Genomic DNA, 46,477 nt, shown 5'->3' with positions numbered 1-46,477 from the left:
ATATAATGACCATGGTTTTTGAGTTGGGACGCCCTGGTGCTGCTGTAATGGGTAGCACGCTAACGGGGCGTCCTTTCCTTTCATAAGATAAGGTCATTATACCTAGCAGTTGTTGGACAGGCAATACCGTCAACTTATGGGCTATATGGCTCAGCAAAAACACCCAATGGCTGTTCCCAATAAAGAACCTAACTCTATCTTTTAATGCAATAAATTCTGCTAGTATTGATTGCTGATACCTAACATTATTGTTCATCATACTTTAATCCCTCCACCTGTACTAAATAAATATCGATAACCACTATCCACCACTCCTAACTAATGTTTATGTGTGATGTGTTTACATAGAGTCTGAGCTGGCCAGCTATCTTCTACCCCAAAATTGAAATACGACAATGGATAACCTAGCAATGGGCCTAAAGGGCACTTTTTTGCTGCGTATGAGAGCAGAAAAGACCGTGAACGAGGGCTACTCATTTTTCGCCAACAACTCAACAACCTCGTTTAACGCGTGCCATTTGTCCTGCAGAGATTCAACAATGTTGTCTGCTGACTTACTGGCATCGTTAAGGTCTAACTCAATTATTTCCTTGAAGTTATACTTACGAGTGAAATCCAAATCAATGCCATTCTCCTTAGCCAGGGCTTCCATACCATTAAATCTATCCGTCGAGAGTTTCTTGATGTTACTGAGAAAACCATTGGTTGACCACATTGAAACACCCACAGTGTCGGGCCGCTTAAGGTATTTGTCCAAGCGGATGTCTCTATAGCGGATAGTGAAATTCAGTTTATTAATAAACGGAAACTGTTCTTTCTTGGACACAAGATCGATATTTATTTTAGTTTTATCCGAATTACGCCATATTCCCCATGCCAAAGGCGAAGTAGGATTAAACTGCTCTTTGGCTTCCTTTAGTGCCTCATAGACATGATCAATTACCGTCTCTAAGTAACTATGCACATCATCCTGGGCTTCTTTTAGAATTGCATAATCGGCCAAATATAATCTTCCGGCTTCAGAAAGATTGTTCATCGCAGCCCCTCCAATAATATGTTTATCAACATTCTGTTATCGTTTACCATCTTCAGATAGCGAGAAACTGCACTAAGGTTAAAATCTCCCAAGGCATCTCTAGTAAGACTGTAAACACTGTCTAGCAGCTCATCCGATTCTTCGTTGGGCCCCAGACTCAAATCCACCAAAAATCTACGCAAGTTTTCCTTGGCAACATCGGATAACTCAGGATCTCCCAGCAAGTTTGCTGACCGGGTTACCACTTCAGCATAGGACATTGGCTCCCAGTCATTGACTCCTATTGGCAATTTTCCGGTGGGAGTTAGATAAATCTTTAGGATTTTCTTGCCGGAAAATTCTTGGTTGTTTTCGATAGCAAGATTGTACAATTCGAGTTGTCTTCCAGCCCCCTTTACGATTCCCTGGCCGCTGGTTATTTTGTTTTCAATGAACACTGCGAGATTATCGGTATTGACACAAATATCGCATATGCAGTTCCTTGTAACCTTGTTTACCTGTGCTTTGCCGATCCAGACCTCAGAATTAACACGGATTTTTTCGGTGGGCAAATCTAATAATTCGGGGACATATTCACCCAAAACGAAGTTCAACACTCTATTGCTCAGCCCATGACCGCTGTGGGGATTGAGAAAGTAGGCTAAATAACTAGTAAACCGAATTTCTTGCGTGCCATGGCCACACACAGTCAGCACAGGCGTTGGGTATCCTTTTTTCAAGATGCTGGCCAGCTGCCTGGCTTCAGCAGCGTGGTGATCATACCAATCTCTTTTAAAGGCCAGCCGAATCCGAGCAATCTTCTCTTTTAAGGATAGCTGATAGGTCTCATCTGGCTGGGCTGCCTTAATTGCCAAAATAGCGGCCCGGAGTCTATCAAGTTGCATGATACCCTCCTCCCTAGAGCTAAAAAATCATATCAGTCTGGAAAAGACGGGCGAGCCGCCCCTCCAGTCAATAGCTATTAAGCAGACGCTCTTAATCAGTGGTTCCCGCTAAGCCTGCCACATTCAGCAGCTGCTTGCGGATTTCTGAAGCCTCCGCTGCAAGATCGACCGTTGCAACCCTAATCTCATGCCCCTGTATTACCACAGTCTCATCCATCATCTCCCCAACCGAAGGATGGAGCAATAGCCCGGAAGCGCTATCTGCCAGCGGGTCACCACACCCAACCTGGGATCGTAGATATGCATATATCTGGTAGATATGCCCGCTCCGCAAGGTTTGGTCTCTATACAAGCCTCGGGTCACTATCGAGTTAAACTTGGTGTCAATAATAATCCGGCGCCCCTTTTGGACATGCTCCAGGATTATATCGGTGCGCATCGATGGCAGGATACTGTCCATCCCTGCTGTCTTACTCTCGATAAGCCAATCCATAGTCTTCCCTGCTTCTACCCGCCAACCTGTGTGAGCAAGAACAACATCATAAAACCCGGCTACAGCCTTTTCGAAGAGCTTGCGAACCCAGGCGATTTCACGCTCCGGCACAGGTAGGTGCATTGCGCCTTTTTCTTCTGTAGGCAGAGCCAAATCGAAGGCGAGGCGGGCAGCCACCACCATTTGCTGGTCCTCCAAGTCATGCCGACCAAAACGATTAGCGGACATTTGTGCCCTGGCGGGTTTCTCGCCGGCAACCCCCAATTGGCCCAAACTCCCTGCAAGAGAGCGACAGCGGTGCGCCAAGTCCTTACGGCGAACAATCTTCATCAACTGCAGCAAAGCAGCCCGAACATAGCGATTGCGCGGTGTGTCGACAGTAAGCTCCTCGTACCGACAGGCCACTTTGCCCCGATTCAGCAATTGCTTGCGTTCAGTTGCCAAAAGGTCTACCCGCCCCCGAACGCGGCTGAGAACATCTGTCTTTGATCTGTAGCCAAAGCATAAATTACGCCTAAGCCGACGTTCAACTGAACGGGTTAATATTTCCGCCACCAAATCGGGAATGTCATCAGGGTTGTCCTCAACAGCAGTCCTAGAGGTGGAAACATCACGGTAAAGATGGGACGCATACAACATCAGCAACCAAAGATTGCGAACTGGAATCCGGCCAACCAGGCCGGATTCATTTTTGTCCTGGCTGTGTGTCAACATTAAAATCCGTCCAGTAGGCGTGCCTTGGCTTTTTGTGCTTTGTCCAATGAGTCAAACCAATATTCTTCGAGGAGAGGGACGATTTCCGTTTCCACTACCTGACGGAACCATTCCCGGGCATCCTGGATAGTGGTACCGATAGCTGGGGTTATATAGCTGTGACCCAAACGAAATTGAGCGCCCAAACTGGCATCTGAGGCGATCTCTTCATTTAGACTGCGGATTCGCCTTTCAATCTCCTGAAGAACATCCAGGTCGAAACCAAATTTGTCATGAACATAGTCTTGCCAGGGCTTGCCAAAGGTTGGTTCCAAATCAATAAACGCAAACCGTCTCCGGAGCGCGTAGTCAACCAAAGCAAGGGAGCGATCCGCAATATTCATGGTGCCGATTACATATAAGTTGTCTGGTATATACACCTTGTCTGAATTGCGGCTGTAGCTCAACTCCAGGGCCTCGGAGGGGGTTCGCTTGTCCGCTTCAAGAAGCGTAAGCATCTCGCCAAATATTTGAGCAGGATTTCCCCGGTTTATTTCTTCTATTACAATTACATATCTAGAGCCTGGATCTTTTTGAGCGGCGCTGATTGTTTCCAGGAATGGACCGTCAACCAAGGTGAGCTTACCATCCCCACTGGGGCGCCACCCCCGCACAAAATCTTCATAGGACAAATTCGGGTGGAACTGCAACGCTCGCAGTTTACTCTCATTCAGTTGCCCCATCAGGGCGAAGGCCAGGCGTTTGGCAAGCCATGTCTTGCCTGTCCCTGGCGGTCCTTGCAGAATGAGGTTTTTCTTGGTACGAAGACGTTCGAGTATCTTTTCCAGTTGCGAACGTTCCAAGAAGCTACCATCCGTCAGAATGTCATCGAGGGAATACGACTCGATAGGTGCCACGGGGTATGCTGCATCGTCATCCGCATCGGCATTATCATCATTATCGTTTTCAGTCGGTCCAGGAGGTTTAACAACGGTATCGCCATCCTTATACAGCCATGCCGACAGCGATAGTTCTGGGAACGAGTGAACAGGGTAAGTCTCCTCACGGAACCGGGCCTCCAGGGTTTCCATAATCTCCAGATAATCATCGGCATTACAGCGACCTCCGGGTCCATTGACGGCGATCTGAATACCCAACTTCTTAATAATGTAGTTACGTGATTGTCCTTCAAGCGTTGGATAGCTCCACGGCCGTATCCAATACAGGCCCATGGTTAAATTCCACCCCACCCCAACTACGTGGGTGGCCTCGTTATAGGCCTGGATAAACCGGGAGCGCAAATTTTCATCATCGGAATCGGCAAAGTGTAGCGCCGCCTCGAAAATATTCCAAAGCTTGTCGATATCGTCTGGTTGCCTTGCTGTGGAATAACCAAAGAACCAAGACTTCTGATTGTTAACCAATGGAATCCCATCGAAACTGTCGGGTACAGATTCGTCAATGTCAAGGAGCCGTGCCAATTCATTGGCAATAGAAATTCTGTTGGCATCGGTAATCCCGCGGTTAAAAATGGCCATTGTCGTAAACGGACAAATATCATTCAGCGGGCGGGACGTTCCATCTGAATACTTATCAGTCAAATAGGAAAGACCATGCATCCTGTTGGCAATCTCATGTATGCCAGTAACCAGTTCATCCCGCTTATTCTTGTAATCAAGCAGTTTGTCCGCAACAGCCTGATAAAACCGTGTCCATTCAAACTGTTGTTTCTCCCGCAAACCACCAAACCGCTCGCGCCAAAATGGTTGCTGGGTAAAACGCGCGATATCCTGAGGTTCATTTTCAAAGGTAAAGCGAATTAAAGCCTCGGCCATCCAATTATCAGGGACAACACGCCAGATTGTTCGCTTGTATGTATAAAAGTACCATTCCTTATATGGGGCTAGAGGTGTCCAATCCACCTTCAACAGGCGGCCGTCGCCGGGATTTTCTGTAACCGTTCCAATCGCCTTGATAGCCATAACCGATACAATATGACCCCGATTATCAAAAGGCAGGTCATGTTTGCGGGTATATGTAGATTTGATTGCAATTCGATCCCCAGGCCTAACGGATTTGACTAGGTCCAAATACCTATCTTCATAGCCATTTTCCCAGATTCCCTGGGTAAGGAAACGCGGGGTCTGGTCTTGGGTTCCGCCATACGATGCGCCAACAAACCAAGCGACTCTTAATCCTGAAGTTGCCATGATAACCCTCCCTAACAGGTTTTTGATGTACATCCTACATACTTTCATCAAAATAAGCTGAATGCAATAAATAATTTCCCCAGGTAGAAATCATGAATCCCCTGGATTGCTTTCCATATATCTACCCAAACATGTTGCCCATATTAGCATGGGTCCTCTTCTCTAGGGTGCTAGCGAACAATTTTCCATTGACGGCTGCAGTCCAACCAGCCTGAAACGCACGAAGTCTAGCAGAATCAGGTGGCTGTCTTACGTCTCTAACTCCTCCGTCTTTTGCCGCGGTTGTCGTTGTTCTTCGCTCAAAATCTCCAATAAACACCTCAATATTATTGCGTGCGCATACCCACTCCAAGTCAACTTGTCCCCTACCGCAGACTACTACCATTTTAACTGAAAGAGGGTTATAGTCTCTACTAATCAGATCAAGTCCGACCAGAACCTGGCCAATTACCCCCCTGTTTAATTCTCGCTTGGCCTCCAGAATATAGATATGCTTTCCCTCAAATGCAGCTTTTTGCTCAGAATTCGAAACGGTCCCACGCGGATAGACCTCCCAAGAATCGCCCGGGATCAGAACGCCATCAATTCTTCGAGAAGTCGATTGTCCATCGCCAAACCCGACGGGCACTTCTAAGTAGAACTTGCCTGGAACGGACTCAATATATTTTGAGAGAAGCTGATCTTCTGCGGTTTTAGGTTTCCACATATTTAGCCTCCTAGATAACATCAGTAGGTTGAAGCGAATTTTGGATTAATGCTATATATACAAAAACCCAGGCACAACAAAAATGCCGTGGGATTAGATATTTAATCTATTCGCTAAAATTAACCGAATCCCTACCTCTGGAGCATAGTAGGTCAGAACAGATGTAGCTCGAAGATTACTCCAACACAAGAATAGTGGTCTTAGGACTAAGTAGTTCAAAGACTTGTGCGTATAGTTCCCCCGGGTAATATAACCTGGCTTTTTTTGATGCTGGTCGTTTTTTATCAGGACAGGGAGTGTCACGGACCTATGTTAAGGTGACAGTGAAAGGGAGGTTTTTAGTTTGAAAAAGGTCTTAACGGTTCTTTTGATGGTGTTGTTGGGCAGCGCAGTGTTGATTGCAGGGTGTGGCTCAAATGATCAGGGACCAGCAAACGACCTGGGTGACCAGAATCAAAACGGAACGCAAAATGGAGACCCAGTCGATGAGGAGAACACTGATAACGAGCCATTAGCTGACCTACTTGGACATTTTGAACAACATGGGTTTACCGTTGGTGAAGAAACATTAAAAGACTACAGCATGTTAGGGGCAGTGGACGGCTTCGGAATTGAGCTAGATGGGGAAGATGTGGAGTTCTATTTATTTGACCCAGCCACAGACGACCCTGACGCTCAGCAACTTTTGGAGGATGCCCGGACGAAGGGCACAATCACAATGTGGGAAATTACTTTTCCTGCTTTGATCAATGGCGACATTCTGATGATTAACCATGATGAACACTCAAAACAGGAGGATATTGAAACCACATTTAATAGCTTCTAAATTAGAGCCTGCGGGCTCTTTTTCTTTACCACAATCATCACTTCCGACGAGGAAGGTGATGATTTCAATTGGGAGTTGTTTGCCCCAATTCCATACCTGAGCCGGTTGTCATATTAATTTTACCTATGGAGGTTTATTTTATGACAGAGATGGGATATACTCAATGATAGGAGGTGGCGACAGTGTATAAAAGTGAATTGGCAGGCGAAAGGTTTTCCGAGTTGCGTAAAAAAAGCGGATTTACTCAAAGTCAATTGGCCGAATATTTACAGGTTGACCAGAGCTATATCTCCAAGTGTGAGAAAAACGAAAGGAAATTGAGTTTGGATGTCCTTGAAAAGGTAGCAAATCTCTTTGGCTGCCCTGTTGATTATTTCATTAACGAAAACAGTAACTACTCCCCCCTCCCCACTGCCTTTCGTGCTGATGCAGTCGAAACTCAAGACTTAGAAGTAATCGCTGAACTCAATAAGATTGCTCTCAATCTGCGTTTTATGGAAGAACTGCTCGAGGGGGTGGAAAATGATGGAGAAGATTGAAATCAACTCGAATGCAATAAGCTTACGTAAAAAATTTAGCATTGACAATTACACGCCAGTAGATATTTTCTCCCTTGCAAACAGCAGTGAAGACCTGACTTTAGTTTTTTATCCAATGGGCGAAAGAATCAGCGGAATATGCATTAAGGATAATCGCAACAGAATTATCGGCATAAATTCAAGCATGACCTACGGGCGACAACGTTTTACAGTGGCTCATGAACTATGCCATCTGTACTTTCACGAAGACTTCATGCACATTGTTTGCTCCAAGGACCTTGAAAGAGATAAAGATCTCTTGGAAAAAGAAGCTGATATGTTTGCATCCTATTTCCTAGCCCCTTATGAAGCATTGAATGCCTTTATTAACAGTCTAGGAAAGTCTAAAGGAAAGAGCACACTCTCTGTCACTGACGTAGTGAAAATTGAGCAACATTTTGGGGTAAGCAGGCAAGCAATCTTGTGGCGGCTATCAATTGAGGGGTATGTTGACAGCAAAACGGCAGAGCCGATGAAATCAAACATAATTTCATCGGCAATCAAGTTGGGTTTTGATGACAGGCTATACCGCCCTACACCGGAGCATAAACAGTACACTACGCAAGGGAAATACATTAAGCTAGCAGAAACTCTTAAGGACAGGGGACTAATTTCCACTGGAAAATATGAGGAACTCCTGTTAAACGGTTTCCGGGGAGATATGGTATTTGGTTTTGAGGAAGAAGAGGCTTATGACTAAACTCTTTTTTGATACCGATTGCATCTCCTCATTTTTATGGGTAAGAGAAGAAAGGATATTGCTTAACCTATATCCAAGAAGGATAGTCTTACCACAGGAAGTCTTCAATGAATTATCTAATCCGAGCATTCCTCATATTAAGCGGCAAGTGGACAAGTTAATTGCAGATGGGCACATTACGACTCAAAGGATTTTCACCGACACGGAGGAATTTCAATTATATAACCAATTGGCAATAGCACCCCCTGCAGGGGATATAGTCATTGGCAAAGGTGAGGCTTCAGCAATTGCATTAGCAAAAGTTCACAGAGGTATACTCGCCAGCAACAATTTAAGCGACATTACCAAGTATGTAGAAAAATATCAGTTAAACCACATTACCACAGCAGACATATTAATAGATGCGTATAATAACGGATTCATTAGTGAAAACCACGGCAATCAGATTTGGAGAAATATGCTCGCAAAGAAAAGACGTTTACCAGCAGCAAGCCTTTCTGACTACTGTAAAGCTCATCGTTGAATTCAAAATCTTTTAATTACGGTTTTAATTGGCGACCTAAGCCCACTTCATATAGTCACCATGCTAATACAAACAAAATCCCAGGCACACAAAAAGCGCCGTGGGATTAGATATTAATTTAATTCGCCAAAATTGACTAAATTTCCTACTTCTTATACCAGTCAAGCTGAGGTCTTAGGAAGGTTGCCGCCATCCAATACCAAAGTCACTCTTATTTCATCACGCCAGGAAAACGCACATTGATACGTATATTGACACGTATCCGCACGCGCTAATAATATAGTGCACCATAGCTCCAGGGCCCTCAGGGAGGTAGAAGAGATGAAAACTAAAGATCGTTATATATACCCGGCTATTTTTGAGCCGGATTCGGACAACAGGTACAGTGTATCCTTTCCCGATCTGCCCGGTTGCCTAACAGAAGAGGATACAGTTGAAGAGGCATTGCGGATGGCGCAAGATGCTCTAAAGCTGCATTTATACGGTATGGAAAAAGACGGCGACCCCATCCCTGCACCTAGCGTGCCCAGTAGCCTTGAAGTAGACGATAGCGGATTTGTGTCTTTGGTCGATGTGTGGATGCCTGCATTTCGCAAATCTATGGAGATAAAATCTGTCAAAAAGACGCTCACGATTCCCAAATGGCTAAATGATCTTGCTGAACGTGAAGGAGTCAACTTCTCATACATTTTGCAAAAATCCCTCAAAGAGTATCTTCGGGAACACTCTGACGAATACCTGGACTAATTTACGTGGCTTCTGGCGTCCTGTTTCACCACATCTATTCAAAATGCTATTTCCTCTCGCAGCGTATGACAGTACTAAACTTGCTCTTCAGGACCGTAGCAGCTCCTGATATCTCCAACTAGCTTCTCGAGTATCTTCTCCTGGTATCCGGCTTTTTTGGTTACCGCCACCGCTGCTGCAAGCGGTTTTAAGTCCTCGATTTTCACCTGTTTAAGCTGCGCCAGTCGCTTAGGTGACAATGTTATCGCGGAGACGCTCTTCTGGTAATCTACCTGCGAGTAGCGCCATGGCTTAGCGTGATTGGGAAATCTATGGCAGATTCGCTGGGCGATGAGAATGCCCTCGGGATCGAAGTCTCCGGAGTAGAGAATCTCTGCATCTGCTGCAACCAGCCGGTCTAAGAGCATCCAGACTGCTGTGCGAGGTTGGCCGTGGATGCAGACGATGGGCGGAGTTTGGTCGGCCAGGGCATCGGCTATCGCCGAGAACACACCGGGGTTTTCCATAACAAAAACCTTCTTCAGTTGACTGACAGCCGGGTAGATTTTAGTTATTCCACTGAGCTCCCGCAGGGGAACATTAAGAACCGTGCCGACTTTAGCGGCCTCTGTCCACACAGGATGGGGGCCGTTTTTTGTCTCTCCAATTAATCCCAGACAGGTAACAAAGTTCAGCAGATCATCAGGAACGATGCCAAAATGCTCTAGTAAGTTGTTGCCGGACAGTTCGGGGGCAGTATCTGAATCCAGGTGATACAAGTTTTCCAGCGCCGCCAGCAGAAGCTTGCCTTGATTGGTCTGTGTGTCGAAGGCATGGGGGTCGCCGGTAATGCTGGTTGCCCAGACAGGCAGGCGCTGAAATTCTTTGTTGCTGTCCCGGGGCAGGTTTTCCAGGGCCCCAAGCACGGCACGTAGTTCGTCTTGAAAACTGTCCCGTTTTAGAGCCCGCTTGATGGTCGGATGTACTTTACCATTTGGCTCTAATAGCTGATTAATAAATTCTTGGGCATTGGGGCGTTTGAACTGTTCTTTTAGCGAATAGAGCAATTCTTCTCGCCGCTGGACCACTTGCTGATGCTTTTCTTGGTTGGTAAATAACTGCCCCCCGGCCCGAGCGGTAAGGATATCTAGCAGGGAAATACCAGCAAACCGGGTCTGTTGGATTGCCTGGTCAAATTCAGTTAGCGATACTGTAATATCAGTTTGCCCCGTGAGGTCCCGGCCCAGCACACCACCGATGGCCTGGCGGACTTCAGGCTTGGGGTTATTAAGCTTCACCGTGCCGCCGATGCGGCCCAGGCCCTGGTAGCGTTTGGCCATCAAGCCCATAAGTCTGGCAAAGGCCGGGTCGCTAAAGTAAGCCACGGCCTCTTTGAGCAGATTGTTGCCCTGCATAAGCCACACCTCCCTGCTATCAGTTGTCTTTGGTCACAGCCGCTTCACTGGATTCGGTCTTCAAGCTCCGGACCTGGCCATCCCAGTGGTAACGGATTACAGTCACCCAGGGCGCATTTTTGGGCCGAACAAGTTCTGCGATTGCCAGGTTGTTGGCCGTATCGTAGTCTCCCCACAGGTTCTGGGAGTTGATGATGTAATTAAAGCCCAGTTGTTCCACCAGGTCAAACATATCGCGGATATTGGTCTCGTCTACCCCGGCAAAAGCCTCATCCAGGGAGATAATGTGCGGGGCGTCGGGTCTGGCCTCCTGGTAACGGGAGTAGGCGGCGGAGAACAAAGGAATGTACATGGCCATGGCCTTCTCGCCGCCGCTGAAAGTAAAGAACACCCGGTCGGTCAATTCTCGCTTCTGTTCGTTTTCCCGCCGGTAAAATAGTTGGAATGCAAACCATTGCCGATAGTCCAAAAGTTCCCGGACAATTGAATGGAAGGTATCTCCCCTTTCCCGCTCGGAGAGTTCGGCCTTGGCCCGCTCTATTTTCACCCGGAAATGGCGGGATATATCCTGCATGTCCTGCTCTTTGAGGATATTGGGGTCCTTGCGCAAAAGCTCCACCAGCTCTTTGGTGTCCAGCTCATCTTCCTGTTCGGCGGAGCGGGGTTTCCAGCGCAGGGAGAAGGTAAGACCGCTGGAGGTATCCCTTTGCTCCATTAGATCGTTAATTTTCTTTACCCACTGCTCAGCACGGCTGATGCGCTTGCGGATAATGTCGCCGACGCTGTGGAGGATTATCTCCTCGTAGAGCTCCCGGTCCTTTTCGCTGAGGAGCTGCTGTTGGATTTCGATGTCCTTTTCCATCTGTTCCATGACCGCCCGGGCAGTTGTGTGGCGGCCGCCATATTCCAGGACGACATTGTATCTGGATCGAACCTGCTTAAGGGCAGATAAATAGGGGGAGGCCCAGTCCTGTTGATCGCCTACCTCCGGCAGTTCGGCCCCCAGCTCATGTATGCTCATGAGCGGCCGGTATTCGATAAGAATCTGTTGCTCTTGGAAATAGGTCTGGTTGAGGCGGATATAGACTTTATCCCGGTCGGTCTGCTGTAGCAGGTGCCCCAGCTCTTTATTAATCTCTTTGGCCGCGGCTTCAGGATCTTGTTCGCTGCGGTCAGTGATGCGGAGCTCCTGGGCCAACAGCTGCTGCCAACACTGCTCAATCTCGCTAGCCACGGCAAGGCGGGCGGTTAGGGTCTCCAGGTTTTTGGCGCCATCCTGGATATCTCTGTCTAAATGAACAGTCTTTTTGTAGCACTGGTCTATTTCCCCAGGTAATTGTTCCAGCCGGTCGCTCAGTTCACGGATGCGGCGGCGGATATCGTCGGCGCCCATTTCCTTAAGTCGCTGGTCAACCTGTTCAATTTCCATGTCCAGTTTGCGGATTGTGCTGTCAATGACGTTCAACTCACCCCGGAGTGCATCGACATCCTCCCGGAGGGTATCCAACTCCTGTTGCCTGCTGGCAATTAGTTCAATGGTATGGTGGAGATTGTTATGGTTCAACTCCAACTCGTTTAGCCAGCGGGCATAGTCCTGGAACTGGGAGTGGGCCCGGGTATAAGCCTCCTCAGACTGGGGCAGGTTCAATTCAACAGCTAGCGTCTGAAGCTGTCGCCGGACACTGAGCAGGTGCTTATGGGCCTCATCTAGGCGGTTTTGTTTTTCCTCTGCATCTTCCCGCCGAACCTGCAACTGTTCTCGTAACTTGAGCATGTCGGAACAGATTGTTTTCAGGGCATCGAGAGAGGGCATAGCGCTGTATTCTTCCCAGAGAACCGCCTCCCGCTGGTGGAGGGCATCCTTTTCCTTGGTGAGCGCAAAGTGATCGCGCTTGAGTGCGGCCAGTTGATCGGTCAGCTCAGCAATCACTTGCTGACGATAGCGACGACGGGCCTCCCTGCCAATATAGCGGGAAGATTTTTCCCGGGGGGCCTGGCCGCTGATCAGGGCAATTCGGTAATTACCCTGGGAATCGATGGTAATCTGGCCCGCATCCAGCTGACTGGTATCCACCAGAATGCTGGCGAGGACATCGGCAATTGTCTCTGTCTCCACGCCATTGCCGGACACCGGCTCCAGCAGATCTGCAAGGGTGTGCTCCATCAGTCGGGGATTGGGAATAATCACCTTGTCGCTCCCCTTGAGGGCGGACAGGTGTTCAGCAGGAACAATCAGGGCATCAAGCAGGCCGGCCTGGGTAATCGCCGCCTCCAGCCGTTCCCGTTTTTCTTCGCTGACAGCTTGCTTGAATTCCACCGCCGCATAAAATGGCAGCCAGGGTATGCTCTCGGCTTCAAGCTTCTCCCGGGCGAGCTGAGTATCTGGGTGGCGGCTGGGTTCGGGGTCGGCTTGGTTCTTCCAATCCTGAATTTCCTGTTCCTTCTCCTCAATTTCTGCTTGCTTTCGTTTTAGGTTCGCGGCAACATTGCCCAGCGCCTCGGCAAATGTGGCCTGGCGCCGTTCCCGGGCAGAGACCACAGGCTGGTATACGGACTCAGCTTGGTGCACTTCGAACATATCTACCAGGCGCTGGGTTACCAGCTGCTTCTCGGCACCAGTTATCTCCAGTTCGGTGGTGGCACTGCTCCAACGATGGAAGTTCTCGATATATTGTTCTTTGGCCGCATCTAGTTGCCCATCCATTTTCTTTTGCTCCCGGAGTTTATCGTCGAGGCGCCTGCTGGCGTCGGCATGCTCTCGGTCAGCCTGTTGGTGGCGTTGTTGAGCATGGGTAAGTTCACGAGCCGCCTGAATCAGTTTGCTCAGTCGGTTGCTGTGGTCGGCGACCTCCTGTTTCCAGATACCAAAATGATAATCTTGATTGCGACGCCGGTAGTCCCCGGCCAGCTCAGCATGGGCTGCGAAGGCCGTCTCCTCGCCAGTTTCATCTAGATTATCTAATAAGTCTGCGATCTTCCCTTCGATTTCATCTTGTTCGGCCTGCTTCCTTTGCAAGATTTGCTCCAGTTGTCCCTCCCGGGACACCTTCTTAGTAAGCTCTCCGTCCTTCTGTTTCCTTGTTTCTATTTGCTGCTTGCGGCGATTATCTGCGTCCCGGCGCTGCTCCTCAGCCTTGAAGACATCGTGTTCTTTCAGACTCTCATGTTCAGCGCTGAGCACCTCTTCTTCCTCTTTTAGCCGCTGATGCCGGTGTCGGGTTTGCTCCAGCTCTTGGCGCTGGCTCTCAATCGCCTGCGCCTGGTTTTCTTTCTCTTCAGTAATGCGTTTTTTGAGGGCGCTTGCACCCAAGCTGCCCCGGGCCTTTTCCGCCAGCAGAAAGTTGTTGTAGTTATCATAGGCAGTGCAGAGTTTTTTTAATGACTTATTGTCCCGTTCCAGCTGCTCTAACTGCTGGCGGATATGGTCCATATTCTCGATTGTTTCAGTAAGTGAACGCAGTTCATCGTCAGCTAGCGGCGGTATGGACTCATTGAGGATTTCATAGATAACAGTCGGCTTAAAATCTTTGGATAGCTTGGGACTGCGTAGCTGAATCAAGAGTTTAATCAGGTCCTCGAATGAATCCAGCGCTTGGAAACCAAAGACATGGCGGTTTACCAGCTCCATATATTCCCGCTGTCCCCGGACCACCGCGCCGCCGCTTTCCAGGCGGTTGGTGAGCTCGCGGCGACTTAAGGGAACCATTACTTCTTTGCCCTCGCCGGGATCGTATTCCTGCTTATGCAATTCGAAGTTCAGGCCGATGCGGCGGTTATCTGTGATGACAAAACCCCAAAAGTCCATGGTACTGCCCCGTCTTGCCCGAAGTCCGATGCCGGTGGTTATGGCGCGGTTACTGCCCGGGCGCAGGTATTCCAGCCACAGGTAGCCGGTGCGCTCTTCAATGGTGCTGACGCCCGGCTCGCCCAGCAGGTAGTCTTCCATTTTGCGGGCCTTAGAGCCAAACGGATCCAGGCGGTCAGGGCTTTTACGCCCGTCCAAGAGTACAGGTATTAAGCTTTGCATAGTAACCGACTTGCCTGAGCCATTGCTGCCCCGGAGCAACAGTTTGCCGTCCGAGAACTCAAATATTTCATTGTCATAGTACCAGAAGTTTAGCAAGCCGGCTCGGTTTAATTGCAGTTTCTCAGTCATTTGTTTTCTCCTCCCCCGTATAATCCGGCGGGTATTCCCCTCTGGTGCGGGCCAGCAGCGGCAGCAGTGAAATTATGCCTGTTTCGGGGTCCTGGTCCGCCATCTGCCATTCCTTAAGCAGGTTAAGCAAGTCCCGGACAACCAAGTTTGTATCTGCTTCCCTATAAAGCTTGGACCAGCCATGGCTGAATCGCTCGCGGCAAATGCCCACCCAGCGGGAAAACTCCGACTTGGGCAGGCTGATGCTGCCGTCATATTGCAGGGGGATGTCTTCCTGTTCCCGGATTTCCCTGGCCAGGCCGGCGAATTGCAGGGCAATACCAGATATGGCGCGATTGTCCGGAAAGTGATGGAACTTTGCCCGGCGCTCCGGCAGGGACAAAAGGGCAGCGTTGTTATAGAGTTCGAACTGTAGTTCAAAGTTGTTTTCTATATCCTCCCGGATGCGGTTACGCTGATTGCGAAGATAGAGGAAATCCGGGTCGTTTGCGCCACTACTGTACATAACCGGCTCCAGAAGCAGACGGCGGTAGATGCGATTGCGGCGGCGGATGGTTTGGTCCTCTGGCCATTCGGCCTCCAGGATAGCTTCCATAGTTTTCATAGTTGCCAGCTCCCGGTGGTATGAGCGCATAAAGTAACGGGCGGTTACCGGCACCTCATACAAGACCTCGACTTCGCCGGCGCCAAACTGCTCTATCTCTCCCTCCACCACATGGAGGACGCCCAAATTAGTGGCATGGCGCAGCACCCGAATCAGGGACTTGCGGTGTTCGTAATTCACCCAGTCCAGACTTTCGGGGCCTGGATAATCACTGATGAGATCTTCGCAGAGGCCGGAAAGCAAAAATTGCTCGTCCACCGCCTTGCCTTCCAAAAAGGCCAGCAGACCACAGAACAGTACATAGTCCCGTTTGTGCAGGAATTCCGCTATTCCCATCCAGGGAGATGGAACCACCGGTATCTTCTCCAGCTTGGCAAAATAGCGGTGAACCACCAGGCGCATACCTGTCTTCTCCATAAACCAGGTCCTTAGCGCCCGTTCCCGATTGCGTATCTGCAAATATTTCTCCGGTTCTTTATCCCTCAATATCCAGAACTGCTCCAGCAGATCCGAAGCGGCCTCCAGGGCAACATCGTCGAAAGCGGCTATAGGTTTGATTTGTTGTTCCATATTTTCACTCCGTAATTTCCAGTGTATAGTTGGGCATATCCAGGTTGCCGTCGGTTGCTCGGAGGATAACGCGGCCAGATTTGGTGTGCAGTTTTACGCTGCGGCCGGTTTCTGTTTTGGTGGTGAGGGTGGGCACAGCCAGACAACGGCTAATCCAGACCAGCAGGGTTTTTCGCACATACGGTTCAATTATCCCTAGTCCTTCCAACTCGATGCGGCCGTCATCAATTAAACTATCTAGTAGCTGGTTCTCTGTCTGCTTTTGCGCTAAGTGCTCGGCCAGCATCGCCGCTTTTTGCTCCCGGTTATCTCGGACAGCATTGGTCCGGGTCTTGAGCCGATAGTTCTTGACCATGGGGCGCACAGTAAGTTTGGTCGCGGCACGGTCCCAGACTTCAGCATAAATATCTTCGGTATCCTTAACCGGGGCATAGATATGGCGGGTGTTGGCCAGCCCGAATACACAGGCGGACAAGCGGTGGGCCGCGTCCAAATCGGAACAGGCGGCAAAGCGCCGGGCCAGCTCCTGGTAATCTTTGCGCCGACTCTTGTGGTTATGATGGCGCTCACCCAACCTCTGGGCAAAACGGGTGATTCTCCTAATCGCCTCGTGGGTTGCGGTTTGCATGAGATATAGATCGCTGGTGCGGCCCTCGCCACCGACAAACCAGACCTGCAAATTATCCCATTGGCGGTGATACTTTGCAATCAGCTCCAGGCGATCGGGAGCCCCATCCAGGCGGGGGATGGATAACTGGTAATCGGCCAGCCGCTGGCATGCATCAATAAGGTACTGATCATCGGCAGCGTCTAAGGTGGTTTGGATTTTCAGAGAAGCCCGCTGCATGGCGGTTACAAAATTGCGCAGATAATCGCTCAAAGCCTCTTTATATGCTAAAAAGGCCTCCGTCATCATCAGCTCTTCGACCTTTTCGCTATGCAGATGAGCCAGGTAATCGGTGGCATTGTCTGTCAGCTTACGGAAGGAATCGAAAATATCTTCCCATAGTGCGTTAAGCTCTTCCTTGTTGATCTCGCCATCTGCTTCCAAGAAGCGGTTAAGGGCTGCAAGCAGCCGATCAAATAAGGTTCGCTCCAGGGAGCCGCCAAAGGATTCCCCCAGGTTTTCCAAGCGGCGGACCATCCGCTCGATCTCGATCGTGTAGGGGCTGGCCTGGTAGCGAAAGCGTTTCTTCTTGAATTCTTCGATGGTAGATACACGGGAAGTTTCCTGGCGGGCAATTATGTTTTTCCACTCAGTTAGCTGCTGTAAATCCTGTTGGAGCTGCTCCTCGCTATAGTCGGCGAAGTGCGGAATATCACGAAGATATGCGTGGATTTCTCCGGGTAAGATAAAATGGCGCATACTCTCGTGCTGGATAAAGAAATAACGAAGTATCATACGATAACGCCAGGCGTTACTGGCTGTCAGGTAACTGGTCTCAATTATTGGGTTTAAGCGCTTATCATCCATTGCTACACCTCGCTATAGATAGACACTGCACGTGTTTCGAATGTTTCTTGGGCCATCTTGTAATAATTCAATTTCAGCCGGGATAGTCCTGCAAGCGTAAGGAACACGTTTCTAATAAAAATTTAATTTCTTTTGCTGGCACATAATTCCCTCACAACGCCTAAAGCCAAAACGAACAGCACCTGGAAACAGGCGCTGTTCTTGAGCTTTATTTATTCGAGTTGAAGTATTCCATCGACACCATAAGCTGTTTGTGCAGAATCCTTTTCCATAGCACAGAGGGAATCTCACCACTGCCCATGGAGACCTTGGTTCGCTTTATGAAGCCATCAGGCATAAGTTTGCGATAGTAATAATGGTCTGTATGTTTATAAAGCTCCCAGCCATCGCGCTCACAAAATCTCTTTAATTCTCGCCAGCTGGGCATTGAATCAGATTCCTGACCTGGTGAGCATTATCTTGCAACATTACTTTGACAAGATAGGGAAAGTGCTGTTTTCGATTGGGAGCATTATGCCACAGCTCAAATTCATTGATATATTCATGGGCATATTCCATAAGTTCGTTTGCTATTTGTAAAAGTGCATCTTCTTTGTTCTCTGAATAAGCGATTAGATCAAATCCCTGCAGCGTAGCAATCCAGTGTCCCGTAGCTGAGTCCTGTTCTAGATGAGCAATAAACCTGCACTCCTGTACCAAATCCTGTAGATGTTCTATACTCATTGCCAAGACATAATCCCGATTGCGCTTCACAATCTTGGGCCTCTTACGGATTACCTCATCCAAAAAACTGCTCCAGTTTTTCCTGACTTCAGTTGCATTGATGGCACTATCCATAAGAATTTTCACTCCCTCCACCTCCAGTATACATTGTGTACATAGTGTACGCAAGCTGGTCTAATGTATTACAAGAGGTTAAAAGCGCTATATATTTGCCACTAAAGTCCAGAAGCCCCAGAGAACAACACACGTTTACTTTATATTAGTTGATTATTATTTGCAGGAGTGATACAGTTTTCCTGGAGGTGATCTGTATGGGTGGCAAGAGCCCCCTGATTACGGCCGAAGTGTTGGCGGAAGCTCTGGATTTATCTGTAGAAACAATCTGGAGCTATACTAAGGCTGAGAAAATACCGTATGTCAAGTTGGGCAAGGAAGGATACCGGTACAGCCTGCAGGCTGTGAGTACTGCTCTGTCTAACTTAGCTCTCGAAGAAAAATCTCTGGTGTATCAGGTTGACGCCAAAAAATATACATATCAGGACTACCTAAAACTACCCGATGAACAGGGCTTTCGCTACGAAGTACTGAACGGGCAACTGATTAAAGAGCCGTCGCCCAGGGTGATTCATCAACGGATTGTGCGTAAGCTTTTGCTACTCCTCGACTCCTATTTTAAAAAGGTCCACCCTGATGGTGAGATCTTCTTTGCGCCCCTGGATGTTACCTTAGGAGACTATACGGTCGTTCAGCCCGATCTGCTCTTTGTCGCCGGTGCACAGAAGAATATAATTGAAGAAAACCGGATAAATGGCGCCCCGACTCTGGCAGTTGAAATTATATCTGAGTCCAGCCGCCGCAAGGATCGGGTCCTAAAATGGCAGATTTACCAGGCAGCAGGAGTGAAGCATTACTGGTTGGTAGACCCGGAAGAAAAGTCCTTGGAATGCTTTGCGCTCCAGGATGGAGCTTACATCCTGGCTGCATCAGGGCTGAATGATGATGTTGTTGAGCACCCAGACTTTGCAGGGCTTAAATTTATGCTGGCAGACTTATGGCAGAACTGAACCCGATTCCCTGGCAATCTCCTTTTATGTCTTTATTTAAAATTTGTCCCAGAATATAGAAAAGCCTGGTCGCCCAGGCTTTTTTGTGTTCAGATGGATAAGGCTTCTAAGCAGCGAATATATCCTCCACCTTCAGTTCCAGGCCGTCAAAGACAGGAGACCTGACTGTACTTCCTACTTTAAACATCTCCATACTCTCAGGTTTGCGCTCCTTAAAGACATACTGGATTATATTTTTGGCCTCTGGGTTGACAAGCCAGTATTCCGAAACACCGCTCTTCATGTAAAGATTTAGTTTGGTGGCCATGTCCTTACCCTTGGTGGAAGGAGACATTACCTCCACTATCAATGTGGGTATACCCTCATACTTGCTGTCCTCGCTTACCTTGTGTTCATCGCATATCACAACCACATCCGGCTGAACCACATTGGGGTCCTCCTCGAACTTGGTTGCATGACCGAAAAGCCGCACATCCAGGGGTGCTGTTAATGAGCGGCAAGGTTTGTCTTTAAAGAAGTTATGAAAGTAAACCGCAATTTCATTAACAATAACCTGATGTTTAAAACTGGGTGAGGCCAAAAGATAGATCTCACCGTCAATCAGCTCATACCTCTGGTCAGACGAGTTGACCAAATCCATGTATTCCTCATAGCTGACTTTTCGAAACGACTTGTAGCCTGTTGCTTCCTCATGAACGAGAAAATGGTCCGGGTCGGTGTGGCGGATTAGCTTGGCAACGCTCTTTCCGTTCTTGACGACAATGATGTCTTCCGTCTCTGTCAGGGCCAGGTACTTACCGAGAGCATTCTGCAGATCTGTGGTACTCACCCGCATCCTGATTCCTCCAATCATTTTGCACCTATAATTATACGCAAAGCCAGAATCTTAATCCTGCCATAGTTCTTCTAGATTTACCTTCAGCCCAGGAAAGTCAGGATGTAGCACGGTATCAGTGCCGCGACCTGTTGCGACTAGAACATATTTGCCGCCACTGAGCTGGTAGGCCTCAAAAGTTTTCTCGTGGGGGTCAACCAACCAGTAATGCCCGACGCCCGCTTTTAGGTAGATTTCCATTTTCAGCACCCTGTCCTTGTGTAAGCTTCCAGGGGAAAGAACTTCTACAACTATCTCGGGGGCGCCGTTTATGCGCTTTTCTTCGATAATGCTCTTTTGGCTGCCGGATACATACAGCAAATCCGGCTGGACAACATTTACCTCGGTCAAAGTGATGTCCAGAGGGGCAATGAACAATATCCCCTTGGGATCGCGAGTGGCAAAGTACTTCTCCAGTATCAGTGCAATACGAAAGCCGGCAAATTGGTGCCTAGGAACGGGCGATGGGTCTTTGACTAAAACCCCGTCCAAAATTTCAATCCTTACCCCGGGTTCATTGGGTATCTTCAGGTAATCTTCGTATGTCAAGGGTTGCTTCACTGGGTAATCAATAGATCTTTCCTTAACAAAAGGCAGAGCAGCAAGAACGGCAGATAAATCGTATCTGTGTTCGCCGTTTGCTAGTTCAGTAGAAGGTATCTGCTTGTTCTGGGTAAATTTCAAAACGGTCTCAACAGAGATGTCCAGGGCCTCGGCAACTTCCTGCGCGGTCATCAGGGCAGCGCTGGGCATATCATCCACCTCCAGCCTCAATATATCGCTATGGAAAAGTATTGTCAACTACTGTTGCTCGTTATCAACTGGGCAGTCCGCAATCTGTCTAAGCCTCTGCACACAAGCTGAAGAACTTTTTTTACCATGAAGGAGAACATAAATTGTATGGGGAAGATGTTAATCTGTAATGTGCTTTAGAAAACGGCATTCACTGTTATCCGGGAGGAGAGATACAGGGAGACCAGACTGGGTTTGAACCTTAATAATTTGCCAGTTATGGGCTGCCACTCCTGCTCCAGGCAATTGTCCCTGTCCGAAGCTACCGTCCAGGACAATCATGTAGTAGATGGAAAGTTTGTCTGTAGCTGTGGGCAGCAGTACAGCATAGAATCAGGTATAGTGAGGGCCCCACGGGATTCGATGCCTCCAGGCCGGGACTACGGCAAGTATCTCAGTGATTATATCAGCCTGGAGAAAGCTCCTTTTGTAGATAGTATCAGCCGGGGCCTGGAGTGGCTCCACAGCCAGATGGACTTTCCTTCTCTGAACGGCAGGGTGTTATTGGAGCTGGGAACTGGCATTGGCTTTTTTCTGAGATACATCTACAAAGATTTGCCCGCTGACTGCTTATATATCGCTGTTGATCACAACCTAGAAAAGCTGAAGTTCCTCAAAGATTCCCTGGAGATGGCGGGATGCAGAAAGAACATTCTATTCATTTGTGCAGACTTTTTACATATACCCATACAGACGAGATGTGCCGATGTGCTCCTTGATCTGATGGGCAGTACCAGTTACTGCCTCACCACCCAGGTTCTCTGCTGCCGGCGACGGACCGCTATGTTAAAGACCAATCAAGTCTTTACGCTTGCTATGTGGTCTTTAGGAATTTCGCCCACAATGGCGTCATTGCCGAAGAGTGCCGCCGGAACTTTACATTGCCAGGGATTCAAGATTCTATTGCGTCCCTGGGTTACCGGGGGGTTACAGAAAAAGAGCTGGATACCATAGAGAAGGGCGCAGACTTTGAGGCTTACTTTGTGGAAGGTGAGAAAATCTACACATATATGTATTACGGAACCAGATAGGCTTGAGAAGTCTTGTGATAGAACATGGGGTTAGCCCCATGTTTTATTGTTTTTGGAGTGGAATCGGCGTTAGTTAGCTCTTTACATGGGGTGCGGACGATTATTTAAACTGGGGTCAAAAGGAGGTGGCGTGAATGTATAGCCTTGCTTTTGGCCGAGAGTCCCGGAATATTGTGTTGTTTTGTCTGGGGAAATCTGTATCTGCCTTTGGCGGTGCAGTGTACGCCTTTGCCATGGGATTGTATATTCTTAATCTGACCGGATCTGGACTGAGCTTTGCCCTTGCCCTGGCATTGGGCACAGTCCCGACGGTATTGATTAGCCCCGTGGCCGGAGTCCTAACAGACAGATTGGACAAAAAAATGCTTGTGGCAGGAACAGATTTTATCAGTGCGCTTGTGCTGCTGGTATTGTATTTGCTGGGCAGAAGTTTTGAACTTCACCTGGCCATGGTTTATACTGGCATATTTCTGCTTGCAATCCTCAACGCAGTCTTTGTTGTAGCCTTAGACAGCGGGAAGCCGAGCTTAGTGCTTTACGACAGGCTGATGAGGCTAAATTCGCTGAGCAAGGTTATCGATTCGACATCAGCTTTTCTCGGTCCGGTCTGTGGCGGGATACTTTTTGCGCTCATGGACATTGAGGCCTTCATCCTGGTCAATGCCCTATCTTTTTTGCTGTCGGCCCTGTTGGAGCTCTTTCTCGATTTCAACTATAATGGCTGCAGCGTCAGGCCCCAGTCTGGCAGGCTGCTTTTAGGAGCGGAAATTAAAAAAGCGGCGACCTTTATTCTTAAATCCAGGACGCTGCTGCAGATTCTCGGTGTATTTGTCAGCATGAACTTCTTTGTTGGGTTTGGCGTCACAGTGCCCCTACCGTATATCGTTAACAATGAGTTGGGCCTGGGTTCCGCCAACTACGGAATTATTAAGGCAGGCTTGCCGGTGGGCATGGTACTGGGAGCGGCAGTGGCGCCAAGGGTGATGAAACTACTTCCCTACATGCGGTTGCTAAAGGGGGGTGGGGTTGTGCCTGGCCATAAGCATGACGCTAATTGGGGTGCCTGCCCTGATGCAAAACACCGGGATCAATCTTGTGGTTTATATGGTAATGGTGATGGTTCTGTTGATAATTATTGGGGTATCTCTCTGATAAACGTGCCTTTAATCCACGAGCTCCAGGTTTTGGTGCCCAGAGATTATCTGGGTCGGGTATTGAGCCTGGGTATTAGCGGCGCCAAGGCGATCCTTGCCCTGGTTTTATCAGGGACGCTAAGTACTGTGGCCCCGGCCTCTGTCATGCCCGTTGCTGGGGGAGCGTTAATGTTATTGGTTAATACATTGATACTGGGTTCCACCGATATCAGAAGGGAGAGAACACCATGTCCAGGGGAGAATTGATTGGCATCGGCAGGACGGCAGAAGTATATGCCTGGGGTAAAGATAAGCTGGTTAAGCTGTACTTCGAGAACTTTCCTACAGAAGCTATCGAGCGGGAAGCAGATATTAGCCGGGCAGTGTGGGAGCAGGGTATTCCCTCACCAGAGGTATTCGGGATTGTTAAGGTGGGAAACCGTAAAGGGCTGATATTTGAAAAAATACCCGGGCAGTCGATGTTGAGTCATATCGAAGCGAGGCCGTGGCTGGTCATGTCTTTCGGTCGGGAAATGGCCCGGCTGCACTGTAAAATCCATGGGTCATCCCTGGAGGAACTGCCTCCGCAAAAAGCGAGGATTACTCAGGCAATTGGTGAGGCAGCGGACCTGTTGGGAGCGCAAACAGAGAAAATTCTCGACCACCTGGAAACCTTGAATGGGCAACAAGCTGTCTGCCACGGGGATTTCCATCCGGATAATATTCTTATCCGGGGAAGCAACGCGATTGCAATTGACTGGACCAATGCGTATTCGGGGCACCCGGCAAGTGATGTGGCCCGAACCTGGATTATGATCAACTCCCCTTACCTGCCCGAAGGCAGTTCAACACTCTTGGGCCTGATGTCCCGACCGTTAAAGAGGTTGCTGTCCCGGGCTTATTTACGGGAGTACGTCAGGTTGGCTGGTACAGCACAAAAGGTTATTCAGCAATGGCTGATCCCTGTTGCCGCCGCGAGGCTCGGTGAGAAGCTCCCGGGAGAAAAGGAGTGGCTGTTGGGGATTATTCAGCGCCATTAACGACTCAATGGGAAGCAGATGCTGAATTTTGCTCAAGCAATATCTTTAGATTCCTGGGAATAGCTGCTATCCACTGGTCCAGGCCTAGAACCCTGCACTTTTCCTTTAGACCAGGGGTAAACTCTTTCTGCTTTTTTGTCAGCAACATATCCGTCTCTTCTTCAGTAAATTTCACAACTCCCGGTTGCATTAGTTCATAATCTTGATTCATGGGGCACGATAGCTGGCACTTTAAGCAGCCATATAAACAATGATGCGCCGACAGAGGCACCCAATCGGGAATTTTTCGCGGGCTTTCGTTGAAGTATGTTAAACATCTTTCATTATTAATCATGAACCGCTCAGGGCCAATCGCTCCTGTGGGGCATGAGTTTGCACAAATACTGCACTCAGTACATTCCTCAGCGTGCTGTATTTCCAGCCATTCGTCCGTACATGGCAGGTCCGAAAAGTAGGCGTCAATGGAAAAATAACTGCCCAATCCATCGACAAACAGATATTATTTTTTCCGTATACCGCTAAGCCACTATGAACCGCCAATCGCTTCAGGGGGAGGTCAGGTGCATGTTTCAGGCGATAGCCTCCTTCAGCAACGAGGCTGGTCAGATACCTCTTTGTGTTCTCTGAATCGGACATTACCAGGCTCTTAAAACGATATTGGTCGCCTTTCCAGATAAATTCCACCTCTGCATAGGGCGGGTGTGGAATCGCAACAATAATTACCGACTTTGCAGCAAAATCAGCTGCCAGCTCAAACTTGTACAAATTCTTCATAACCCAGCTCTGAAACTTATTTAAAGTTTCCTCTTTCCTAAAGAGTTCAAGCTCGGCTTGGAGACTGTGCAAGCGTTCAATACTTAATAGTTGCAATCTGTCACCCTCTGCCAATGCCTTTTACCTTAACATTTCAATCATCGTTTAACCTCCACTTTCTATAACAATCCGGGGGCATAGTAAGTCTACGGGTTTAAAAGTAATAATAGCCAGGAGCTTAGGAGTTCCATGCCCCTTTCTAGTTATTCAACCTTTGTCTGGGTAGTCCTGCCAAAGAGAAAACTGGCATCTATCACCAGTTTACAATCGTTTTCCTGCGCTGTCATCAGGGCAGTGCTGGGCATATTATCCACCTCCAGCCTCAATATATCGCCAGAGACAAGCATTATCAACTGTTTGTGCTTATTATCAACTAAGTAATCAGGATAGCAGCTGACATACGAGCAACATGTTTGCCGGTTATGTACATTAAAAGGCTGCTGGCATTTTTGCCAACAGCAGCAAACCGCCCAATATCATAACTAAGCCTATTTTAAACCTCTTTAGGTTAGATTACTTAGCGGCACGGCCATCTACCACTCTGATTTTAGTGGAAACGTTATTTTGTTCAGGAGCTCTATCATTGGCTTAAAATCACAATGAAAAGCCGCAATATCAGCTTCAAGAAGCTCTTTTATATCGGCATCTCTATATCGAATGTCATAATCTGCATTACGTCCAAGCTGACTCAAAAAAACTCTAATTGCCCTGCCATTACCTTCACGAAACGGATGCAGAGCGTTTAAATCCCCTGCAAGTTCAGCAAATTTCCTAATAAATTCATCTTTAGGTAAGGATTTAAGATAATTGTTTTTAGCGAGCTTAGTAAAAATAGACTTTTGCTCTGACTCAATATTTTCAGAGTAACAGAATACACTGCTGTTTTTTAGAAGATTGACAGTTCTTGCTTTGCCAGCAAAATCGTATATATCCGAGAATATCCGCTTATGAATCTCCTTTAAGTGATCAAAATCAAATGAACCAACTACAGGTTTATCCTCAATTTCAGCTATCCGAATAAAAGTTATTTCTTCCTCAAACCTATGAAGTATTTTTGGGTCTTTAATTCCTAATTTGTTTTGGATGATCTCCTCATCTTCAACAAAATAATCATCGGTCATACTCTTCCCTAATACTTTTCCTCTTGTATTTGGCGACAAGCTTATCAGCAGAGGTATTGCCACGAAGCATTTCCAAACAATCTCGCTTAGTTTGCTTAGATACCGAAAAACCCTCTATTTTGCAATTAACTTCAGCGTTTTTAATAATACGAGCATGACGGGATATTGTCTTCTTCAAAAAACACACCTCCCTCTACTTTCATAATTATACCACATTTTCAGGTATCCCACTAATAATAGCTCCTGGACAGCAGTTATTAAACTCAATTCAACCACAGGCCTTCAATCCCGATCTCTAAACCTGGGAAAGCCGAGTGGAGGAGCAACTATACAACCTGATAGTAGCTGGCATAAGGGCAACATGTTTGGCCGGTTATGTACATAAAAAAGGCTGCTGGCACTAGCCAACAGCCTGAAAGTCTATTCTACTGCCCGCCGTCTAAGCAGCAGCAAACCTACCAATAACATTACCAAACCTAAGTTCATCAACCACATGATACCTGCCCCAGTCTTCGGTGTTGTGGGCTCAGGGGTACCTGGCTCAGCGGGAGGAAGTGACTCACCCTCCTGCATCATGGCGAAATAGCTCCAGCGCGGGGTTGTAACGACAAGTCTGTTGTTTTCTGCATCAAGCTCCATTGCCTGTTCAACCCATTGCTCGGTCTCGGTATCATAGCGGAAGAAGGCCAGCTCATCAAGATCTACATTTGTTGGATAGTCAAACACCCAAATATAAGCCGGCTCACCTTCCACAAACTCATCCACATTACCATTAGCAGCTTCCAAGGTGAAGTAACCGCCGCCGATAAACTCCCAGCCGGCAGGTAAATCGGCAGGAGGGGCGTCAAGCGTGATGGTCACGGTGTATTCTCCATCCCCAGGCAAAGATGCTTTTGGCACAATCGCCACCGGGCCCTCAGTGGGAAAAGCCACCGAGGTGCCATCAGGCATCGAAGTAGAATCAAAGGTAGCCCCCAGATGAGCCTCGGGATGGAAAGGTATAATCAAGTCGCCCGCTTCAGCAAGCGCAGCCGCATCGCCAAACTCCGCAAATGCTGCATAAACACCTTGTTCCCCAACTTCTTTGACCTGCAAAGTCAGGGAATCGACAATTACGCAGGCAGATGTAAATGAATTTTGCGACATAACATTCAATAGCCAGTCTCCGGCATCCACGTCGCCACTTTCTGGAAAGGCTAAAACAGTATACGGTTTCTCTAGGCCTATTTCTTGAGTAAAAGTATTGCCTCTGACTTCCGGCAAATATGCATCAATAGCCAGTCCGGGTAGCTCAGCATTGGAGGCGTACCTTACCTCATTCTTTATGATCTCGATGCCGTCTTGGCCGGCACCATCAGTAACCCAAAGGGATCCGTTAAGAGTATTGTCCCGGACAGAAGCCTGCTTGGCATCATCCATGAACCTAATAGACAGTAGAATTACACTGCCATCGCCATCACCTACGGGCGGATCACTGGGGACAATACGGCTATGGCGCAGTGTAAAGTTATTGCCTGTAACCAGCATGGCATAGTCAGAGACATTATAATCCTCGCCATCGAAATCTTTTTTTTCCCTATACATCGGACGCAGCTCCAGGCCTGTGATTGTCACGTCATCGGCCTCGACTTTAACCAGGCATTCGGCAGTCTGTTCTTTTCCGTTAATAATTGCTTTAACATCGGCTTTGTTCTCAATTAAATTGCCTGCAGCATCCACACCCTGCAATGTCAGTGGTTTGTCAATAGTTACCGCGGGATTGGCTCCCATAAGTTCATAATCACCGGGCAGTACATTTACCATGCCACCTGGAGCAACGGTGTCGATGGCCTCCTGAAGAGTATAATGTGCATTATTACCAACCTCCAGGTCAAAGGGTCCGTCTTTTACCATAGACTACCTTTAGCCCCCAGTCCCGTCTATCACCCTTATGGGTGAAATAGCTGGGTATCTACAGTTCTTAAAACCCTGGTTATCCATTTGAGGTCCGGTTAAGAAGACCCGGCACGCTCAGTAATTAGCGAACTGCCAGATCAGGAGCTGAGTCCAGTATTTGGACTGCGCACCTTGATTTAGGTAATGTTCTGCCTGAAGCTTGCTGACGAGCAATGTGTCAATCAATCCTTATTAATCAAAAGAATATCGCCATTGCCGGCGATATTCTTTGTTAGTTTAGGTATCAAGAGTCTCATCCTCTTATTGGGTTTGTAATCTCCTTACCAAATCCAGTGCTTGTTTAGTGGAATCAATTAAAGATGTATCACCTTTAATTTCTCTTAGCGTGAGTGCTTTATTTAAATATTCCTTGGCTTCATCTAACCTTCCCAACTCCATCAGACATTTTCCTTTGTGTTGGAAAGAAAAATCTAAGTATGTGTCTATTTTTTTGTCCTTACATTTCTGGATTGCTTGATCAAAAAGCGCTAACGCTTCATTACGCCTACTAGCATATTTTAATGCTTCTCCCAGTCGTATTGATGTTACAATTTCTCTTTTTATATTTCCGGAGTCTAATACGTAATTTAAACAATCATTAAAGTAGTTGATTGCCGCCTGCGGCTCACCGCAAATTCTATACAAATTACCCAATGTTCCATAAAGAAAATACTTATCATCTTCTCCTGCTGTGTTTTTTAACAAGTTTTCTGCTTCGGCTATAACTTCTTTTATTATTAAGGGATTTGAAGTTTTTTCGCGTAGATAATCGTTGCCATCGATATAAATAAACTCGTTTATGGAAGAAAGCCTTTGTTTTAAATCTGCGACGCTCATAACTTACCCCCCCATACCTTACTGAATTGGTGGAAACGATGCTTCTTGTGCAGATGTCTATCTTACTTACAAGATATGCTCAGTAATTATTCGCTTGGCCATGAGCTCCAGGGGTGCGTCTCCCATGTTGCTGAGCAGCACTACTAGCGCACCCTGCTCCGGCAGCCTGATTATCATGGAGTGAAAGCCGTTGATTCCACCCTCGTGGCGTTGAACCAGCAGGCCCTGCTGCCGGGTCTGGTAAACAGAAGGATTGGTAAAATACTGGGCCAGCTCAGTAGGTTCCACCCTGACAACACCCCAACCACAGGCGTAGTTGCCGTAAACAGGCGTGAACATGATTTCGGTCAACTCCGGCGATAGAAGTTCGTGGCCGGCCAGAGCCCGATCCCAGCGAAACAGATCTTCAACAGTGGAGTACATACCGCCCCCCGCGTAGGGGATGGACATATCGACAAAAGAAGTGTTGCGGAGAGTGTCGCCGTCCCGGTCATAGCCGGCGGCCCGGCGGGGGACTACTTTTTCGCTCCAGTCATAGCCGCTATCCTGCATGCCCAGGGGGGCAAGTATATTTGTCTCCAGAAGCTTATCATATGTAACGCCAGTCACTGCCTCAAGGATTGCGCCCAGGATATGATAATTAGAATTGCTGTATTCAAAGGCGGTCCCTGGTTGAAAAGTGAGATCGTCACTGCAAAAGCGTTCAACGAACTCAGCTACTGGCAAGTTGTCCCGCAGATGCTTTTGCACGAACTCCATCGTGGTAAAGGTGGGAATACCGGAACTATGGGTGAGGAGATTGCGGATGCTGACCTGCTCTCCCGTATCTTTACGGTACCATGACAGGTAGTCGTAAATAGTCCCGTTGAGGGTAAGCTTGCCCCGCTCCACCTGCTGCAGCACCAGCATGGCGGTGAATTGCTTGGTCAGGGAGCCGATGCGAAAGACAGTGTCTGCGGTGTTGGCAATCTGCCATTCAACATTGGCCAAGCCCCAGCCACCTTTGTAGACCACCTGCCCATCGTTGGCCACCAGCGCTGCGCCGTTAAACTTCTGCTGGCGGTGAAATTCAGCAAACAATGTTTCAATACTCATAACTCATCCTCCTCTTCTGTACGTCCCAACCGTCAGGAACAGATACCAACCACTACCTCCGATAGTTTACTAAACCACTGTGCACTTGTTGGCATGTTCATCATCCTTAAATAATTCTATATTTGTCTGAATCATCCTGCCATAAATAAAAAGGCGCCTTTGTTGGCGCCTGTCAGTGCTACGGAGTGATTGTTATTGACGGGGTCTCGGCTACAGAATCCCAGGTATCAGTATGGAAGATGTAGAAGTTTAGCTCAATCTCCGTTACCGTTTCGATTCCATTATCCTCGAAGTCGCTGTCAAAGAAGGTTGCGTCCGCCAGCGCTTTTTTACCGGGCATAATCTCGGGTGAGAAGGTGGGCTCGATCATAAACCCGTTTACGGATACATTTCTGACCTGCACGGTCAGAGGTTCGTCGGAGTTGTTCTCCAGGTAGAAGCGGATTCCCGGTCCAAAGATGGAGTCGTCGGTCATCCCTTTGTAAATAATGGTCATGCCCTGATCATCGTAGACGACATCACCGGAAGTGTCATACTCCTGGGTGTATGAGCCAGCGGCGGATGTTTCCACGGTCACCAGGTCGGAGAAAAAGATTTCATCCCAGGTATCAGAGTTAAAAACAAGAAAGTTTAACTCGATATCGGTGATTGTCTCAATACCATATCGCTCAAACTCTGAGTCTGAGAAAGTAATTGCGTCATTGGCCTTCTTGTCCGGCATTACCTCTGGGGAAAAGGTGGGATCAACCATAAATCCGTTCACCGAGGTGTTTCGGGCCTGAACAGTAATTGACTCGTCGGAGTTGTTCTCGATGTAAACCTTGAGCTCCGGCCCCAGCCATGAGTCGTCCAGGGCGACGGCCTTGATAATTACGCCATCCTGGTCAACCAGGACTTGCTCATCAACCGTTACTTCGCCCAGGTCAGCGCCGTTGCCGTTGTCCTGGTCCGACTGACCGGAATCATTATTATCGGGAGCAGAGCTGTCCCCGTCCCCACAGGCCACAAGCGCTGTCGCCATCATCAGAACCAGCAGCAATGTAAATAACTTTTTCATTTTGTCCTCTCCTTATATGTTTTTTATTGGGTGCATGTATACGCTTGTCTTTAACCCAGAGATATCTTAACACAACCCCAGGTCAATTGCTGTCATTGGCGCCAGATTATTTTGGAGGAAATTTAACCCAACTGACCTGAAACAAAAAACAGGCACCGTAGAAGATGCCTGTTGATTAACTTACTGCACTACTTCAATTCTTACATTTGCCAGGCCAGGATAAACACCAATCTCCCGTGCCGCAGCCTTGGACAGATCAATAATCCTACCGTCAATGTGCGGGCCGCGGTCATTGATCCGCACGACCACCGATTTATTGTTGTTTAAATTCGTAACCTTGACCATGGTGTTATGGGGCAAGGTCAGGTGAGCAGCCGTCATCGCATACATATCGTAGGTCTCACCGAAGTACGTCTTGTTGCCGTGGAATTTGTCGCCGTAGTACGAAGCGATTCCCTCCTGAACGAAGGGCTTACTACCGGGATTGCTCCGTGACGCGACTGTTCTTGTGCCTCGCAGGACCACACCGGTTACAGGCTCCTGAACAACTTTCTCAGCGACTATTTCCCGGGAAACTTCTTCACCATCGTGGTATGTGACTTCGTAAGTTACAACTTTTTTCCCATCCCGAGCCTCGGTCTGCACCCGTTGGACCCCGGCATTCAAAGAAGAATCATTACGATAGGTGGTATCTGCTGCAAGGGCAAACTCTTTTTCAATTAGTTCGGTCTCCACCCTGGTAATTTCGATTTCCAGCCCGGTCATCAGATTTTGTCCCAGTGGGAGATTGACAAGGTCCCCGTCAAAATCGATTTCCTGCTCGATTAACAGTTCTTCGATGGACTCAGCCCAGGAATACACTTCCCACTCTTCGCCATCGACTCTGATGGCCACCTTGGGTGCTTCTTTGATGACTATATAATTTACGTCAAGCTCAGCATCTAGTTCAGGAATTGTTCTTTGAAATTCGGGATCGATTGCTACTTCCGCTTCTTCCAGGATTTCTGCAACCACGGTGTTGCTGGTCTCCACCTCAATCATATCGTCGCCGGTAAAGATCGTCACTAGCATTGTCGATTCGGTGAAGGGGTTAAATCCGGCGGCAAACAGAGTTATTGTCCCCACCAAGAACACTGCGGCTACAGACAACAGCGAGATTCTAAGCGCTTTTTCCCTGGCGTTCCGCTGCGTTCCCGTCATTTAATCACCTCTTATTTTTAGACGATTTGAATATATATACCCAAAATCCGGGTACATATTCATATTAAAACCTAAAACATTATATACTAAGTGTTACGATATTGCACGAGATCCGGGGATAAAGGAATCATATGTCCAAGCTGTGTAACCAGGATGTAACATCCCGGCTGGTCCTTGAGATATTATTCACTGTCTGTGCGAATAACTCCTGCTAAAAACCACAGGTAATGATTGACAACTGAAGCCAAATAGGTCCCGGCGGTATTGCCGGGGCCTGCTCATTGGGGCAGGAATTTGGGGTTGAATCGCGAATAGTTCGAGAAGCGAATGTTTTGAGGTGACAACGATGAAGATTGCTGAGACTCCCAAACCCCGGTCAATAATTGATTACCCTAAGCTGTGTATTATCGCGATGAGCTATATCGCCGTGGGCCTTAGTCTCCAGGGGTTTATCGCTATGTTGACTTTGGTTAGAGAAGAGTTCGCCATCGGCAGCGCCCAAGCCGGCCTATACTCCACCTTTTTCTTCCTGAGTTCATCGGGTATCGCAATTTTTAGCGGCAGACTGGTGGACAGATTGGGCTCCAAACGGGGCCTGGTGTTGGGGGCATTCTTGGTCGGGTTGTTGATGGTCCTCCATTCCCTGGCTCCAGTCTTTGGGATGCTGCTGGTGCTGGCGTTTCTCTCCGGCTTTTGCTTCAGTCTGATCACGCCTTCTGTCAATAAAGGGGTAATGGAATTGGCGCCCCCCGACAAGCGGGCGCTCTGCATTGGCATCGGCCAATCGGGCAACGCCCTGGGGGGCGTGCTGGGGGCGGGCCTGCTGCCCTGGCTGGGCATGCTCTATGGCTGGCGCACAGCAATTCTAATAGCCGGTTGTATTGCGATTATCTTTAGTTTTTTGCTCCAGACCTTCTACAAGCCGGTACAAGCCCAAGGCACTACCGGCGGTATGAACAAGGGTAATTTTATCGAAGACATGAAAGTGCTCCTGGGCAACAAGGCCTTGTTGTGCATCGCCATGCTTGGGTTCATGTTTGGTTTCAGCATCGGCTCAATAACAACCCACCTGGTTATCTTCCTGGACCAGGACATCGGGTTCACGCCGGCGCTTGCAGGAGTTGCTTTGGCCGTGTTGCAGGTGGGCGGAGTCTTTGGCCAGCCGGGTTGGGGGTATATCAATGATACTTATTTCGGCGGCAATAGGCGACTGGGCTTCCTCATCGTCGGGTTGATGGCAGGCGGGTTCACAATTTTACTGGGGTCTTTGATTCCCGGAGGGATTATTAGCGGGTTCGGGATTTATGTGATGGTCTTCTTCTATGGGATAACCAGTTTGGGGATACCCGGCCTCTATTTTGCAACCGTGGGCGAAATTGTCCCGGAAAAACTGCTGGGCACAGCCACCGGCATGGCGCTGTTGTTTATCCGTGGGGGTGTAATCGTGGGACCGCCGCTGGTCGGCCTTATCGCCGACATCCAGGGGAATTACACTGCCAGCTGGCTAATCCTGGGGGGGATGCTGCTGGGGGTTACAGTCCTGTTTTACGGCCTCAGCGCTAAATATATGCAAACGAATAAAAAGACGGCATCTATGTAGGTGCCGTTTCTTTATATCCGCTACTTGTCCCGGATGTCCGGAATAATAAATATCAATTAAGGTTGTCAATGTCCTGGGGTCACTCACAGATGGGTATCTGAAGCGTACAATTATCCGTTGTATTGGTGGCTAACTTCGCCACCACAATTCCTGCAAATCTATGCTCAGTCCAGGATAATTCGGATGGGTTAGGGTTTCATCGCCCCTGGCTGATGCAACATTAACAAAGGTACCGCCCCGGAGCCGAAAGCAGTCCATGATTTGCTTCTCCGGATCAACCAGCCAGTAATTCTCTACGCCGGCGCGCTGGTAAACTTGCATTTTCACAACCCTGTCCCTGCGGCGGCTGGCAGGCGAAATTACTTCTACCACCAATGTCGGAGCGCCATTAACTCTGGTATTTTTGATAATATGCTGCTGACTAGCTGCCACATAGAGGATATCCGGCTGAACAACATTGGACTCGCCAAATGTTACATCCAGAGGAGAAAACACCAGGGCGCCGCCAGGGTCCGTTCGCACGAAGTAACTATCCAGCGCTGTACATAGTCTGGCGACGGTCCATTGGTGGGTAAAGCTGGGCGAAGGGTCCTTAATAAGCTGACCGTTTAAAACTTCATAGCGAATCCCGGGTTCATCAGGTAGCTGCAGGTAATCCTGATACGTAAAGTCTTGTTTGGTGACAGCGTAGTCTGGTGACTTTTCATTCACAGCGATGGCAGTCAATGCCACAAGCACATTGGGCAGTTCATAGCGGGGGGCTCCCTCCGGAGAACTTATACTAGGTATCTGCCTGTTTCGGGTATATGTTAAAACAGTCTCGACAGAGATGTCCAAGGCCTCGGCAACTTCCTGAGCTGTAATCAGGGTTCTGCGGGGCATACTATCCACCTCCGCCTACAGTATACCGCGACTCGAAACCAGGGTCAACTATTAGCAACCAAAGTCCATTAAGCAGTCAATGGTAACCCGATAATTGCTTACTTGTCTAGATGATTGAACAGGGTTTGAAAATATTCGGGGCCGTAATCGAAGAACTGGCCGGCTTTTGTCATCGCCAGCCGGGACAATGCTTATGCTGAGCTGTGCTTACCCAAGAAACAGACTATCTTCAGCCTCCAACGCACCTTGCCGATTATGGGTTGACCAACCCAATGCGTCAAAAATGAGTCAGTAGCCATGGATCCCTTCCATAGTCATGGCCAGGCCGGTGACAAAAAGCGCATCATTAACTCCAGAACGACCGTTTCGGGCCAAGGCATAGCCGGCCAGCATGCCGCCGCCCACCATACGCATTACCCTGTCACGATAGCCCAAATTGCGTCGCATCTTGTTCACTCCCAATAGTTTATGGGCTTAGTGTACGCCGTATACAGCCCAACAATACTTGCGGGTGTGGCAGTTCAGACAGGGCTTATAATTTTAGGGCAATATCCTGGAGTAATAATCGGTCTCAAGGATTTTTGTCGAGTAATAATACCGTTTCGCCACTTCTTTGGAAATCTGCTCCACATACTCGTCGCTGACCTGCACTCCCAACTCCAGCATAAACTCGCCGGTAACCGAATTAAACCGACCCTTGTCAGTGATAAAGCTGCCGTTACGGAAGATGACCAACGGCTCGCTAGTGGAGAAGATGTCCCGGCCAGCCAACAGGCGGGAGTCAAAATCCAGGCCCAGGAGGTTGGATAAGGTGGGAATGATGTCCAAACTAGAGCTGATTTTGTCCACAGTCATCGGTTCCATCCCTGGAGTATACAGGAGGAATGCGTTTCTGCAGACTTCAAAGTTTTGCTCTATCTCGGCGCCTTCCAGCTCTGCCAGCTCCTCCTCCCGCAGGGCGTAGGGGTAGTGGTCCGAGCTTATGGCAATCAAGGTATTGTCGGCGATTCCCGCTGCGTCCAGTTCCATGAGCAGATACTCTACGGCCAGGTCAAGTTCAATCTGAGTGGCCAGAAAGGCCTTCACCGGTTCGGAGTATGGTAAGTCCTCGACATAATGACGGTGCCTGGCGGCGATTTGGTGGCGCTCGAAGTTGTAATACATGTGGCCGCTGATTGTCATGTAATAGGCATGGAAGGGCTGAGCGTCGATATATTGGGGCAGGGTTACCTGCATCATCTCCAGGTCAGAGCGGGGCCTGCCACCGGACATTTCCAGGCCGTTGCCAATGCCCTGATAATAATAGCCCAGATTGGGGTGGGTTTCCTGCCGGGAGTAATAGTTATATGTGTGGTTGTGGTAAGCAACAGTTGTATAACCCAGTGGGGCCAATTGATTGCCCAGGGCAAATGGCATATAATTCTCTGCCGACTCGGCAAAACTCCATACCCCGCGTTTGGGCAAGAGCCCGGTGCAGGCCACATATTCGCCATCGGAAGTGCTCACTCCCCAGATCGGCGTGTAGAAATTGCGGAAGTTATAGCCCTCATGCATCATTTTATAAAGGGTGGGCGTCAGCTCCGGGTCGATTGCCAGGTGGGAAAAAGATTCAGCGGTAATATAGATGAGATTATAGCCTTCGTAGATGCCGGTAAATTCATTCTTGGCAGTGGCAGGAACTCTGCTGAAATACTTGTGCATATTGCGCAGGGTTTCATCTTCTTCGTCGGCTATGAGGGCGGCAAAATCTATGTCCAGCTGATTGCGGGTTGCGGGCACTAGGTGCAAATTGTCCGGTGTTGGCTGCATCGCTGCCGCCGGCGTAGCAGGGGTCCAGTTGCCGACATAGCGCTGCACATCCAGGCGCATAGTTGTCAGCAGGCCCAGGCGATCCACTGCCAGCCCGTGGTAATTGGTCCGGTAATATAAGTCGTGGGCGGAAAAGCGCGCTTGCCCGCCGGCATGAATCATCAGTATTCCGGCCCCATGGGTGAGGAGCAAGCAGATGGCCACCAGAGCCCGGGTCGGCCAGGTTAGCCGGGGAAACTGGACCAGCTTACGGCCAAAGAAGATAAATACCAAGAAGGGCGCAAAGTAGAACAGCAACCAAAACCAGTTGCTGAAGACAACGGCCAGCGTATCTTGCCAGAACTCAAAGGCCTGGGTGGAGTGCAGAGCGGAATAGACCGTATAATAGGTCCGGAAAATCACGTAATACATCATCTGGGAAGAGAAGATGAAGCCGGCGACACCGAGAAGGATTGCCGAAATAATTATGGCCATCCGCCTGCCGAATATGGTGACAAGCAGGAAACAAGCGGTGGCAAAGAAAATGCTAAATACCGCCGACACAGCAGAACCCTGTGAAAGCAGACTGCCACCGGTGGCCAGGCGAAATACAGTTTCCATAAACAGAATAGAGATCAGGAAATAAAACCACAGGGATGCAGATTTGCGCATACACTTCACTTTCCGACAATCGATGGGATTTTATTACCATTATACAATACGCTGTCCACAAGGGAACCAAAATAGGCGCAAAAAAAGACGGAAACCCGTCTTTTTTGCGCTTGTTGGCTACCGTTGCACCCGTCCGGAGCCATCACCCCGGGCCAAAGTTTCCACCTCGGCAACCGAAACCTGATTGGCGTCCCCTTCAACTGTATGCTTGAGGCAGGAGGCGGCAACAGCAAATTCCAGCGCCTCCTGGGGTGTCTTGCCTGCATTGAGAGCATAAATGAGACCGCCACCAAAGGAGTCGCCACCCCCCACCCGATCGACGATATGCACATCGTACTTCCGAGAGCGGTAAAATTCATTGCCGTCATAAAGCATGCCCGACCAACCATTGTCAGAAGCAGAGTAGCTCTCCCGCAGGGTTATCGCCACATATTGGAGAGCAAAGCGCTCTTTCAGTTCAGTGGCAACCTGCTTGTAGCCCTCATCATTTAGCTTGCCACTGGTTATATCGCTCTTGGCAGCCTTAATGCCAAAGACCTTCTCGGCATCCTCCTCATTGGCAATTACCACATCGCAGTATGGAACCAGCTCCGCCATTACCCGGCCCGCCTTTTCGGTGGTCCAGAGTTTTTTGCGGTAGTTGAGGTCGACACTGATTGTAACCCCGGCCGCCTTAGCCGCTTTGACAGCGTCCAGAGTAATGGCCGCACAGTTGTCCGACAGAGCCGGAGTGATGCCGGTGAAGTGGAACCAGCTGGCATCGGCAAAGATTGCCGGCCAGTCAAAATCCTCCGGAGCGGCCTCGGCAATTGCCGAATGGGCGCGGTCATAAATCACTTTCGATGGCCGTTGGGCCGCGCCCCGCTCACAAAAGTAGATGCCCAGGCGGTCGCCGCCCCGGGCGATATAGCTGGTGTCGACACCAAACTTGCGTAATTCGTTCAGGGCGGCCTGCCCGATTTCATGCTGGGGCAGTTTGGTGACAAAGCAAGCGTCCAGCCCGAAGTTTGCCAGGGCCACGGCCACATTCGCCTCGCCGCCGCCGTAGATGACATCAAATTCGCTGGCCTGGACAAACCGCTTGTAGTTCTTGGGCGCCAGGCGCAGCATAATCTCGCCAAAGGTAATGAATTTACCCATTACAACTCCTCCCTTGCTCTTTTTACCTGGCCCATAAAGTGGGCCGCAGTATCGGTTACCAGCTGGTAATTACCTGATTTCGCACCTTTGGTCAACTCGCCGCCGGTGCCAACAGCAACTGCACCGGCCTCAATCCACTGCCTGACATTGTCCAGGCTTACGCCGCCGGTGGGCATCAGATTGATCTGGGGCAAGGGGCCCTTGAGGGCCTTGATGATTCCCGGGCCGAAGGCGCTGCCGGGAAAGACTTTCAGAATCTCGGCACCAAGTTCCATTGCCTCCACCGCTTCTTTCACTGTCATCACTCCCGGCATCACGAGGACCCGATAGCGATTACAGAGTTTGATTGTCTCGGGATTGAGACTGGGACTGACAATATATTTCGCCCCGGCAAGGATGCATGCCCGGGCAGTCTCGGGATCCAATACAGTGCCGGCGCCTAGCAGCACGTCCTCACCTGCATAGCGCTCGGATAACTCCCGAATAATCTCCACTGCCCCGGGAACTGTCATCGTTACTTCCAAGGCACGAATCCCCCCGGCCTTAACAGCATCCACTAGCTTGGCGCCCTGCTCCTTGCTTTCGGCACGGATAACCGCCACCACACCATCCTCGACAATTTTCCTGATAGTCTCCAGTCGCTGCAAAATTTCCCCTCCTCAATGTTTCGCATCATGAAACAGCGTTCCAATATTCTCAAAAACCCTAGTCCCCTGTCGGGGACTCGCTACCATAATATTTCTCCGTTGGCTGAATAATTCCTGCTAGTAACCCAGCTCCCAGGAAATCTTCAGCGCTGTATCCTGAACTGCTCTGGCGAGTATAGGCAATCGCTCTCCAGTCACATGAATAACTGGTCCGGAGATGCTGATGGCGGCAATTACTGTGCCGTCACGGTCTCGAATTGGCGCCGCCACGCAGCGAATATCCCGTTCATGTTCGCTTTCGTCCAGAGCATAGCCCTGTCCGCGGATTTTTGCCAGTTCTTTCTCCAGAGATGCAGCATCCGTGATCGTATTGTCAGTGAATTTGGGCAAGCTAGTGCGCTGGATTACTTCCGAAACCTGTTGCTCCGACAGATCGGAAAGCAAAACCTTGCCCACAGCGGTGCAATGAAGCATCGCCCGGCGACCAATTTTGGAGTGTAGGCGGACTGAATTTTGCCGCGGGCTCTCTTCCTTGTCGATGTAAACGACTTCGTCCCCATCCCGCACGGCCAGGTGAACCACTTCATTAGTCTCCAGCGACAGCTGACGTATGTATGGACGGGCAACCGTGCGCACATCCATACGCTCGAGAACGGCGCCGGCAAGGAACAATATCCTGGTGCCCAGCCGGTAGCGGTCGCCTTCCGGCTCTTTGTCGACATAGCCCCGGGCCATCAATGTGCCCAGCAAGCGGTGAACAGTGCTTTTGTGTAAATCCAGCGCTGCAGCCAGGCGGGTGACGCCAAGCCCGTGTTTGTCCCGGGCCAGCTCCTCCAAAATCTGCAACGCCCGTTCCACTGACTGTACGGTTTTTTCGTTCATAATGCGCCCCCTCTCGTTCCCTGGGTTATGTATTCCCGTCCAACAGGCAGAATTCCTGCTAGTCGGGGACCTGCGCTATTCAGCGGTTGAAAATAGAGTGCAGGGGCCGCCCGGCGGCCCCTGCATGTATTAAGCATTATCTACTGCTATGGTTTGAGAAGTGTTTTTCTTATTTTCGCTCACATCGACAATCTGCGCCACTGCCAAGTCGCTGGTCACATTAGTCAGCGTCCGGATCATGTCCAGCAAGCGCTCGATGCCGGCAAGCAGGGCCACGCCTTCCAGTGGCAAACCAACAGATTGTAGGACCAGGGCCAGAGTGATAATCCCCATTCCCGGAACGCCGGCGGTTCCGATGGTGGCCAATGTAGCTGTGAGGATTACAGTTAAGAGCTGGAACAGCCCCAGTTCGATGCCAAATATCTGGGCGGTGAAGATTACGGCTATCCCCTGGTAAATGGCGCCGCCGTCCATGTTTATCGTGCCGCCCAGGGGCAGGGTAAAGCTGACAACATTGTCTGAGAGCTTCAGCCGCTGCTTGGCGACCTGCATGGTTGTGGGCAACGTTGCCGCGCTGCTGCTGGTGCTGAAGGCAATCATTTGAACCGGGAAGATCTTGCGGAAAAAATCAAGCGGGTTGACACCGGCAAGCAAGTACAGGGCCGCGGCATAAACAGCAAGCAGTAACAGGCAGCCCAGGTAAACGGCAAAAATTACTTTGAGCAGCGGCAGTACGGCATCTAAGCCGTACTCGCCGGCCACCGGGGCCATGAGGCCAAAAACACCAAGCGGCGTCAGCTTCATGATTAAACTAATCATTTTGGTGAATATGGTGGAAAGCCCGGCAAGCAAGGTGTTAACCGGTTCCGAGTATTTCTTCTCCACAAGGTTTAGCGCAATTCCCAGGAACAGGGCAAAGAAAATTATTTGCAGCATATTCACCTCGGTAAAAGCGACGAAAATGTTTCTGGGAATGATGTTTAAGAAGGTCTCGGCAAGCGCAGGGGCCTCCCGGGCAGCGACCTCTCCGGCTTCCGTGGACAGAGAAAGATTGCTGCCCGGCTGGAGAATTGTACCGATAAGCGCTCCAATCCCAACGGCAATTGATGTGGTAGCTAAAAAAGCGCCGATGGTCTTGCCACCAATCCGGCCAAGCTTGCGAATATCGTTTACACTGCCGGCGCCAAGAGTCAGTGATGTAAAGACAATTGGAATCACCATCATGGTGATTAAGCGTAGAAAGGCTTGTCCCAGGGGTTCGAATATCTGGACATTCGGACCCATAATGCTTCCGACAATAACTGCTAATATTAAGGCCAAAAGTACTTTTGACCACTCAGGTATTCGCTTGATCATAGATTAAATTCCTCCAAGTAGTTTCTAGATAATACTTGTGATTATAAATAACATTTCATGGTCTAAGCCTCTACAACAGTCACTACACATAGTGACCACCCCCTAAATAAAAAACCACTGCCTGTGCTTAGAGGCAGTAGTTCCGCGGTTCCACTCTAATTAGGTTGTGCGCACAACCCATCTCAGGCACGCTGTAAAGGGCGAACCCTGGTAAGTCTACCGGCCGCAAGGCTTTCGATTACCTGCTCAGAAGTGCATTTCAGTCGGGGCATCACAGAAAGTTACTTTCAGCCTACGGTAACTTCTCTCTGTCCGGATACGTCCAACTTACTCTCTTCATCATCGCATTAAGTATTCTGAGTAACTTACTCGGCATTAGTTTACCACTTTAGCCTGCAAACGTCAAATAAAAGTACCTTCCAAATATAAAGCGAGTTGCAAATCTGCTACCTCGGAGCTGTCTTGGAGCACACTGGGGCTGATACTAAAAGTCCAGATATTCAATATCACTCTGATCCCACAGGTTCTCCATATATTCGATAATAACCAATTCCGACTTTTCTGCTCGTATCAAATCCGTTAGATAGTCAATAACTTCATCCCTTTCCGGAGCATCTTCCCGGTCAGCGAGCTGAGTCTCATAGAATTCGTTCAACTCTTCGATTTCTTCCGTGGCCAATTCAATGCTATGCAATTTCAATTCTGTGAAAAATAGCTGACGAAACATCAGTTGGCGCACCAATAAATCCCTGTACTCTGCCAGTGAATATCCCTCGGCATCCAGTGCCTCGAAGAACGCACGCTCAGAAGCGTATGAATTACGCAGCAACATCAATTCAGTATCCACATCCACTGAATCCTCAGATATACCTGCTGTCTCTGCAGCCTCCAGCAGTATAGTGTCGATGATTAGCCTGTCGACAATAAATCCGCGAATCATTTCAAGATCTGCTTCACTTGGCTCAACGCCCTGTAAATCATAGATTTTCAGTGTCCTTTCCAGCTCATTCTCAAATGCGTGGCGGGTGACCTCCGTCCCATTCACAACCGCGACCGGTTCTACCGGCTCCGCAACGCAGCCGGCGACAACCATTCCAAGCAGAAATATCAGCGCAACAGACGTAGCTTTTTTCGCCATGACCAATCCTCCTTGACTAATTATGTACTTCAGGTGGTTGGCGGGCGGGGGCATCGGGCCCCCGCCTGCCTGTTTGTTACCGGGCCGGATTTATACTGTGGCTAACGCTCGCAGACTGATCCGGGTCGGTTTCGGAGCTAACGCTGAAGGTCAGGTCCTGGGGATTCATGGGTGCAGTCTGTGGGAACAGAACATAAACAGGAACCAGAGCAGTATCGCCTGCAGCAACTTCGACGATATCGCTTTGAATCTGCATTTCCCAACCGCGTTCATTTTCCACGTTCAAGCGGAAGATGTCGGTGGCTTCACCGGTATTGGTGACTTCAAACCAGTAGGTGGCCACGTTGCCTGGGGTAGCAGGTTCAGCAGCGCCAATACCAACCTCAACGCCACGGGCAAAGGACCCAGCGCCATCCAGATGACGTACTGCCACCCGGTAGGAGAGGCCGCCGTCTAAGTCACGCCAGGTGTCCAGGATGTAGAAGTGGAGGCTATTGTAGACATCGATGTACTCGTTGCGCTTCACAAGCCGCCCGTCGGTGGGGAACTGACGGAACTCATTGATTTCTGCAGCGACAATGCCGGCTTTGAAGGTGGCATTGGCCAGCTGACGATAGTCACCAACGGAGACCATTGCTTCAGTGCCGTCGGGGCGGATAAAGTCCACCACATTGATGTCATCAAAGTTGGGGTCGATAATCCACATTAGCGGTGCGCCTCGCTCGGAATCCTTGGTTTTGGTGATCAGAACACCATGGTCAGGCACAAAGGAATCAAAGCCCATGCGGTCCCGTACTTCGATGGTGTAGTTCTGATACTCATTGAGACCCCGCTGCATATCGGCACGCCAATCCTGGGCCAATGTGGTCCTGGGAGTGTAGTCATAATCCATTGTGATATTGATGCCATGGACGCCGGTGCGGCCAAACTCGTCACCCAGTGGCAGTACCGAGGCATAGAGGTCAGCAAAAACCGGACCATTCTCAAGCAGTTCATCACGACTGACATTAATCAAAGTTTCATCAGCGACAAAACCGTGCTTAATCTTCTGCCGCATGTTGTGATGGGCAGGCATTGAGCCGCCCTCGGTGGGGGGAATCCACCAACGGGCGTGGTTGCCGCTAGGGCCGTTAAAAGAGCCACGACTCATTAACTCCCAGGGGCCGGTGTAACTCCGGGAGGTCGGCATGCCGTACGGGTTGTTGTAATTATCCGCTAAGCCAATGATGTGGCCAAACTCATGGGCAAAGGTGCCCATGCCATCACTCTCACCCTGCATCGACCAGCCGCCAGAGGCATGGGACCAAACACCGGCGCGTGCCCACCAGGAGGTCCAGGGGACGTAACGGGTCAAGGCCCAGTTGGTCAGGTTTGGGAATTGATCCTTCAACCAGGCCGGTGGCCCAAACTCGTCGGTAACATCTTCGCGGTCAAGAAACATCATCTCGCCAAACTCCTGCCAGGTGCCAGACTCATCATAGCCGGCGCTGAGGACAAAGACAAAATCAAAATCAATGCCGGAAGCATCTAAATCTGCCTGCGAAGCAGCCCGGGCGTCGTTTCGCAGGTTCCGTGTGGGAAAACCGGGCAGTGTCGGGTTGCCCCATTGGGAACCATACTGGAATTCTTCGCCGGGCATTGTGTAGACACCAAAGGGATATAGTTCGATTTCCCAGGCGCCGTATGAGTTCTCTTTCCAGTATGAGTTTACAGTATGACCCTGATTCATCTCATTGGGCGTGTTAAGCAGATCTACGTAGAACTGGGGCACCTCGTCCCGGGGAATTTCACCGATTCCCATCGGGTTACCAGCCGGGTCGGATCCCTCGGGCATGGTGATTACGAACTCCCTATTGGGAAAATCGACACAAACCAGCGCCCCGGTCAATACCCGGTCCGGTTCAATATCAGTATTCAGCCAGTCAATGCCAGGAACGGGTTTGTAATCGTCCCAGGTCATATGCTCAGGAAGCACCCATGAGTCAGGATCAATTTGATCCGGAAATTCCGGCAACCCTTGCGCGGCAAATACTTGCCCGGGAAACGCAATACCAAGAACCAATAAAGTCGCCAATAACAGTCCTGCAAATTTCTTCACTGTCATTCACTCCCATTATTTTTTTGCGTGCAACCTGAACTACCTGGCACCCAATGGCAATCCCCCCTCCCGTGTTACATTAAAGAATTCTCACGAGTCCCTAAAAATTCGGGGGCAGAATTGAAAGAACTAACAAACTATCGAAATATATACAATATGCAAACAGTTTAGACTAAGAAAATGAACACATCCCTTTACTTTAGACGTGTGAAACATTAAATCAGCACCACAAAAGTTTACACCAAAAAAAACTCCGGCTAGCCGGAGTCAGTAAAGGTTACTTGTTAAACACCTATTTATAGTAATCGTTGTGCAATATCTGGGCGGAATAATAAAACATCCTCGTTAAATGGGCGATTGTTGTATCGATGTACTCCGCAATCTGGAGACAATTAACTGCAATGTTCATAACAAATTGCTCCATGTGTGCCAGCAGTGTTTAGAGGAAATGCTAATAGGAGAACTGTTTAGGAGGTCATCTATGCGCAAACTTCGACTCATTATACTAATCGTATTCCTGCTTTCCGCTTGTGGTATCGAGGGCCATGATCCCACCAGCTTTCACATGGTTTATTCCGGCGAGGTTTCCACCCTCAATTATTTGACCACGGCTTCTGGCCACGAAATCACTTTGGCGGCTAATATGGTTGATTCGCTGATTGAATACGACAAATACGGCCGGGTGCAACCAGCGTTGGCCACCGACTGGGAAGTCTCGGATGACGGGCTGACCTGGACATTCCATCTCCGGGAAGGAGTCTGGTGGTATACCTGGGACGGTGAGCCTTATGCCGAGGTTGTGGCCCAGGATTTTGTCGACGCCATGCGCTATATCCTTACGCCGGAAAATAATTCGAAGACCGCCAATATCGCCTACCGGGTCATCAGGCATGCTGAAGACTATTACAGTGGTGAGCTTGAGGACTTTTCCCAGGTCGGTGTACGTGCAGTGGATCGTTACACCTTAGAGTATACGCTCTCCCAACCGGTGCCCTACTTTTTGTCGATGCTGAATTATGTCTGCTTTTACCCCGCCAACGGCGATTTCCTGATGGAGACCGGGGAACGCTTTGGCACCGATAACAAACATCTGCTGTATAACGGGGCCTACATAATGACAGTTTTTGACCATCAGTCCCGGAAAGTGCTGGAGAAAAACGAAAATTACTGGGATAGGGATAATGTGTTTATTGAGCGGATCCATGCCCAATATAATGCGGAAGCAGCGGCTCTGGCGCCGGAGCTGTTTCTACGCGGCGAGATTTCCTTCACCCACATACCCTCCATGTACCTGGATGAGTGGATGCGGGACCCGGAAAAGCGCAATCTGGTGCGCCCCGGGCGCCCGGGCTTCTACTCGGTGTTTTACGCGTTTAATTTTGACCCCCAGTATGATGAACGTTTTGGTCCGGAAAATTGGCGAAAGGCCGTGAACAATGTTCATTTCCGCAAGTCAATCTTTCATGCCCTGGACCGGACTGCTGCAATGATGACCAGCGATCCCTACCATCCGGAGAACAAGATTCATAATACAATCACTCCAGAGGATTTTATCGCGGCCCATGGTGTCGATTACACCAGCATGGGCAATCTGGCCCAGATTGCCGAAACCGATTCCTTTGCTCCAGATTTGGCCCGCCTGCATCGAGAGAAGGCAATGGAGCAATTGGCAGGCGTCGTTGACTTCCCCGTGCAAGTAGTGATGCCATACAGCACCGGCAGTTATGATTGGATCCAGCGTGCGCAGGTGGTAGAGCAACAATTGGAACGCTTACTTGGGCGGGATTACATTAATATTGTGCTTGATCCCCACCCACCCACGGGCTTTTTGAGCAATACCCGCAGCGCCGGCAAATATTCGCTTCAGGAGCTGAACTGGGGCCCGGATTATGCAGACCCCGAGACCTATACCGATCCGTTTATACGTGGCGCCAGTTTTAATTTCCCAGAAAAAATCACTGAAAC

At 49.2% G+C, this 46,477-nt stretch carries 40 protein-coding genes (1 of these 40 running past the window's edge); 11 read left to right on the top strand and 29 right to left on the bottom strand.

Features of this window, described 5'->3' with window-relative positions; translation table 11 throughout:
- Positions 1-469: 469 nt before the first annotated feature.
- From FH749_02590 to FH749_02570, 5 genes are all read right to left on the bottom strand, one after another.
- Positions 470-1,036: a hypothetical protein gene (locus FH749_02590; GenBank protein ID MTI94363.1), complete on the bottom strand. Its 567-nt coding sequence runs from the start codon at positions 1,034-1,036 to the stop codon at positions 470-472.
- Positions 1,033-1,920 (bottom strand): hypothetical protein, encoded by an 888-nt coding sequence (locus tag FH749_02585; GenBank protein ID MTI94362.1) that lies wholly within the window; start codon positions 1,918-1,920, stop codon positions 1,033-1,035. The genes FH749_02590 and FH749_02585 overlap by 4 nt, the downstream gene beginning before the upstream one ends.
- Positions 1,921-2,011: 91 nt before the next feature.
- Complete coding sequence (gene mcrC, locus FH749_02580) at positions 2,012-3,127, bottom strand: 5-methylcytosine-specific restriction endonuclease system specificity protein McrC (protein MTI94361.1); 1,116 nt, start codon at positions 3,125-3,127, stop codon at positions 2,012-2,014.
- The gene (locus FH749_02575; protein ID MTI94360.1) at positions 3,127-5,316 is read right to left on the bottom strand and encodes an AAA family ATPase; all 2,190 of its coding nucleotides are present in this window, start codon (positions 5,314-5,316) and stop codon (positions 3,127-3,129) included. Before FH749_02575 ends, mcrC begins: the two co-directional genes overlap by 1 nt.
- Positions 5,317-5,437: 121 nt before the next feature.
- On the bottom strand, positions 5,438-6,022 hold the full coding sequence (locus tag FH749_02570; GenBank protein ID MTI94359.1) for a hypothetical protein: 585 nt from the start codon (positions 6,020-6,022) through the stop codon (positions 5,438-5,440).
- A 343-nt stretch (positions 6,023-6,365) separates the two neighbouring features.
- On the opposite strand from FH749_02570, the gene FH749_02565 reads away from it, so the two are divergent.
- From FH749_02565 to FH749_02545, 5 genes are all read left to right on the top strand, one after another.
- Positions 6,366-6,848, top strand: a complete 483-nt coding sequence (locus tag FH749_02565) for a hypothetical protein (protein ID MTI94358.1) — start codon at positions 6,366-6,368, stop codon at positions 6,846-6,848.
- 173 nt (positions 6,849-7,021) lie between these two features.
- Positions 7,022-7,387: a helix-turn-helix transcriptional regulator gene (locus FH749_02560; protein ID MTI94357.1), complete on the top strand. Its 366-nt coding sequence runs from the start codon at positions 7,022-7,024 to the stop codon at positions 7,385-7,387.
- A complete protein-coding gene (locus FH749_02555) occupies positions 7,371-8,126 on the top strand; it encodes an ImmA/IrrE family metallo-endopeptidase (protein ID MTI94356.1) in 756 nt (251 codons plus the stop codon). The genes FH749_02560 and FH749_02555 overlap by 17 nt, the downstream gene beginning before the upstream one ends.
- Complete coding sequence (locus FH749_02550; GenBank protein ID MTI94355.1) at positions 8,119-8,649, top strand: hypothetical protein; 531 nt, start codon at positions 8,119-8,121, stop codon at positions 8,647-8,649. The genes FH749_02555 and FH749_02550 overlap by 8 nt, the downstream gene beginning before the upstream one ends.
- Positions 8,650-8,970: 321 nt before the next feature.
- Entirely contained in the window at positions 8,971-9,396 is a 426-nt protein-coding gene (locus tag FH749_02545) for a type II toxin-antitoxin system HicB family antitoxin (protein MTI94354.1), read from the top strand.
- Between the two features lie 74 nt (positions 9,397-9,470).
- Here FH749_02545 and FH749_02540 read toward each other — a convergent pair whose 3' ends face one another.
- From FH749_02540 to FH749_02515, 6 genes are all read right to left on the bottom strand, one after another.
- Positions 9,471-10,790 carry a TIGR02679 family protein gene (locus FH749_02540; GenBank protein MTI94353.1) on the bottom strand — a complete coding sequence of 440 codons (1,320 nt, stop codon included), beginning with the start codon at positions 10,788-10,790 and terminating at the stop codon, positions 9,471-9,473.
- A 19-nt stretch (positions 10,791-10,809) separates the two neighbouring features.
- Positions 10,810-14,946, bottom strand: a complete 4,137-nt coding sequence (locus tag FH749_02535; GenBank protein ID MTI94352.1) for a TIGR02680 family protein — start codon at positions 14,944-14,946, stop codon at positions 10,810-10,812.
- Positions 14,939-16,120 carry a TIGR02678 family protein gene (locus tag FH749_02530; GenBank protein ID MTI94351.1) on the bottom strand — a complete coding sequence of 394 codons (1,182 nt, stop codon included), beginning with the start codon at positions 16,118-16,120 and terminating at the stop codon, positions 14,939-14,941. Before FH749_02530 ends, FH749_02535 begins: the two co-directional genes overlap by 8 nt.
- 4 nt (positions 16,121-16,124) lie before the next feature.
- Positions 16,125-17,594, bottom strand: a complete 1,470-nt coding sequence (locus tag FH749_02525; GenBank protein MTI94350.1) for a TIGR02677 family protein — start codon at positions 17,592-17,594, stop codon at positions 16,125-16,127.
- 208 nt (positions 17,595-17,802) lie between these two features.
- Entirely contained in the window at positions 17,803-18,021 is a 219-nt protein-coding gene (locus FH749_02520; GenBank protein MTI94349.1) for a type II toxin-antitoxin system HicA family toxin, read from the bottom strand.
- The gene (locus tag FH749_02515; protein MTI94348.1) at positions 18,000-18,443 is read right to left on the bottom strand and encodes a hypothetical protein; all 444 of its coding nucleotides are present in this window, start codon (positions 18,441-18,443) and stop codon (positions 18,000-18,002) included. The genes FH749_02520 and FH749_02515 overlap by 22 nt, the downstream gene beginning before the upstream one ends.
- A gap of 185 nt (positions 18,444-18,628) precedes the next feature.
- Between FH749_02515 and FH749_02510 the strand changes: the two genes are divergently transcribed.
- Positions 18,629-19,381 carry a DNA-binding protein gene (locus FH749_02510; GenBank protein ID MTI94347.1) on the top strand — a complete coding sequence of 251 codons (753 nt, stop codon included), beginning with the start codon at positions 18,629-18,631 and terminating at the stop codon, positions 19,379-19,381.
- A gap of 106 nt (positions 19,382-19,487) precedes the next feature.
- Here FH749_02510 and FH749_02505 read toward each other — a convergent pair whose 3' ends face one another.
- Complete coding sequence (locus FH749_02505) at positions 19,488-20,216, bottom strand: Uma2 family endonuclease (GenBank protein ID MTI94346.1); 729 nt, start codon at positions 20,214-20,216, stop codon at positions 19,488-19,490.
- A 51-nt stretch (positions 20,217-20,267) separates the two neighbouring features.
- Positions 20,268-21,008: a DNA-binding protein gene (locus FH749_02500; protein ID MTI94345.1), complete on the bottom strand. Its 741-nt coding sequence runs from the start codon at positions 21,006-21,008 to the stop codon at positions 20,268-20,270.
- 234 nt (positions 21,009-21,242) lie between these two features.
- Here FH749_02500 and FH749_02495 point away from each other — a divergent pair, with 234 nt between their 5' ends.
- From FH749_02495 to FH749_02485, 3 genes are all read left to right on the top strand, one after another.
- Entirely contained in the window at positions 21,243-22,001 is a 759-nt protein-coding gene (locus FH749_02495) for a class I SAM-dependent methyltransferase (GenBank protein ID MTI94344.1), read from the top strand.
- 211 nt (positions 22,002-22,212) lie between these two features.
- A complete protein-coding gene (locus FH749_02490; protein ID MTI94343.1) occupies positions 22,213-23,478 on the top strand; it encodes an MFS transporter in 1,266 nt (421 codons plus the stop codon).
- Positions 23,460-24,251 (top strand): aminoglycoside phosphotransferase, encoded by a 792-nt coding sequence (locus FH749_02485; protein MTI94342.1) that lies wholly within the window; start codon positions 23,460-23,462, stop codon positions 24,249-24,251. The genes FH749_02490 and FH749_02485 overlap by 19 nt, the downstream gene beginning before the upstream one ends.
- Before the next feature lie 4 nt (positions 24,252-24,255).
- Here FH749_02485 and FH749_02480 read toward each other — a convergent pair whose 3' ends face one another.
- From FH749_02480 to FH749_02445, 8 genes are all read right to left on the bottom strand, one after another.
- Positions 24,256-24,747: a hypothetical protein gene (locus tag FH749_02480; protein ID MTI94341.1), complete on the bottom strand. Its 492-nt coding sequence runs from the start codon at positions 24,745-24,747 to the stop codon at positions 24,256-24,258.
- Between the two features lie 850 nt (positions 24,748-25,597).
- Positions 25,598-26,185, bottom strand: a complete 588-nt coding sequence (locus FH749_02475; protein MTI94340.1) for a cell filamentation protein Fic — start codon at positions 26,183-26,185, stop codon at positions 25,598-25,600.
- Positions 26,175-26,363 (bottom strand): hypothetical protein, encoded by a 189-nt coding sequence (locus FH749_02470; protein MTI94339.1) that lies wholly within the window; start codon positions 26,361-26,363, stop codon positions 26,175-26,177. The genes FH749_02475 and FH749_02470 overlap by 11 nt, the downstream gene beginning before the upstream one ends.
- Before the next feature lie 242 nt (positions 26,364-26,605).
- Positions 26,606-28,078, bottom strand: coding sequence for a hypothetical protein (locus FH749_02465; protein MTI94338.1), 1,473 nt, complete (start codon positions 28,076-28,078; stop codon positions 26,606-26,608).
- A gap of 303 nt (positions 28,079-28,381) precedes the next feature.
- The gene (locus tag FH749_02460) at positions 28,382-28,957 is read right to left on the bottom strand and encodes a hypothetical protein (protein MTI94337.1); all 576 of its coding nucleotides are present in this window, start codon (positions 28,955-28,957) and stop codon (positions 28,382-28,384) included.
- Positions 28,958-29,023: 66 nt separating this feature from the next.
- Positions 29,024-30,052: a beta-lactamase family protein gene (locus tag FH749_02455; GenBank protein ID MTI94336.1), complete on the bottom strand. Its 1,029-nt coding sequence runs from the start codon at positions 30,050-30,052 to the stop codon at positions 29,024-29,026.
- A gap of 178 nt (positions 30,053-30,230) precedes the next feature.
- Entirely contained in the window at positions 30,231-31,109 is an 879-nt protein-coding gene (locus tag FH749_02450) for a hypothetical protein (GenBank protein ID MTI94335.1), read from the bottom strand.
- Between the two features lie 180 nt (positions 31,110-31,289).
- Positions 31,290-32,309 (bottom strand): septal ring lytic transglycosylase RlpA family protein, encoded by a 1,020-nt coding sequence (locus FH749_02445; GenBank protein MTI94334.1) that lies wholly within the window; start codon positions 32,307-32,309, stop codon positions 31,290-31,292.
- 346 nt (positions 32,310-32,655) lie between these two features.
- On the opposite strand from FH749_02445, the gene FH749_02440 reads away from it, so the two are divergent.
- Positions 32,656-33,909 (top strand): MFS transporter, encoded by a 1,254-nt coding sequence (locus FH749_02440; protein MTI94333.1) that lies wholly within the window; start codon positions 32,656-32,658, stop codon positions 33,907-33,909.
- Between the two features lie 129 nt (positions 33,910-34,038).
- Here the strand turns inward: FH749_02440 and FH749_02435 are convergent, their stop codons facing one another.
- From FH749_02435 to FH749_02400, 8 genes are all read right to left on the bottom strand, one after another.
- The gene (locus FH749_02435) at positions 34,039-34,791 is read right to left on the bottom strand and encodes a DNA-binding protein (protein MTI94332.1); all 753 of its coding nucleotides are present in this window, start codon (positions 34,789-34,791) and stop codon (positions 34,039-34,041) included.
- A gap of 540 nt (positions 34,792-35,331) precedes the next feature.
- Positions 35,332-37,251 (bottom strand): LTA synthase family protein, encoded by a 1,920-nt coding sequence (locus FH749_02430; protein MTI94331.1) that lies wholly within the window; start codon positions 37,249-37,251, stop codon positions 35,332-35,334.
- Positions 37,252-37,368: 117 nt separating this feature from the next.
- Positions 37,369-38,391 carry a sugar kinase gene (locus tag FH749_02425; GenBank protein ID MTI94330.1) on the bottom strand — a complete coding sequence of 341 codons (1,023 nt, stop codon included), beginning with the start codon at positions 38,389-38,391 and terminating at the stop codon, positions 37,369-37,371.
- The gene (locus FH749_02420) at positions 38,391-39,038 is read right to left on the bottom strand and encodes a bifunctional 4-hydroxy-2-oxoglutarate aldolase/2-dehydro-3-deoxy-phosphogluconate aldolase (protein MTI94329.1); all 648 of its coding nucleotides are present in this window, start codon (positions 39,036-39,038) and stop codon (positions 38,391-38,393) included. Before FH749_02420 ends, FH749_02425 begins: the two co-directional genes overlap by 1 nt.
- 117 nt (positions 39,039-39,155) lie before the next feature.
- Positions 39,156-39,920: an IclR family transcriptional regulator gene (locus FH749_02415; GenBank protein ID MTI94328.1), complete on the bottom strand. Its 765-nt coding sequence runs from the start codon at positions 39,918-39,920 to the stop codon at positions 39,156-39,158.
- Between the two features lie 129 nt (positions 39,921-40,049).
- Positions 40,050-41,276 carry a dicarboxylate/amino acid:cation symporter gene (locus FH749_02410; GenBank protein ID MTI94327.1) on the bottom strand — a complete coding sequence of 409 codons (1,227 nt, stop codon included), beginning with the start codon at positions 41,274-41,276 and terminating at the stop codon, positions 40,050-40,052.
- A gap of 484 nt (positions 41,277-41,760) precedes the next feature.
- Positions 41,761-42,468 (bottom strand): hypothetical protein, encoded by a 708-nt coding sequence (locus tag FH749_02405; GenBank protein ID MTI94326.1) that lies wholly within the window; start codon positions 42,466-42,468, stop codon positions 41,761-41,763.
- A gap of 22 nt (positions 42,469-42,490) precedes the next feature.
- Positions 42,491-44,518 (bottom strand): hypothetical protein, encoded by a 2,028-nt coding sequence (locus FH749_02400; GenBank protein ID MTI94325.1) that lies wholly within the window; start codon positions 44,516-44,518, stop codon positions 42,491-42,493.
- 475 nt (positions 44,519-44,993) lie between these two features.
- Here FH749_02400 and FH749_02395 point away from each other — a divergent pair, with 475 nt between their 5' ends.
- Positions 44,994-46,477, top strand: the 5' portion of a protein-coding gene (locus tag FH749_02395; protein MTI94324.1) for a peptide ABC transporter substrate-binding protein. It continues 334 nt past the right edge of the window; 1,484 of the gene's 1,818 nt are visible here — the first part of the coding sequence; the start codon lies at positions 44,994-44,996; the stop codon falls past the right edge of the window.

The organism is Bacillota bacterium (assembly GCA_009711825.1).
Taxonomy (GTDB): Bacteria; Bacillota; Proteinivoracia; order UBA4975; family VEMY01; genus VEMY01.
The sequence above is the reverse complement of the archived record's forward strand: the minus strand, read 5'-3'. Positions and strand labels throughout refer to the sequence as shown.

Coding starts and splice junctions, on each gene's coding strand:
- FH749_02590 (MTI94363.1), bottom strand. CDS start 1,036: ATGAACAATCTTTCTGAAGCCGGAAGATTATATTTGGCCGATTATGCA.
- FH749_02585 (MTI94362.1), bottom strand. CDS start 1,920: ATGCAACTTGATAGACTCCGGGCCGCTATTTTGGCAATTAAGGCAGCC.
- mcrC (MTI94361.1), bottom strand. CDS start 3,127: ATGTTGACACACAGCCAGGACAAAAATGAATCCGGCCTGGTTGGCCGG.
- FH749_02575 (MTI94360.1), bottom strand. CDS start 5,316: ATGGCAACTTCAGGATTAAGAGTCGCTTGGTTTGTTGGCGCATCGTAT.
- FH749_02570 (MTI94359.1), bottom strand. CDS start 6,022: ATGTGGAAACCTAAAACCGCAGAAGATCAGCTTCTCTCAAAATATATT.
- FH749_02555 (MTI94356.1), top strand. CDS start 7,371: ATGATGGAGAAGATTGAAATCAACTCGAATGCAATAAGCTTACGTAAA.
- FH749_02550 (MTI94355.1), top strand. CDS start 8,119: ATGACTAAACTCTTTTTTGATACCGATTGCATCTCCTCATTTTTATGG.
- FH749_02545 (MTI94354.1), top strand. CDS start 8,971: ATGAAAACTAAAGATCGTTATATATACCCGGCTATTTTTGAGCCGGAT.
- FH749_02540 (MTI94353.1), bottom strand. CDS start 10,790: ATGCAGGGCAACAATCTGCTCAAAGAGGCCGTGGCTTACTTTAGCGAC.
- FH749_02535 (MTI94352.1), bottom strand. CDS start 14,946: ATGACTGAGAAACTGCAATTAAACCGAGCCGGCTTGCTAAACTTCTGG.
- FH749_02530 (MTI94351.1), bottom strand. CDS start 16,120: ATGGAACAACAAATCAAACCTATAGCCGCTTTCGACGATGTTGCCCTG.
- FH749_02525 (MTI94350.1), bottom strand. CDS start 17,594: ATGGATGATAAGCGCTTAAACCCAATAATTGAGACCAGTTACCTGACA.
- FH749_02520 (MTI94349.1), bottom strand. CDS start 18,021: ATGCCCAGCTGGCGAGAATTAAAGAGATTTTGTGAGCGCGATGGCTGG.
- FH749_02510 (MTI94347.1), top strand. CDS start 18,629: ATGGGTGGCAAGAGCCCCCTGATTACGGCCGAAGTGTTGGCGGAAGCT.
- FH749_02505 (MTI94346.1), bottom strand. CDS start 20,216: ATGCGGGTGAGTACCACAGATCTGCAGAATGCTCTCGGTAAGTACCTG.
- FH749_02500 (MTI94345.1), bottom strand. CDS start 21,008: ATGCCCAGCGCTGCCCTGATGACCGCGCAGGAAGTTGCCGAGGCCCTG.
- FH749_02490 (MTI94343.1), top strand. CDS start 22,213: ATGTATAGCCTTGCTTTTGGCCGAGAGTCCCGGAATATTGTGTTGTTT.
- FH749_02485 (MTI94342.1), top strand. CDS start 23,460: ATGTCCAGGGGAGAATTGATTGGCATCGGCAGGACGGCAGAAGTATAT.
- FH749_02475 (MTI94340.1), bottom strand. CDS start 26,185: ATGACCGATGATTATTTTGTTGAAGATGAGGAGATCATCCAAAACAAA.
- FH749_02465 (MTI94338.1), bottom strand. CDS start 28,078: ATGGTAAAAGACGGACCCTTTGACCTGGAGGTTGGTAATAATGCACAT.
- FH749_02460 (MTI94337.1), bottom strand. CDS start 28,957: ATGAGCGTCGCAGATTTAAAACAAAGGCTTTCTTCCATAAACGAGTTT.
- FH749_02455 (MTI94336.1), bottom strand. CDS start 30,052: ATGAGTATTGAAACATTGTTTGCTGAATTTCACCGCCAGCAGAAGTTT.
- FH749_02450 (MTI94335.1), bottom strand. CDS start 31,109: ATGAAAAAGTTATTTACATTGCTGCTGGTTCTGATGATGGCGACAGCG.
- FH749_02445 (MTI94334.1), bottom strand. CDS start 32,309: ATGACGGGAACGCAGCGGAACGCCAGGGAAAAAGCGCTTAGAATCTCG.
- FH749_02440 (MTI94333.1), top strand. CDS start 32,656: ATGAAGATTGCTGAGACTCCCAAACCCCGGTCAATAATTGATTACCCT.
- FH749_02435 (MTI94332.1), bottom strand. CDS start 34,791: ATGCCCCGCAGAACCCTGATTACAGCTCAGGAAGTTGCCGAGGCCTTG.
- FH749_02430 (MTI94331.1), bottom strand. CDS start 37,251: ATGCGCAAATCTGCATCCCTGTGGTTTTATTTCCTGATCTCTATTCTG.
- FH749_02425 (MTI94330.1), bottom strand. CDS start 38,391: ATGGGTAAATTCATTACCTTTGGCGAGATTATGCTGCGCCTGGCGCCC.
- FH749_02415 (MTI94328.1), bottom strand. CDS start 39,920: ATGAACGAAAAAACCGTACAGTCAGTGGAACGGGCGTTGCAGATTTTG.
- FH749_02410 (MTI94327.1), bottom strand. CDS start 41,276: ATGATCAAGCGAATACCTGAGTGGTCAAAAGTACTTTTGGCCTTAATA.
- FH749_02405 (MTI94326.1), bottom strand. CDS start 42,468: ATGCCCCCGCCCGCCAACCACCTGAAGTACATAATTAGTCAAGGAGGA.
- FH749_02400 (MTI94325.1), bottom strand. CDS start 44,518: ATGACAGTGAAGAAATTTGCAGGACTGTTATTGGCGACTTTATTGGTT.